This is a genomic window from Burkholderia sp. Bp9016, from assembly GCF_003857765.1.
Classification (GTDB): Bacteria; Pseudomonadota; Gammaproteobacteria; order Burkholderiales; family Burkholderiaceae; genus Burkholderia.
On record NZ_QTPY01000014.1, the window covers coordinates 1 to 57671 of the forward strand.

The following is a 57671-nucleotide window of genomic DNA, read 5'->3' on the forward strand; positions in this document are numbered from 1 at the left end:
ATGATCTGGCTGTCCGTGAATCTCGATTTCTTCATTCCGTAGAACTCCCTCAACAAGAAAATTCTACTTCTGATCACACCGGTTTCTCGGGGGGATTACCGTTGGATCGATGTCCAACTTTTGGGGTGCAGCTCAGCACTCGCGGGGCTTTTTGTTATACGTGCAGATCGCTGGACTCGCGGAAGCGGCGAGCCTCGCGGAGGGCGATGCTCTTGCAACGAGGCGTCGAAATGTCCTCATGCTCGGCTGCTATCCCGGCCGCGGCTTGCGGCGCGCCGTACTGGTCGCCATGGCGGTTGATGCCGTTCCGCGGCCGCACACGCTTTTGCGTGCGCCGCCAACCCGGCTCCGTATAATCATGAACAAAACCTTTCATTTACGCGGGCTGTTTAACCGGGGGCCGTCGCTGATCCACACCACGCGCACGCTGATTTCCGTTTTGTCCTTGACGCTGGCCATGCCGGCTTTTGCCGGGATACCCGCAGACAACATTGCCTGGAGCGCGCGATCGGTGCAGACGGCCGCGCCGTCGGCGGCGTGCACGGCTTACTCCGGACGGCCGATCGAAAGTGGCCTGCCGCTGAACATGGACACCGTGCTGAAATCGGTTGGCAAGGCGCTGCTGGGTTCCGCGCTGAGCGTGACCCAGGGCTATCAGGGGACGGTTCCGAACCCGTGCGCACGCGCGGGCCTGTGACTGTGCCACCGACGAACGGAGCGGCTTGCCGCTTCGTTCGATCAACGCGATACATCCGATTCCCGAAAGCGCCGCGCGTCGACCGACCGCGGCGCTTTGTCGTTGCGAGCGTGGCTAGTCCCAGAAACTGCGCACCGCGACCGCCACGATCACCGGTACCGAAAACACCAGCGGAATCGCGAAATACTGCGCTTCGCGATCGACGACCCAGCTATAGATCAGCCACGCCACGCCGATCGCGAACGTAATAACGCCAACCAGCACGGCGGCGATATTCACGGCGAGCTTCGAAGGCCGGCGGCGCGCTTTGTCGTTGGAATCGGGTTCGCGCGGGGACGATTTCATCTGAAGAAAGGCCGGAGCCTGGCAGGTGTAAATGCACAGGAGACCCGATCCGCACCGATCCCGCAAGGGGCTGAGCATGCCGGCCCCGGCATCGCCCGTTCCCGCGAGGGAGCGCGAGAGAGCGGGCGAGAGCACGGCCTTACAACCCGAACGACGTCGCCAGCTCGTCGAGTAACGCGCGCTGGAACGCGACGAAGCGTTCTCCCGGCTGCTGCGCGATCGCGAGCTCGAGCATCGGATCGGCGACGTCGGTGCGCATGCCGGTCAGTTCCTCGACGATCGCGAGTCCGCAAAACGGCACATACGCCTCCGAATAGCCGCCTTCGTGAACGATCACGAGCCGCCCGCCGCAGTGACGCTGCGCGGCCTCCTTCACCGCGCGCGTCATGAATCGGTAGCTGTCGGTATGCAGCTGCATGCGCGCGAGCGGATCCACCGCGCTCGCGTCGAGGCCGCTCGCGATGACGATCAGTTCGGGCCGGAACCGCTCCAGCGTGGGCAGCACGATCCGCTCGAATGCGTAGCGATACGCGTCGTCGCCGCTGCCGGCGAGCAGCGGCACGTTCAGGTTCGTGCCGACGCCCGCGCCTTCGCCGCGATCGCCGCCGCCGCTGTAGCCGGGCGGGAAGCAGCGGTCCTGGTGCAGCGAAATCGTCAGCGTATCCGGGTCGTCGTAGTAGATCGATTGCGTGCCGTTGCCGTGGTGCACGTCCCAGTCGATCACCGCGACGCGTTCGATCCCGTGTTTCGCACGCGCGGCCTCGATCGCGATCGGGATGTTCGCGAGCAGGCAGAAGCCCATCGGACGATCGCGCAGGCAGTGATGGCCCGGCGGCCGCGACAGCGAGAACGCGTTGGCCGCACATTCGGCGACCACCGTGTCGACGGCCGCGATCGCGAGGCCTGCGGACAGCGCAGCGATCTCGTAGCTGCCCTTGCCGAACGGCGCGAGATCGCCGAGGTCGCCGCCGTTCGCGTCGCTGAGCGCGCGGAACGCGTCGAGATAGCTCGCGGGATGAATGCGCAGCAGATCGCCGGTCGTGGCCGGCGCGGCACCGTGTATGTCGAGGTGAGCGGCAAGCCCCGACGCCTGCACGAGCGACAGGAAGCGGCGCTTCGAATCGGGCGATTCGGCGTAGCCCGCGCTCGACGGCGGCTGGACCCAGCCGCCGACCGGGAAGAACAGCGCGTGCGTGCCGCTGGTGTGCCAGAAGGTGCGTTCGTCGGTGAAGAAGGCAGTGCGATTCATGGATGGGCTTGACCTGTCACGGTTGGGAGGAAACGGGAATCACGGAAGCGGGCGCGCAGCGATCGATATGACGCAGCGCGGCGAACGATGCGATCGCAACGGCCGTCGCGATCGCGAACAGCGCGTGCATCGTGCCGCCTGCGTCGAGCAGTAGCCCGGCGAGCAGCGGACCGGCCGCGAGGCCCGCGCCGATCACGAAATTGAGCGTCGCGACGAGGCGCCCGGACGTATCGATCTGCGCGACGGTCGCGAGAATGAACGGCAGCACGAAGGTCCACGCGAACTTGAACGCGAAGATCGCGGCGCTGTAGCCGCTCACATGCGGAAGTGCGGCGAGTGCGACGAGCGACGCCGCGAGTAGCGCGTACCCGGCGGCGAGCATCGCCCGCCGCGCGACGCGGCCGCCCGCACACGACGCGAGCGCCGCGCCGGCGATTCCCATCACGCTCGCGATCGCGAGCACGTTGCCGGTCGACTGCGGATCGAGGCCGGCTTGCGCCGCGGCACGGCTCGCGAACGTCCACACGCTGCCGATCGCGAGATAGAACGTCAGTACCGCACCGATCGCGAGCGCGACGTACAGCCGCGGCGTATGCGATGCGGCGTCGCGCGTGGTCTGCGCCGACGCGGCCCGTGCGCCGAGCGTCGCCGGAAAGCCGCGCGACAGCGGCGCCGCGATGACGGCAAGCACCGCGAGCGCGACGTAGAGCGCGCGCAGCCCGAACGCGACGAACACGTGAGGCAGCACGAACAGCCCGATCGCGCCCGCGATCAACTGGCCGACGACCCACAGGCCGTATACGCGATCGCTGTTCTTGCTGGTGGCCGCGCTCGTCATGCAGAGCACCATCAACGAGCCGCCGCCGAGCGCGGTGACGGCGCGCAGCGCGAGCAGCGCGACGAAGCCCGGCATCCACACCGCGGTGAGCAGATTGCCCGCGCCGAACAGCGCGATTGCGCAAGCGGCGACGCGGCGCGCATCGACGCGGCCGAGCCACAGATACGACGGCACGGTCGCGAGGCTGAACGCGCCGAGTTCGACGAAGAAGTAGGTGCCGATTTGCGATGCGGACAGTCCGAGCTGCGTCGCGAGCTGACCGGCGACGGCCGGCGCGACGAGCAGCAGCAGCGGCGTGATGGCGGCGAACACGACGAGCGCGACGAGCGTCGAGCGCGCAAAGGTCGATGCGCGGCCGTCGGACGGCGGCGCGGCATCGGAGCAAAGGGTTTTCATGGCGGGTTCCAGGTGGACGGGATCAGAACAGGTGGTACATGCCGACCATCGCGCCGAACTGCGCCGCGCCGGCGAGCGGCGTCGGGTCGTATTCGTAGACGGTCTGCGAGCTCTGGCCGCTGTTGCGCGCATAGCCGACGTTCACATAGGCGACGGTGCGTTTCGACAGCGCATACGTGGTGCTCGCGATGAACAGCGTCGGATGGCCGATTGCCGGCGTGTGCGAATCGGTGTGGTAGACGCCCGCGTTCAGTCCGATTCCGCTCGACGCGATCAGGTAACGCGCGCCGCCCCAGATGACGGTGCGTGCCGCATCGAGGTCGCCGGTCACGCGTTCGACGCCCGCGTAGACGGTGAGCGGCAGCGTCGCGAACGCGTAACGGGCGGCGAGCGTGCCGAGTTCGCGGCGACGGGCGGATGCGTCATCCGCGGCCGTTGCATCGCCATGCGCCTGATGCAGCACCGCGCTCACCGACAGCCCGTTGCTGGTGTACTGGCCGCCCAGTTCCAGCACGCGTCCGGCGCGCGTATTGCCGGCGACGCCGGCCGTGGCGGCGAGCGCTTCGGCGTCGAAGCCGGCGAAGGTCGGCGACTGGTACTTGATCGAGTGGTCGATGAAGTTCGCCGTCATCGGCATGATCACGCCCTGGCCGCTGTACGACGCGTACCACAGCGGGTCGTAGAACAGCGTCTTGTCGAACAGCACGCTGAACTGCCGGCCGAGCGTGACGGTGCCGATCGGGCCCGCGATACCCACGTATGCGCCGCGAAAAAAGGCGTAGCCGGGAGCGGTCGGAGTGCCGTCGTTGACGTTCAGGCCCTGCTCGAGCTTGAACAGCGCACGCCAGCCGCCGCCGAGATCTTCGTTGCCCTTCAGTCCGATCTGCGACGGCACGATGCCGTAGTTCTGCAACTGCACGGCCGAGTGGCGTCCGTCGGCATGCGTCAGGTACTGCACGCCGGTGTCGAGCGCGCCGTACAGCGTGAGTGCCGATTGCGCGTGCGCGGCGACGCTGCACGTAGCGAGCGTCACGACGGCTGCGGTCGCGGCTGTGCGGATGAAGCGGGGTTTCGTCACGTGGGGTTCTCCATACCGTCCTGCATCGGTGTGTGTCGTTGGTGTTGTCGCGACGCAGTGTCCGCAGCAGGAAAGCTGTCGAACAGTCGTACAGATGAACGGTGCGGAAAACCCGCGGAGTGCGGCACACGCGTGCCGCCGCGCTGCCGCGACGCGTGCTGCGCAGCAGCAACGTGCGGCCTACCGTTCAAATGGATGGGGTTGCCGCGTGTTCCGGCAGCGGTGCCCGTCAAAAATGACGATCGCTATAATCGGCCGGTCTGCGTTGCGCGTATCAGCGGCCCGAACGGGCAGGGGAGCGGAAGGTGAGGATCACGACGGATATCGGGCAGGATCTCGACGCGTTGCGCGACGTGCCTGCCGCGATCGTGCTCGACGAATCCGCATGGCCGCCATTGCCGTCCCGCCGCGCCGATTTCGACGGCGTCACGCGCGGCGACGCATCGCAGCGCGCGCTCGGCCTGATGCTGCTCGACCTGTATGCGGTCGCCGCGCAATCCGGGATCGGCGAGTTCGAGTGTCGCTTCTTTTCGCTGTTGCAGGCGCTGATCCCGTTCGATGCCGCGTGGACCGGCGTCGCGACGCACGTGCCGACCGGCCCGGTGATGCACAACAGCTTCCTGTACCGTCTTCCGCACGCGTTTTTCAGCGACTGGAAACGCGTGCGCGACTGCGATCCGCTCGCCCGTCGCACGCTGCTCGGCGCGCATGGCCGCGCGGTGCGGCTGTCGGTCGTCGAGCCGGGGGTCGATGCGCGGTTTCGCGACTGGTGCGTGAAGTACGGGCTCGCGCAACTGATGTGCGTGTGTACGCTCGATCGGCGCTTCGGTCTGACGACGTTCATGTCGATCTACCGGCAGGGCCTGAACCGGCCGTTCAGCGACGATGACGCGAATCGTTTCGAAGAGACGATTCCGCATCTCGCAGCCGCGCTCACGATCAATCGGGCGGCGCAGCTCACGCGCGAGCGCGGCGACGCGGCGGCGCCGGCGGCGCGCGCGCTGTGTGACAACTTCGGCGTGCTGCACCACGCCGATCACGGCTTCGACGACGTGCTGCGTACCGAATGGCCTGAGTGGACGGGGCCGCGCGTGCCGGAGCCGCTGGTCACCCACGTGCGGCGCCAGTCGGGCCAGCCGTTCATCGGCGACGCGTTGCGCATCCAGTGCGTGCCGGTCGCCGGACTGTTCCAGATCGAGGCGCGGCCGCGCTCGCTGCTCGACCGGCTGAGCCCGCGCGAGCTGGCGGCGATCCGCTATTACGGCGCCGGGCGCTCGCACAAGGAGGTGGCGCAGCAGATGGCGATTTCACCGACGACGGTGCGGCATTACCTGCGCTGCGCGTACCGCAAGCTCGGCATGCACGACAAGAGCCAGATCGCCGGCGTGCTCGGTGCGACGGGGCCGACCGACGACGAACCGGCCGAGGCCGGCAGTCCGGTACGGTGAACCGGGCCGACGCGGGTACGTCGCGCGCTCGCATAAATGGTTGTATCCGCAACCATTGAGCGTTATGCTCGTCAGCCCCAGGAGACGAATTTCCATCATGAACGACATGAATTCAGGGTCGGTGCGTGCGGCGGTGGTCGGTGTCGGCGCGATCGGCGGATTGCTCGCGGCGGCGCTGTCGCGGGCCGGCATGACCGTGAGCGCGTACGCGCGCGGCGCGACGCTCGATGCGTTGAACGCGCACGGTGTGCGCGTGATCGACGAGACGGGCGCGATGTCGTCGATTCCCGTGCGCGCGAGCAACGATGCGGCCGCGCTCGGCGTGCAGGACTACGTGGTGATCGCGCTGAAGGCGCAGGCGTTGCCGGCGCTGGCCGCGCGCATCGCACCGCTGGTCGGGCCCCACACCGTGATCGTCGCCGCGATGAACGGGCTGCCGTGGTGGTTCACGCACGGTCTCGCGGGGGCGATCGACGGTGTACCGCTCGACGCGGTCGATCCGGGCGGCGCGGTGTCGGCGGCGCTGCCGCCTGCGCAGGCGATCGGCTGCGTCGTGCATCTGTCGTCGAGCACCGATGGGCCGGGTGTCGTGCGCCGCGGACGCGGCAATCGCCTGATCGTCGGCTCGCCCGATCCGCGACTCGATGCGCCGACGGCGCGGCTCGCGGCGGCGCTTGCCGCGGGCGGCTTCGACGTCGAGTCGACGCCGGCGATCCGCGCCGAGATATGGACGAAGCTGTGGGGCAACATGAACATGAATCCGCTGAGCGCGCTGACGGGTTCGACCGCCGAGCAGTTGCTCGACGATCCGTACACGGAGCATCTTGCGTTGCGGATGATGGAGGAGGCTGCTGCGGTCGGCGCGAAGCTCGGTCTTCACACCGGGATGAGCGGGCCGGAGCGGATCGCGGTGACGCGCAAGCTCGGGGCGTTCAAGACGTCGATGCTGCAGGATTTCGAGGCGGGGCGTCCGCTCGAGATCGGGCCGATCCTCGGCGTGTTTCCGGAACTGGGCCGCAAGCTCGATGTGCCGACGCCATATTGCGACGCGGTGCTCGGCTTGCTACGTCAGCGGGCGGAAAACAGCGGGCTGTAGCAGAGGGCGGCCGGTATGCGGAGGCGGTTGCGGACCGGGGAGGACAACGTTCGGCGTGTACCGGGGCGGGGGAGGCCGGACGGCGGCCCGGTGCACTCACGCAACCCGGGCGGCCAGCTGATTCATCTGAATAAAACAGGGCGGCCTGCATCGTGCGTGACGCACTCGCGGGGCCGCCCGTCGATCCGATGTTTGTTGCGACGCACGCGGTACCGCACCGAGCAACGCGCGGCGCGGACATCGAGCGTTGGGCCGCCTCAGTTATCCTGTTCGATCGCGTGCGCGACGACCTTGTCGAGCAGCCGCTCGAACGTCTGGCGCTCGCTGTCGGACAGGCCCGCGAGCAGGCCTTCGTTCCACTTGCGCACGATCGGCATGATCTTGCGATTCAGCGCGCGGCCGTCTGCGGTCAGCGCGATCAGCACGATCCGGCCGTCCTCCTCGCTCGCGCTGCGCTCGAGCAACCCCTGGCGCAGCAGAGCTTCGGCCGCGCGGCTCGCCTGGCTTTTGTCGAGATTGGTGTGGCGCGCGAGATCCATGATCGAGAACGGACCGAAGGCGCCGACGGCGGCGATTACGCGCGCCTCGGGCAGCGAGATGTCCAGCTTGTGCCGGTACACCTCGGCGATCCCGCGGTCGGATCGCTTCGTGAGCGCGTGGAGGCGATAGGTCAGAAACTGATCGAGCCCGGCTTGACGGCCTTTCATGTCGAATCCTGAAGAAAAAGGGCGGGCCCGATTGTTCCTGTATCGCGCGCTCGGGTCAACGGTCAGTGTGCGCCGTACTTCAGCCGTGTCAACTGTTCGGCTTCGTTAGCGAGCAGGTTCGCCGCATCGCGGATCGCGACGTCGAGCGTGATCGGCCCGGGTGCCGGCGAGAAACAGCCGGAAAAATGCTCGGACAGGCGCGGCAGCGCGGCCGGGTCGACTGCGCCCGACAGCAGCGACGCGGGCACGCCCGCGGCCTGCGCATGGCGGCACGCGATGAACGGTGCCTTGCCGTGCAGTGTCTGCACGTCGGAGCGGCCTTCGCCAGTGATCAGCCAGTCGGCGCCCGCGAGCGCCGTATCGAGGCCGACTTGCCGTGCGACGACTTCCGCGCCGGCTTCGAACCGCGCGCCCAGCATGTGCAGCGCGAAACCGAGACCGCCTGCGGCGCCGGCGCCGGCCAAGTCGCGGCTGCGCCGGTCGAGCGCGGCTTCAAGCAGGTCCGCGAAGCGCGCGAGCGCGGCGTCGAGGGGCGCAACCTGCTCGGGCGTCACGCCTTTTTGCGGACCGAACACGGCGGTTGCGCCATGCGCGCCCGTCAGCGGGTTGTCGACGTCCGACATGCCGATGAATTCGGCTTCCTTCAGGCGCGGATCGAGCTCCGACACGTCGATGCGCGCGATGTCGGCGAGCCGTGCCGGGACGGGTTCCACCGGCTGGTCGGCCGCATCGAAGCATTGCAGGCCGAGGCCGGCGAGAAGGCCGGCGCCTGCGTCGTTGGTGCTGCTGCCGCCGAGGGCGACGAAGAAGCGGCGCACGCCTTCGTCGAGCAGCGTGCGGATCGCTTCGCCCATCCCGCGCGTGCTGCGCGCCTCGACCGGTACGCTCATGCCGACCGCATCGGTGATGCCGACGATCTCGGCCGTCTCGACGATCGCGGTGCGCGCGTCGATCACGCCGAGCGCCGCGTCGCGTGCCGCGAGCGACGCGCCGGCCACCCGCAGCGTGCGCCGCGTGCCGCCGCCGGCCAGCATCGCATCGAGCGTGCCTTCGCCGCCGTCGGCCATCGGGCAGCAGCGCACGACCGCATCGGGCCGGGCACGGCGGATGCCGGTGGCGATCGCGTCCGCGACCTGCTCGGCGGAAAGCGAGCCTTTGAACGAATCGGGCGCGATGACGACGACAGGCGCGGACGGGTGTTGCGGCATGGTGTCTCCGGAAGGCGAAATTGGTGTGAAGAATCGCGGTCGCGACGGCGGCGCACGCTCAATCGGAGCTTACAGGATGGCGGGCCCGCGGTGGATATGGCGTTCGGCATAGCGGCGATCCGCTCGCATTGCCGCGTACGGGAAGCAGACGACACGCCGGGTACGCACGTGAGTCGTGCCGATCTGGCGGTATGAGGAAGATTGTTTGCTAGAATAGTCGATTCTTCCGGCCAAAGCCGTGCTCCGAGCCGCTTGCGCTAGCCATCCGGCGCGTGCAGGGATGGCGTGGCGCTCCGGCGCGGCGTGTGTGACGCACCTACGTGCACCTCACGCCGCAGGCAGGCACGGCAAGGAAAACCCGATTCGCTCGAATAATTTTAGGACGATTGAAGCCATGGCTAACGTTGTTGAGAACCTCGGCAAGCTTGAACGCCGCGTGACGATTTCCCTGCCGAAAGACACCGTGCAGAAGGAAATCGACGCCCGTATCCAGAAACTCGCGAAGAACGTGCGCATGCCGGGTTTCCGCCCGGGCAAGGTGCCGCTGAAGATGGTCGCCCAGCAATACGCGGGTCAGGTCGAAGCGGAAGTGCTGAGCGACAAGATCGGCCAGGAGTTCTTCACGATCAGCCGCGCGGAAAACCTGCGCGTCGCTGGCCAGCCGAGCTTCGAGCCGAAGCAGGAGCAGGCTGAAGATGCATACGCGTTCGACGCGACGTTCGAGGTCTACCCGGAAGTGAAGATCGGCGATCTGGCGACGGCTGAAGTCGAGCGCTCGACGACGTCGATCGGCGACGCCGAAATCGACCGCACGCTGGACATCCTGCGCAACCAGCGCGTGCACTTCCACGCACGCGGCGAAGCCGGCGAGCACGGCGACGGCGGTGCGGATACCGCAGCGAAGAACGGCGACCGCGTGACGGTCGACTTCGTCGGCAAGATCGACGACGTCGCGTTCCAGGGCGGCACCGCGGAGGACTTCCCGTTCGTGCTCGGCGAAGGCCGCATGCTGCCGGAATTCGAAACGGCGGCGCTCGGCCTGAAGGTCGGCGAAGCGCGTACGTTCGACCTCAAGTTCCCGGACGACTACCACGGCAAGGACGTGGCAGGCAAAACGGCACAGTTCACGGTCACAATGAAGAAGATCGAGTGGCCGCACCTGCCGGAAATCGACGCTGAATTCGCAAAATCGCTGGGCATCGAAGACGGCGACCTGACGAAGATGCGTGCCGAGATCAAGGAAAACCTCGAGCGCGAAGCAAAGCGCCGCACGCAATCCATCGTCAAGAACCAGGTGATGGACGCGCTGCTGAAGATTTCCGAACTCGACGTGCCGAAGGCGCTGATCGAGCAGGACCAGCAACGTCTCGTCGAAATGGCTCGCCAGGATCTGGCGCAGCGCGGCGTGCCGAACGCGAAGGACGCACCGATCCCGGCCGAGATGTTCGCCGAGCAGGCAGAGCGTCGCGTGAAGCTGGGCCTCGTGCTGGCCGAACTCGTGAAGTCGAACGGCCTCGAAGCGAAGCCGGAACAGATCCGCGCGGAAGTCGACGAGTTCGCGAAGAGCTACGAAGACCCGAAGGAAGTGGTCCGCTGGTATTATTCGAACCAGCAGCGCCTCGCCGAGATGGAAGCGTTCGTCGTTGAGAGCAACGTCGTCGACTTCGTGCTGGGCAAGGCAAAGGTGACGGACAAGGAAGTGAGCTTCGAGGCACTCGCGAGCGCATCGGCGCAAGCGTAAGTGTCGCTCTAGCGGCGTGCCGGCTGTCGGAGCGACGGCCCGCACGCCGTTTTTACGTCAAGCGCGCGGTTGCCATTAATATGGCGATTGAGCGGGCGGCTTCCCTCCGTTCAATTTTCCATTCGAACAAGGTTTATTGAATGATCACTCGTGCTGAATTGCTGGACATGCTTGCTTCGAACGCGCCGCAGGGTTTCGAGGCGCAAGCGCTGGGACTGGTGCCGATCGTCGTCGAAACGAGCGGCCGCGGCGAGCGTTCGTACGATATCTATTCGCGTCTCCTGAAGGAGCGCCTGGTGTTCATGGTCGGCGAAGTCAACGACCAGACCGCCAACCTCGTCGTCGCGCAATTGCTGTTCCTCGAGAGCGAGAATCCCGACAAGGACATCAGCCTCTACATCAACAGCCCGGGCGGCTCTGTGTCGGCCGGCATGGCGATCTACGACACGATGCAGTTCATCAAGCCGGACGTCTCCACGCTCTGCATGGGCCTCGCGGCCAGCATGGGTGCGTTCCTGCTCGCATCGGGCGCGAAGGGCAAGCGCTTTGCGCTGCCGAACTCGCGCGTGATGATTCACCAGCCGCTCGGCGGTGCACGCGGCCAGGCTTCGGACATCGAAATCCAGGCACGCGAAATCCTGTACCTGAAGGAACGGCTGAACAATCTGCTCGCGCAGCACACGGGCCAGGACGTCGAGCGCATCGCGCGCGACACCGACCGTGATAACTTCATGTCGAGCGAGGACGCGAAGGCGTACGGGCTGATCGATCAGGTGCTGCTGAAGCGCCCCTGAGTTTAAGTAGGGTGCCGCCCCGATTCGTGCGGCGCCCCGTGGCGTCCGAAACGCGTTGAGCATCTGCGGCAAGCGCATCCAGCCGGCTCCGGTCGCGCCCTAGGCGCGGCGTCCGGAGCATTCGGCGTATCATGTCATTTACCTGTCCGGAGGCTCTACATTCATGGCGGACAAAAAAGGTTCGAACAGCGAGAAGCTGTTGTATTGCTCGTTTTGCGGGAAGAGCCAGCATGAGGTGAAAAAACTCATCGCGGGCCCGTCGGTATTCATCTGCGATGAATGTATCGACCTCTGCAACGAGATCATTCGCGACGAGGCGGCTGCCGCCGGCGTCGAGGCCAGCCTGTCCCGGTCGGATCTGCCGAGCCCGCAGGAAATTCGCGACATCCTCGATCAGTACGTGATCGGCCAGGAGCGCGCGAAGAAGATCCTCGCGGTGGCCGTGTACAACCACTACAAGCGCCTGAAGCATCTCGACAAGAAGGACGACGTCGAGCTGTCGAAAAGCAACATCCTGCTGATCGGCCCGACGGGCTCCGGCAAGACGCTGCTCGCGCAGACGCTCGCGCGGTTGCTCAACGTGCCGTTCGTGATCGCGGACGCGACGACGCTGACCGAAGCCGGCTACGTCGGCGAGGACGTCGAGAACATCATCCAGAAGCTGTTGCAGAACTGCAACTACGAGGTCGACAAGGCTCAGCGCGGGATCGTCTACATCGACGAAATCGACAAGATCAGCCGCAAGTCGGACAACCCGTCCATCACGCGCGACGTGTCGGGCGAGGGCGTCCAGCAGGCGCTGCTGAAGCTCGTCGAGGGCACGATGGCATCGGTGCCGCCGCAGGGCGGCCGCAAGCATCCGAACCAGGATTTCATCCAGGTCGACACGACCAACATCCTGTTCATCTGCGGCGGTGCATTCGACGGTCTCGAGAAGGTGATCACGGACCGTACCGAAAAGACGGGCATCGGCTTCGGCGCGACGGTCAAGAGCAAGCAGGAACGCGACGCGGGCGAAGTGCTGCGCGAAACGGAACCGGAAGACCTGATCAAATTCGGTCTGATCCCCGAATTGATCGGCCGTCTGCCGGTGGTCGCGACGCTCGGCAAGCTCGATGAAGCCGCGCTGATGAAGATCCTCGTCGAGCCGAAGAACGCGCTCGTCAAGCAGTATCACAAGTTGTTCGCGATGGAGCGCGTCGAGCTGGAGATCCGGCCGGGCGCACTGCAGGCGGTCGCCCGCAAGGCGATCCGCCGCAAGACCGGCGCGCGCGGGCTGCGTTCGATCATCGAGCAGGCATTGCTCGACGTGATGTACGAATTGCCGGCGATGAAGGGGGTCAGCAAGGTCATCATCGACGAGAACGTCATCGATGGCGACGGCAAGCCCCTGCTGATCTATGAGGACACGCCGAAGGTGGCGGGTTCGAACTGACCGGCTTGCCGACGATGTTCTGCGGAAAAGGCCGTTCATGAGTCCGTGGGCGGCTTTTTTTCGTTTATCTTGTGGGTAACTCTGACTCGAAACGCGGTGGTTACTTTCTTACCGAATATTTCCCGCACTTGAAGGCTTGCAATTCGTTGTGGCGGCCTCAATTACCGAACAATTGATTCCACTCATGGGGAAATGAAATGTCAGGCACCCAACTTCTTCCGCCGGAACGCATCACGCTCCCGCTGCTGCCGCTGCGGGATGTCGTCGTTTTCCCGCACATGGTGATTCCGCTCTTCGTGGGCCGGCCGAAATCGATCAAGGCCCTCGAAGCAGCGATGGAAGGCGGCAAGCACATCATGCTCGTCGCCCAGAAAACCGCGGCCAAGGACGAACCGACCGAAAAAGACATGTACGAGGTCGGTTGTATCGCCAACATCCTGCAGATGCTGAAGCTGCCGGACGGCACCGTGAAGGTGCTCGTCGAGGGCCTGCAGCGCGCGAAGGCGTTGTCGATCGAAGAGCAGGAGACGCAGTTCTCCTGTGAAGTGATGCCGCTCGAGCCCGATCACGCCGACAGCGCGGAAACGGAAGCGCTGCGCCGCGCGATCGTGTCGCAGTTCGACCAGTACGTGAAGCTGAACAAGAAGATCCCGCCGGAGATTCTCACGTCGCTGTCGGGCATCGACGAAGCCGGTCGCCTCGCCGACATGATCGCCGAGCGTCTGCCGCTCAAGCTCGACCAGAAGCAGCACATCCTCGAGATGTTCCCGGTCATCGAGCGCCTCGAGCACCTGCTCGCGCAGCTCGAAGCCGAGATCGACATCCTGCAGGTCGAAAAGCGCATCCGCGGGCGCGTGAAGCGCCAGATGGAAAAGAGCCAGCGCGAGTACTACCTGAACGAACAGGTCAAGGCGATCCAGAAGGAACTGGGCGAAGGCGAAGAGGGTGCGGATCTCGAGGAACTCGAGAAGCGCATCAACGCCGCGCGCATGCCGAAGGAAGCGAAGAAGAAGGCCGACGCCGAACTCAAGAAGCTGAAGCTGATGTCGCCGATGTCGGCGGAAGCGACCGTCGTGCGCAACTACATCGACACGCTGATCGGCCTGCCGTGGCGCAAGAAGAGCAAGGTCAACAACGACCTGTCGAACGCCGAGCAGGTGCTCGACGAGGATCACTTCGGCCTCGAGAAGGTCAAGGAACGCATCCTCGAATATCTCGCGGTGCAACAGCGCGTGGACAAGGTCAAGGCGCCGATCCTGTGCCTCGTCGGGCCTCCCGGCGTCGGCAAGACCTCGCTCGGCCAGTCGATCGCTCGCGCGACGAACCGCAAGTTCGTCCGGATGGCGCTCGGCGGCGTGCGTGACGAAGCCGAGATCCGCGGCCACCGCCGGACGTACATCGGCTCGATGCCGGGCAAGATCCTGCAAAGCCTTGCGAAGGTCGGCGTGCGCAATCCGCTCTTCCTGCTCGACGAAGTCGACAAGATGGGCATGGATTTCCGCGGCGATCCGTCGTCGGCGCTGCTCGAAGTGCTCGATCCGGAACAGAACCACACGTTTGCAGACCACTACATCGAAGTCGACTTCGATCTGTCGGACGTGATGTTCGTCGCGACGTCGAACTCGCTGAACATCCCGCCGCCGCTGCTGGACCGGATGGAAGTGATTCGTCTGTCGGGTTACACGGAAGACGAGAAGGTCAGCATCGCGCAGCGTTACCTGCTGCCGAAGCAAAAGAAAAACAACGGTCTGAAGGACGGCGAGATCGAGGTCACCGAGCAGGCGATCCGCGACATCATCCGCTACTACACGCGCGAAGCCGGTGTGCGTTCGCTTGAGCGGGAAGTGTCGAAGATCTGCCGCAAGGTCGTGAAGATGCTGCTGCTGAAGAAGGCATCGGGCGCGATCAAGGTCGATGGCGAAAACCTCGACACGTTCCTCGGCGTACGCAAGTACGACTTCGGCCTCGCAGCGAAGGAAAACCAGGTCGGTCAGGTGACGGGCCTCGCGTGGACGGAAGTCGGCGGCGACCTGCTGACGATCGAAGCCGCGGTGATGCCGGGCAAGGGCAACGTGATTCGCACGGGTTCGCTCGGCGACGTGATGAAGGAGTCGGTCGAGGCTGCGCGTTCGGTCGTGCGCTCGCGTTCGCGACGTCTGGGCATCAAGGACGAAGCGTTCGAGAAGCAGGACATCCACATCCACGTGCCGGAAGGCGCAACGCCGAAGGACGGTCCGTCCGCTGGCGGTGCGATGACGACCGCGCTGGTGTCGGTGCTGACGGGGATTCCCGTGCGTGCCGACGTCGCGATGACGGGCGAAATCACGCTGCGTGGCGAAGTGCTGCCGATCGGCGGGCTGAAGGAAAAACTGCTGGCGGCGCATCGTGGCGGCATCAAGCTCGTGCTGATCCCGGAAGAGAACGTGAAGGATCTCGCGGACATTCCGGACAACGTGAAGAACGCGATCGAGATCGTGCCGGTCCGCTGGATCGACAAGGTGCTCGAACTCGCGCTCGAACGTACGCCGACCCCGCTGCCGCCGGAAGAAGAGGCGAAGGCGGCGGCACCGGTTGGCGAGGCGGCGAAGGATGCCGGCTCGACGGAAGTCGTCAAGCACTGAGCGTCCGAACGCCGTCCCTGACGGTTGTTCACGAAACCCGCGGCGTGTCCGCGGGTTTTTTATGCGAGTCGGCGTGGCGTGCGAATGGATGGATGTTAAAAAAATTCGCATTCGGGCTTGGCAAAATGATCTGGAATGAATTAAACTCGCAGGCTCGCTGGTTGTTGATGCCGAAACGCAGATCGCAGCCAGAACGAATCGGAAACGGGTGCTTAGCTCAGCTGGTAGAGCGGCGCCCTTACAAGGCGTAGGTCGGGGGTTCGAACCCCTCAGCACCCACCAGTTTCACGATTCAGCCAGACCAAGGAGCGGTAGTTCAGTCGGTTAGAATACCGGCCTGTCACGCCGGGGGTCGCGGGTTCGAGTCCCGTCCGCTCCGCCAGAAAATGAAGAAGCCCGCCTCGTGCGGGCTTTTTCATTTGCGTCGTCGGTTGCGCCCGCTTGCGGGCGCGTGACTGCGGAGTGGAGGAAGCCGCCTGCGCGGCTTCCGGCGGGACGCGAAGGGCTGCGCATGCATGCGCAGCCGCGGCCTGCAGGATGTAGGCGAGTCCCGTCCGCTCCGCCAGAAAATGAAGAAGCCCGCCTCGTGCGGGCTTTTTCATTTGCGTCGTCGGTTGCGCCCGCTTGCGGGCGCGATCGTCGAGTCGAGGAAGCCGCCTGCTTTTCTCCCGTCCCACCCTGTATGTTGTAATATCGGACGTTTTGTCCAATTTTCCCGTCACGCATGCTCGATTTCTTCCGTAATCACCAGCGCCTGATGATGGCGCTCCTGCTCCTGATCGTGTTGCCGGGGCTGGGTTTCGTCGGGATCCAAGGTTTCCGCGGGTTCTTCGACGACAGTGCGAACGTCGCGGCGGTCAACGGGCACAAGATCACGCGAGTCGAATTCGACGGCGCGTTCCGTCAGCAGATCGACCAGGCGCGCCAGGCGCTCGGCGGGCAGTTCGACATCAAGGCGTTCGATACACCCGAACACCGCAAGCAAGTGCTCGATGGCCTGATCCAGCAACGTGTGCTGGCCGACGAGACGCAGCGTCTGCACCTCACTGCTTCCGACAACGCAGTGCGCGACGCACTGATGAGCGACCCGATGATCGCGTCGCTGAAGAAGCCGGACGGTTCGATCGACGTCGAACGCTATGCACAGCTGCTGTCGTTCCAGGGAATGACGCCCGAGCAGTATCAGGAGCGCGTGCGCTACAGCCTCGCGCTGCAGCAGATTCCGGCGAGCATCGTGTCGAGCGCGTTTACGCCGAAGAGCCTCGCGCAGCGTCTGTCGGAACTGGCCGCGCAGCAGCGCGAAGTGCAGGCGCTCGTATTGAAGACGAGCGATTACGCAGCGAAGGTGCAGCCGACCGATGCGCAGCTCGCCGCGTACTACGACGCGCACAAGCAGAGCTTCGCGACGCCGGAAACCGCGACGATCCAGTACCTCGTCTATTCGCCGGCCGCAGCCGCCGCGAGCGCGCAGCCGACCGATGCGGACATCAAGAAGTTCTATGACGACAATCCGACGCACTTCCGCACGGAAGCGCAGGCGCGCGTGAGCCACATCTTCATCGCCGCGGCGAGCGACGCAAGCGCTGCCGACAAGGCGGCAGCGAAGGCGAAGGCCGAGCAACTGCTGGCCGACGTGAAGGCGCATCCGGACCGGTTCGCGCAGATCGCGCAGAAGAACTCGCAGGACGCGCCGTCTGCCGCGAAGGGCGGCGACCTCGGCTTCATCACGCGCGGTTCGACGGCGGGCGGCAAGGCATTCGACGACGCGGCATTTTCGCTGAAGCAAGGCGAGATCAGCGGTGTCGTGCAGTCGGATCTCGGCTTCCACATCCTGAAGGCGACCGAAGTGAAGCCATCGGTGATCAAGCCGTTCGCGGACGTGAAGGACCAGATCGCCGCGGACCTGAAGCAGCAGTATGCGTCGAAGGCATTCTCGGACAACGCGGAAGGCTTCACGTCGACCGTGTATGAAAAGGCGAAGTCGCTGCAGCCGGCTGCGGACAAATACAAGCTGACGATCCAGACGGCCACCGTCACGCCGACACCGAATCCGCAACTGCCGCCGACGAGCCCGCTGAACAATCCGAAGTTCCTGGCGGCCGTGTTCGCGAGCGACTCGGTGAAAAACCAGAACAACACGCAGGCGATCGACGTCGGCAACAACACGCTGATCTCCGCGCACGTCACGAACTACAAGCCGGCGGCCGTGCCCGCGCTCGACACGATCAAGGACGCCGTGCGTCAGAAGGTGATCGCCGAGCAGGCCGCGGAACTTGCGAAGAAGGAAGGCGCGGCGAAACTGGCCGAGCTGCAGAAGTCGAAGTCGACCGACGGGTTCGGTGCCGCGCAGAAGGTGTCGCGTACGCAATCGCAGGGCCTGACGCCGGCGGCATTGAGCGCCGTCTACAAGGTCGATGCGAAGACGCTGCCGGCCTACATCGGCGTCGATCTTGGTGCGGACGGTTACGCGATCTATCGCGTGAACGCGGTGATCCCGGGTTCGGCGGTCGATCCGCAGCAACTCGCAGCCGCGCAGCAGCAGATGGCGCAGGTCGAAGCGCAGAGCGAGGGCGAAGCGTATCTCGCCGCGCTGCGCGACCGTTCGAAGGTGAAGCTGTATGGTACGGCGCCCCGTGCGCAGGACGAGGACAACTGAGCATCGCTCAGGCGTTCACTGTTCCGCACGTCACGACAAAAAGCCCCGCTCGAAGCGGGGCTTTTTGTTTTCCGGCGTGGCGGTAGTATCAGCCGCGCGGCTTGCCGAGCAGCGGCTTCAGCGCCGGCCAGACGTTGTCAAGCAGAATGCCTTGCGCCTGCTGTGTCGGATGCATCTGATCCGACTGGAACATCTCCGGCTTGTTCTCGATGCCGGCGAGCAGGAACGGCACGAGCGGCACCTCGAGTTCCTTCGACAGCCGCGTATAGACCGCGTGGAATTTCTGCGTATAGTCGGGCCCGTAGTTGGCCGGCACGTACATGCCGACCAGCACGACCTTCGCATGGGCGTGCCGCGCATCGGCGATGATGTCGCGCAGGTTCTGCTCGGTCGTCGCGAGTGGCACGCCGCGCAGCGCATCGTTCGAACCGAGCTCGACGACGACGATCGACGGCTTGAGCCGTTGCAGGACGGCGGGCAGTCGCGCGCGGCCGCCGCTCGTCGTGTCGCCGCTGACGCTTGCGTTCGCAACGCTATAATCGATTCGTCCGGTCGCGAGCCGCTGCCGCAGCAGCGCAACCCAGCCCGTGTCCCGCGGCAGCCCGTATTCGGCCGATAGGCTGTCGCCGAGTACGACGAGCATGGGCTGGCCCGACGACTGCGCGGCAACCGTCGCCGCCAGCGCGGGCACGGTTGCCGCGAGCAGGGTACCCAGCAGTGCGGCGAGCGCCGCACGTCTTTTCCAGCGAAATGTCGTGTCCATGTTCAAGATTACCGATCCGATCATCGAAGTCCATGACGTATGCAAGCGGGTCGCCGACGCGACGGGCGAACTGACGATCCTCGACGGCATCACGCTCGCGGTGCGGCCCGGCAGCAGCCTCGCGATCGTCGGTGCGTCGGGGTCGGGCAAATCGACGCTGCTCGGCCTGCTTGCGGGGTTGGACAGCGCGACGAGCGGCACGGTTCGCCTGCTCGGCCGCGCGCTCGACCAGCTCGACGAGGACGAGCGCGCCGCGCTGCGCAATGGGGCGGTCGGCTTCGTGTTCCAGTCGTTCCAGTTGATGCCGCACCTGACCGCGCTCGAAAACGTGATGCTGCCGCTCGAACTGCAGGGCGGCATCAGTGCGCGCGAGGCGGCCGATCGTGCGCGCACGCTGCTCGTGCAGGTCGGCCTCGCCGAACGCATCGCGCATTATCCGAAGCTGCTGTCGGGTGGCGAGCAGCAGCGTGTCGCGCTCGCGCGCGCGTTTGTCACCCGACCGGCGATCCTGTTCGCGGATGAGCCGACCGGCAGCCTGGACGCAGCGACGGGGCACGCGGTCATCGACCTGATGTTCGAGTTGAATCGAACGCACGGCGCAACGCTCGTGCTCGTCACGCACGATACCGAACTCGCACGGCGCTGCGCGACGACGGTAACGATCGAAGCCGGACGCATCGTCGCCCCGCACGCGGTGTAGTACCGCACTGTATTTCCTCGCCGGCCGTGCAGGCGCGTTTCACGCCTGTACGGCCGGCATGCGCATCGCGCGTCGCGTCAGCGCTTGAGCGCCGCACGTGCGCGCTCGATCAGCGCGGCGGTCGACGAATCGTGCTTCGCGGGATCGACCGACTCGGCCGACAGGTCGGCTTCGACGACCTTGCCGAGAATCTTGCCGAGCTCGACGCCCCACTGGTCGAACGGATTGATGTCCCACACCGTCGCCTGCACCAGCACCTTGTGCTCGTACAGCGCGATCAGCGCGCCGAGCGCGCGCGGCGTCAGCGCGTCGACGAGCAGCGTCGTCGTCGGGCGGTTGCCGGGGAACGTGAGGTGCGGTGCGAGCGCTTCCTTGCCGGGGCCGGCGACCTTGCGCGCTTCGTCGAGCGTGCGGCCGAGCATCAGCGCTTCACTTTGCGCGAAGCAGTTCGCGAGCAGCTTCGGATGATGGCTCGCGAGCGGATGCTCGGGCGTCAGCACCGCGACGAAGTCGATCGGCACGATCGTCGGGCCCTGGTGCAGCATCTGGAAGAACGCATGCTGGCCGTTGGTGCCCGGCTCGCCCCACGTGACGGCCGATGTCGGGTAGTCGACGAACGTGCCGTCCAGACGCGCGGACTTGCCGTTGCTTTCCATCTCGAGCTGCTGCAGGTACGACGGCAGGTAGTGCAGCGCTTCCGAATACGGCGCGACGAGATAGCTCTGCGAGCCGAAGAAGTTGCGATACCAGATGCCGATCAGGCCGAGCAGCACCGGCAGGTTGCGTTCGAGCGGCGCTTCGCGGAAATGACGATCCATGTCGTTCGCGCCGGCGAGCAGCTCGTCGAACTGTTCCGGTCCGATCGCAATCATGATCGACAGGCCGACCGCCGACCACAGCGAATAGCGGCCGCCGACCCAGTCCCACATTTCGAACACGTTGTCGGCCGCGATGCCGAACTTCACGACTTCGGCCGGGTTGGCCGACACGCCGACGAAGTGCTTCGCGAGCGCGTCCTCGGGGCAGCCGCGCGCGACGAACCAGTCGCGCAGCGAGCGTGCGTTCGTCATCGTTTCGAGCGTCGTGAAGGTCTTCGACACGATGATCGCGAGTGTTTCTTCCGGATCGACCTGCTCGAGCACGCGCGCGAGATCGGCGCCGTCGACGTTCGACACGAAGTGCGTCGAGATGTCCGGCGTCGCGACGTGGTGCAGCGCGTGCGTGACCATCTTCGGTCCGAGATCCGAGCCGCCGATGCCGATGTTGATCACGTGGCGGATGCGTTTGCCCGTGTAGCCCGTCCATGCGCCGCTGCGCACGGCGCGTGCGAAGGTCGCCATCTTCGCGCGTTCGGCGCTGACCTGCGCATGGAACGGCGCTTGCGGGTCGGTCGCGCGCAACGCCGTGTGCAACGCTGCGCGGCCTTCGGTCGGGTTGACGATCTCGCCGGCGAACATGGCGTCGCGGCGCGCTTCGACGCCCGCTTCGCGGGCCAGTTGCACGAGCAGGCGCAGCGTGTCGTCGTTGATGCGGTTCTTCGAGAAATCGGCCGCGAGGCCGCCGCCCGGGATCGTGAAGCGTTCGGCGCGGGTCGGTGCGTGGTCGTTTTCCGGCGCGAACCAGTCGCGCAGCCGCGCATGGCGGATCTGTTCGAAGTGGGATTGAAGGGCAGTCCAGGCGGGGAGCGAATTCAGCGTCATGGCGGTTCGAGTGAAGCGTGAATCGGGAGGAATGCCGCGCCGGCGCATCGGGATCGGAAGGCCGGCGGACGAGAGGGCCCGCCGTGCGGCGGGGCACTCAGTATAGCGGCGTTATATGTCGGCGCACGGCGACGGGTAAAAAAGGCGATTGATCAGCGTGCGCACCATCGGTGCGAGCTCGCCCGCGGCGAGGCCGGCCGGCCCCGTGCCGTTCGCAGTGAGCGTGTCCGCTGCGAGGCCGTGCAGATAGACGCCCGCCAGCGCGGCTTCGTACGGCGCGACGCGCTGCGCGAGCAGCGCGCCGATCAGGCCGCCGAGCACGTCCCCGGTGCCGCCGGTGGCGAGCGCCGCGTTGCCGGTCGGGTTGATCGTGACGCGATCGTCGGGCGCCGCAACCACCGTGCCCGAGCCTTTCAGCACGACGATGCTGGCGTAGCGCGCGGCGAGCGCCTGCGCCGCGGCCAGCCGGTCGTGCTGCACGGTCGCGGTGTCGGTGCCGAGCAGCCGGGCCGCTTCGAGCGGATGCGGCGTCAGCACGCATGCGTTGCCGCGCGCACCGCGTGCGGCAACGGCCGCCGCGAGGTCGGCGTGGGTCGCGACGAGGTTCAGCGCGTCGGCGTCGAGCAGCGCGGCAGCATCGTGCGCGAGCGCGTCGCGCACGAGCGTCGCTGCGGCCTCGCGTGTGCCGAGGCCGCAGCCCGCCGCGATCGCGGACATTGCAGCGAGGTCGAGGCCGTCGGCCGGATGCAGCATCAGTTCGGGAAACGGCGGATCGTACGGCGGCGCGCCGGCGCCCAGGAAGCCGACATGCACCTTGCCGGCGCCGGCGAACAGCGCGGCACGCGCGGCGAGGATCGGCGCGCCGCACATTCCCGTATCGCCGCCGAGCACCGCGAGGCTGCCGAACGTGCCCTTGTGCGATGCGAACGCGCGTGCGGGCAGCGCGGCGGCGAACCGCGCAGGCGCATTCAGCACGACGGCCGGCACGGCGGGGGGCGCGACGTCGAGCGATGCGATCTCGATCTCGCCGGCGAAGTCGCGGCCGTCGCCCGTGTAAAGACCCGGCTTCGCGCCGATGAAGGTCAGCGTATGCGTGGCGGCGACCGCGACGCCCGCACCGACGATTCGGCCCGTGTCGCTGTCGAGCCCGCTCGGCACGTCCAGCGCGAGCACGCGGCCGCCGCTTCGCGCGTGCGCGGCGATGCGCGCGGCCTGCGCGGCGAACGGGCCTTCGAGCGCACGGCCGAGGCCGATCCCGAACAGGCCGTCGACGACCCATGCGTAATCGTCGAGCGACGCGGGCGGTTCGCTCGACAGCGGCACGCCGGCCGCGCGAGCGAGGCCGAGCGCCCATTGCGCATCGTCCGGTTTGACCGGCACGGGCATCCACGCCTGCGTCGCGACGCCGAGCTGCTGCAGTTGCGCGGCGGCCACCAGCGCGTCACCGCCATTGTTGCCCGGGCCGACTGCGAACCAGACAGGGCGCTCGTCGCCGGCGACCCGTTCGGACAGCCAGCGCGCGGTGGCGGCGCCGGCGCGGCCCATCAGCGTGTGGGGCGGCAGCTCGGCGGTCGCGGCGGCCTCGACCGCACGCAGGTCGGCGACGCGCAGCAGCGCGATCGGAGTGGAGTCGGGAAGCGGGCGGGCAAGGGTCATCGCGGGATCGTGACGGCAGGGAGGATGCCGCCCGGGACGGGCCCGCGGCGGTCAGGTCGTGAAGCGGGCGGCGCTCAGCGCGGCGAGCGCGTCGGCAGGCCACTGCTGCGTGTCGCCGCCCAGGCAGTCGGTCACCACTTTAGCAGACCCGCACGCGAGCGCCCAACCGGCCGGGCCGTGGCCGAAATTGACGAAGACGCGCGGATGCGGGGTCGGACCGACGACCGGCAGGCCGTCCGGCGACAGCAATTGCATGCCTTGCCACGACAGCGCGGCGGAGATTTTCGCGGCGCCCGGCACCCAGTCGTGCACGGCCTGGCCGAGCAGCGCGAGTGCCGCCTCGGACAAAGGCTCGGGCAGCGGTTTCGCGGTGTCGGCGAGGCTCTGCAGGACGGCGCCGCCGCCGATGCGCAACCGCTGATGCGTGCGCGTGATCGAGATTCGCTTGATCGAATCCACGATGCTCAGGTGCGGCGCGTGTTCTTCGTAGGTGACGGGCGCGGTCAGCGTATGCGCGCGGATCGGATGCAGCGGCAGTCGCCAGCCGAGCCGCTCGAGCAGCGCCGGGCTGCCGGCGCCGGCGGCGATCACGACCGCGTCGGCCGAAATCACGTCGACTTCGCGCGCGTTCGTCGCGTGCCGGCCGCCCGGCGGCGCGAGTTCGACCGCGGCGCGGCCGGTGTCCACGCGAATCGCGGCGACCTCCGCGCCGAAGCGGAACTGTACGCCGTGCTCGTCGAGCGCCTGCTTGACCAGTTTCGCGAACAGCGGGCAGTTGCCGGTGCGTTCGGTCTCGAGCAGCACGCCGCCGGCGAAGCCGGGTTCGGCCGGCACCGACGGCTCGAGCGCCGCGCATTCGTCGGCGGTGAGCACGCGGTACGGCTGGTCGAGCGTGCGCAGCAGGTCGAGCGCTGGCTGCAGGGCCTCCCAGTCGCGCGGGTCGCGCACGACGTGCAGAATGCCGGGTTTCTGCTCGAATTCGAGCTGGAAGCGCGTTTCGATGTCGGCGAGGCTCTCGCGCGATGCGTCGATCAACGGGCGCAGCCGCGCGTACTGCGCGGCGAACGCGTCGGGCTCGCGCAGCGCGCCGAGTTCCTTGACGAAGCGGCGCACGCCGCTGTTGAAGCCCGGCTTGTAGACGATGCCGCTGTCGCGCGGCTGGCGCTGGCGCATGAAGGTCGGGCCGAACCAGACGTCGAGCGGGCTCGGCAGCAGCGTGCCGCCGTCACCGTAGGTCGCGCCTTGCGCGACGGTCGCGTGGCGTTCGACCACGCACACGCGATGGCCGGCCGCGCGTAGCTGGTGGGCGGTGGCGACGCCGCTGATTCCGCCGCCGATGACGATGACATCCATGGATTGCTTCGATGACGGGCAGCGCACACGCCGCCCGGTGAGAATTCGCTGACGGGCCCCGGCCCGGTGAACCGGGAATGATAGCGCCAAAATCGCGGGAAACGGCGCCACGCGAGCCTATCCGGTTTCGCCATCGCGCGGCCGCCGGCTGCCGCGGCCGCGTGCTGCGGTCTGGCGCCCGTCCCGCGCCGGACAGGCGGGCGCACCGTTGGGGTGCATGACGGGTGCCGATCAGCCGGTCTGGGACGACCGACTTCCGGGTATAATTACGGCCTTCCTTTCGCCCCACGTCGCCACCTCGCGCGACTCATCGACGTCAGTCCAGCCCATGGCTCACTTCTCGTGTTTTCCCGGCGCTTCGGCCCTCTCCGATTTCCGTCAAACCCGTCTGCTCGACACGCTCAGGCAAATCGATGCCAACATCGTCGCGGTGCGCGGTCAGTTCCTGCACTTCGTCAATGCGGTCGAGCCGCTGTCGGCGGACGACAGCGCCCGCATCGACGCACTGATGCACTACGGCGCGCCGTTCGAGCCGGCGACCGAGAAGGGCACGGCCGAGACCTTCGTCGTGCTGCCGCGCTTCGGCACGGTTTCGCCGTGGGCGAGCAAGGCGACCGACATCGCGCAGCACTGCGGTCTCACGCAGGTGCGCCGCATCGAGCGCGGCGTCGAGTTCACGGTCACGCTGAAGTCGGGCCTGCTCGGCGGCAAGAAGGCGCTGTCCGACGACGCGCGCGCGGCCGTGGCCGCAGCCCTGCATGACCGAATGACCGAAAGCGTGGTCGCCGCGCGCGACGACGCAAAGCACCTGTTCGACGAGCTGCCGGCCAAGCCGCTCGCGACCGTCGACGTGCTGGGCGTCGGCCGCAGTGCGCTCGAGCACGCGAACGTCGAGCTGGGCCTCGCGCTCGCCGACGACGAGATCGATTACCTGGTCGACGCGTTCCGCAAGCTCGAACGCAACCCGACCGACGTCGAACTGATGATGTTCGCGCAGGCGAACAGCGAGCACTGCCGCCACAAGATCTTCAACGCGCAGTGGACGATCGACGGCGAAGCGCAGGACATGTCGCTGTTCGCGATGATCCGCAACACCGAGAAGCTGAGCCCGCAGGGCACGATCGTCGCGTATTCGGACAACTCGTCGATCATGGTCGGCGCCGAGGCCGAGCGCTGGTTCCCGCGCAACGCGGGCGCGGCCGGCGAGCCGGGTGAGCGCTATGGCCGCCACACCGAGCTCACGCACACGCTGATGAAGGTCGAGACGCACAACCACCCGACGGCGATCTCGCCGTTCCCGGGTGCGGCGACCGGCGCGGGCGGCGAGATCCGCGACGAAGGCGCGACGGGCCGCGGCGCGCGCCCGAAGGCCGGCCTCACGGGTTTCACGGTGTCGAACCTCGACCTGCCGGGCGCGCGCCAGTCGTGGGAAAACGCGCGCGACGCCGCGCAGCCGGTCGGCGAGCGCAACCCGAACGATGCGCACGGCCCGTATGGCCGCCCGGATCGCATCGCGTCGCCGCTGCAGATCATGATCGACGGCCCGCTCGGCGGCGCCGCGTTCAACAACGAATTCGGCCGCCCGAACCTCGGCGGCTACTTCCGCGTGTATGAGCAGAACGTCGACGGCCAGGTGCGCGGCTATCACAAGCCGATCATGATCGCGGGCGGCCTCGGCAACATCGCGGATCAACACACGCACAAGCACGACGTGCCGGCCGGCTCCTTGCTGATCCAGATCGGCGGCCCCGGCATGCGGATCGGCATGGGCGGCGGCGCGGCGAGCTCGATGGCAACCGGCGCGAACACGGCCGAGCTCGACTTCGACTCGGTGCAGCGTGGCAACCCGGAAATCGAGCGTCGCGCACAGGAAGTGATCAACGGCTGCTGGCAGCTTGGCGCGGAAAACCCGATCCTGAGCATCCATGACGTCGGCGCGGGCGGCCTGTCGAACGCATTCCCCGAGATCGTCGACGGCGCGGGCAAGGGCGCACGCTTCGAGCTGCGCAAGGTCGCGCTCGAGGAGTCGGGCCTGTCGCCGCGCGAAATCTGGTCGAACGAAGCGCAGGAGCGCTATGTGCTGGCGATCGCGCCGGCCGACCTGCCGCGCTTCGAAGCGATCTGCGCACGCGAGCGCTGCCCGTTCGCGGTGGTCGGCGTGGCGACCGACGAACGCCAGCTACAGCTCGTCGACGACGAAGCGACGGGCGCCGACGAATTTCCGGTCGACATGCCGATGGAAGTGCTGCTCGGCAAGCCGCCGCGCATGCACCGCGACGTCGCGCGCGTGCGCACCGAGCGTGTGCCGGTCGACGTGACGGGCATCGCGCTGTCGGAAGTCGCGGTCGACGTGCTGAAGCACCCGACGGTCGGCAGCAAGTCGTTCCTGATCACGATCGGCGACCGCTCGGTCGGCGGCACGTCGGTGCGCGACCAGATGGTCGGCCCGTGGCAGGTGCCGGTGGCCGACTGCGCGGTGACCGCGCTCGACTACGCCGGTTTCAAGGGCGAGGCGATGACGATGGCCGAGCGCACGCCGCTCGCCGTGATCGACGCGCCGGCATCGGGCCGCATGGCCGTCGGCGAAGCAATTACGAACATCGCGAGCGCGCCCATCGCGTCGCTCGACAAGCTGAAGCTGTCGGCGAACTGGATGGCCGCCTGCGGTACGGCCGGCGAGGACGCCGCGCTGTTCGACACCGTCAAGGCGATCGGCATGGAGCTGTGCCCGGCGCTCGGGATCGGCATCCCGGTCGGCAAGGACTCGTTGTCGATGAAGACCAAGTGGGACGACCAGGGCGTCGCGAAGGAAGTGGTGTCGCCGGTGTCGCTGATCATCTCCGCATTCGCGCCGGTCGAGGACGTGCGCCGGCACCTGACGCCGCAACTGCGTCGCATCGCCGACGCAGGCGACAGCGTGCTGATCGCGATCGATCTCGGCCGCGGCAAGAATCGGATGGGCGGCAGCATCTTCGCGCAGGTCACGCAGCAGGTCGGTGACGCGACGCCGGACGTCGACGATCCGGAAGACCTGAAGCGCTTCTTCAACGCGATCCAGTCGCTCAATACACAAGACAAGCTGCTCGCTTACCACGACCGCTCGGACGGCGGCCTGTGGGCGACGGTGTGCGAAATGGCGTTCGCGGGCCACGCGGGCGTGTCGCTGAACGTCGACATGCTGACGCTCGACCCGAATCACGAATCCGACTACGGCGACGCGAAGGACTGGGCGAAGCAGACGAGCGGCCGTCGCGAAGATCGCACGCTGCGCGCGCTGTTCTCCGAAGAGCTCGGCGCCGTCGTGCAGGTGCGCGCGGCCGATCGCGACGCGGTGCTCGGCGCGCTGCGCGAGTTCGGCCTGTCGGCGTGCTCGCATGTGATCGGCACGGTCAACGATCGCGACGTGATCGAGGTGTATCGCGACGCGAAGAAGGTCTTCGGCGCGCCGCGCGCCGAACTCCATCGCGCATGGGGCGAAGTGAGCTGGCGCATCGCGCGCCTGCGCGACAACCCGGCCTGTGCGGATGCGGAATACGATGCGCTGCTCGACGCGGCCGACCCGGGCATCTCGCCGGTGCTGACGTTCGATCCGGCCGATGACATCGCCGCGCCGTTCATCGCGACGGGCGCACGTCCGCGCGTCGCGATCCTGCGCGAGCAGGGCGTGAACTCGCATCTCGAAACGGCGTACGCGTTCGACCGCGCGGGCTTCGACGCACACGACGTGCACATGAGTGACCTGCTCGCGGGGCGCGCGACGCTCGCCGATTTCGCGGGCGCGGTGGCATGCGGCGGTTTCTCGTACGGTGACGTGCTGGGCGCAGGCGAAGGCTGGGCGAAGACGATCCGCTTCAACGCGAACCTCGCCGACATGTTCTCGGCGTTCTTCGCCCGCCCCGATACGTTCGCGCTCGGCATCTGCAACGGTTGCCAGATGCTGTCGAGTCTTGCGTCGATGATTCCCGGCGCAGAAGCATGGCCGAAGTTCACGCGCAACAAGTCCGAGCAGTTCGAGGCGCGCTTCTCGTTCGTCGAGGTCGAGAAGTCGCCGTCGATCTTCTTTGCGGGGATGGAAGGCTCGCGCATTCCGGTGGCGGTCGCGCACGGCGAAGGCTATGCGGACTTCTCGCAGCAGGGCGACATCGATCGCGTCGCGGTCGCGATGCGTTACGTCGACCACCGCGGCGAAGCGACCGAACGCTATCCGTTCAACCCGAACGGGTCGCCGGCCGGCATCACGTCGGTCACGACGGCCGATGGCCGCTTCTCGGTGCTGATGCCGCACATGGAGCGCGTACACCGCACGGTCACGATGAGCTGGCATCCGGAAGGCTGGGGCGAAGCGAGCCCGTGGCTGCGCGTGTTCCGCAACGCACGCCGCTGGATCGGCTGATGTTCGATCCGCACGCACCGGTCGAGATCGTCACGCTGCGCGACGAACGCGCGAGCGATGTCGGTGCGATCGGCCGTGTGATCGTGGCGGCGTTTGCGGATGAACCGCAGCAGGGGCAGTTCGAGCGGCGGATCGTCGACGCGCTGCGTGCGGAAGGTGCGCTCAGCGTGTCGCTCGTCGCGGAGCGCGACGAGCGCGTGATCGGCCACGTCGCGTTCTCGCCGGTCTCGATCGGAGGTGCGCAGGCCGCCAGTCAGCAGTGGTACGGGCTCGCGCCGCTCGCGGTGCGGCCCGATTGCTGGCGGCAGAGCGTCGGCGCGGGGCTCGTGCGCACGGGGCTCGACGCGTTGCGCAGGCTCGGCGCGCGCGGCTGTGTGGTGCTCGGCGATCCCGCTTACTACGCGCGCTTCGGCTTCGCGCCGTTCGACGGTCTCGAGTTTGCGCACGCGCTGCCCGGGCATTTCCTTGCGCTGTCGTTCGATGAAACCGCGCCGCGGCCGTCGGGCGACGTCCGCTATCACGGCGCATTCCGGCCGGCGTAACAACCCGGTGCGCTGGCGCACGTGATTGCCCCATCCCGACAGAAAGGCCGCTTCGAGCGGCCTTTTTCTTCGCACGGCCTTCGCGGCAATGCGTAGCAAGCGCGCATGAAAAAAGGCCACTCGATGAGTGGCCTTTGCGTGGGCGATCGTCGCCGGCGTTACTGGATCTTTGCCTGCTGGCGCAGGTTTTCCTCGAATGCCTGCAGCTTTTGCTGCACGAGCTGCTGCGCGATCTGCGCCTTCACCTGGTCGAACGGCGGCGGTGCGACGTCGCGGATGTCGTCGACACGGATGATGTGCCAGCCGAACTGCGTCTTCACCGGCTCGTCGGTCATCTGGCCTTTCTGCAGCTTCTGCGCAGCCGCTGCGAATTCCGGCACGTACGCCTTCGGATCGGACCAGTCGAGGTCGCCGCCGTTCTTGCCCGAACCCGGATCCTTCGAGTACTGCTTCGCCAGGTCTTCGAACTTCGCGCCGGCCTTGATCTTCGCGATCAGATCCTTCGCCTGCTGCTCGCTGTCGACGAGGATGTGGTGCAGGTGGTATTCGCGGTTGCCGCCGGCGGTCTTCACGAGATCGTCGTAACGTGCCTTCACCTCGGCGTCGGTCGGCTGGTTCTTCTTCAGGAAGGTCTCGATCATCGAGCGCAGCACGACCGTCTGCTGTGCGACGGCGATCTGCGCCTTCACGTCCGGGCGGCTCGGGATGCCTTCGCGGATTGCTTCCTGCATCAGGATTTCGCGGTTCACGAGTTCCTGGCGCACGGCCTGCTGCAGTTGCGGGCTGTCGGTCTGGCCTTGCTGGACGAGCTGCGCGACCATTGCATCGGCGCGCGACTTCGGAATCGGCGTGCCGTTGACGACGGCGATGTTCTGGGCAAATGCAGGTGCCGCTGCAAAGGCAGCCGCCGCGACCCACAGGCGGGGGGATTTCAGGATCATCGGGAATTCCTAATGAGACTAGATTGAAGATTCGTTGAATTCTTCGGGCGTGTAAGCCACGATCGCGAGCGCGTGAATGCCGCGCTGCATCGCATCAGCGAGCGCATCATACACCAGCCGGTGCCGTGCGACGCGTGGTTTGCCGGCGAAGGCGGCCGACACGATCGTTACCGTGTAATGGCCGCCGGCGGCGGCGCCGGCATGGCCCGCGTGCTGTGCGCTGTCGTCGCGTACCGTGAGCGACTGCGGCGCGAGCGATGCGGTGAGACGCGCCTCGATCAGCGCGATGCGTTCGTCGGGCGATGCGTGGAGAAAGGTGTCGCTCATGTTACTCGTCCTTCAGGTACTTCGTGAGCCACAGGCTCTGCAGGATGATGAACACGACCATTGCGCCCGTCGTGCCGAACAGCTTGAAGTTCACCCACTGCGATTCGGTGTAGTTGTGCACCACGTACAGGTTCGCGACGCCGAGCACTGCGAAGAACAGCGCCCACGCGACGTTCAGCTTGTCCCACACGGGATGCGGCAGCGTGAGCTGCTTGCCCATCATCTTCTCGATCAGGTTGTTGCCGAACGCATAGCGCGCGGCGAGCAGCCCGATCGCAAACAGCCAGTACAGCACAGTCGGTTTCCATTGAATGAATTTTTCGTCATGCAGGACGAGGGTGGCGCCGCCGAACACGACGATCACGCCGAGGCTGACCCACAGCATCGTGTCGACCTTCCGGTGCCGGAAGGCGACCCAGGCGACCTGGGCCAGCGTCGCGACGATCGCGACGGCGGTGGCGGTGAAGATGCCCCAGACCTTGAAGGCGGCGAAAAACAGGATGATCGGAAACAGATCGAACAGGAATTTCATGGCGCTCGCAGCTGCGTGAAAGGTCGCATCGCGCGGCCTTTCACCGTTGTAGGGACCCGCCAGGCGCCACCGTCGCGGACCGCGGCAGCCGGGGAGGCTGCCGTCGGATCCGTCCGGCGCCGCTCATTCGTTTTCGGGTCGGGACTCGAAGTTTAACGCAGCCGAATTGATGCAGTACCGCAAACCGGTCTTGTCTCGCGGGCCGTCCTCGAACACGTGGCCGAGATGCGCGCCGCAATGGTTGCAGCGGACCTCGACGCGCACCATCCCGTGCGAGCGGTCGATCTTCTCGTCGATCACTTCGCCATTCAGCGGCTTGAAGTAGCTGGGCCAGCCGCAGCCCGAATGGAATTTGGCGCCGGATTCGAACAGCGGGGTGCTGCAGACGACGCATTTGTAGATGCCGGCATCTTCCGTGTCGGTGTATTCGCCGGTGAACGCGCGCTCGGTCGCCGCGTGCTGCGTCACTTCATACTGCATCGGCGTGAGGCGGCGGCGCAGTTCGGCGTCGTCCTTCTGGTACGGGAAAGTCTTGTCGTCGGAATCGTGTGACATGTGGGGGTTCTCCTGATCGGTCGGTCGGGGCGTGCGGGTCACGACGAGCAGCTCACTTCGAGCGACCCGGCCCAGTCGGGCGGCAATGCCGCATATGCTTCATGTTCCGGTTGTTCGTCGAACGGGCGGCGCAGCACCTGTGCGAGTCGCTCGACTTCGGAAAAATCCTTCTCCTTCGCGCGCCGGATCGCGACTTCGGCCAGATGGTTGCGCAACACGTATTTCGGGTTCACGCGGTTCATCGCGGCGGCACGCGCCGCGTCGTCGCGCGTTTCGTCGGACAGCCGCGCGCGGTAGAGGTTCGCCCATGCATCGAATGCGTCGCGATCGATGAACAGGTCGCGCACCGGCGCGTCGCGGCTCGCGTCGTGCTTCGACAACTGCGCGAGCCGTCGGAACGTCAGCGTGAAGTCCGCGTGGCTCGCGTGCATCGTTTCGAGCAGCTTGTTGGCGAGCTCCGCGTCGTTCTCGCGTTCGAGCTCGAGGCCGAGCTTCGCGCGCATCAGGCGCTCGAGCGCGGGGCCGAAGCGCTCCGGAAACTTCGCGAGCACGGCCTGCGCGTCTTCCACCGCACGCTCGGCGCGCGCATCGTCGTCGGCGATGCCGTGCTGCAGCCCGATCAGCGGCAGCAGCGCCTGCGCGAGGCAATAGCAGTTCCAGTGCGCGATGCGCGGCTGCATCCGGTACGCATACCGGCCACTCGTGTCGGAGTGGTTGCAGATGTGATTCGCGTCGAACGCGTCGACGAACCCGAACGGGCCGTAGTCGATCGTCACGCCGAGGATCGACATGTTGTCCGTGTTCATCACGCCGTGGCAGAAGCCGACCGCCTGCCATTGCGCGACGACATCGGCCGTGCGGAACATCGCGGCTTCGAGCAGCGCGAGGTACGGATCGTCGGCCTCGCGGCACGCGGGATAAAAGCGGTCGATCACATGGTCGGCGAGCTGGCGAAGCAGGTCGGGGCGGTCGTTCGAGAAGAAGTGCTCGAAGTGACCGAAGCGCACGAAGCTCTCCGATACGCGCGTGACGACCGCCGACGTCTCGATTTCCTCGCGTACCACCGGCTGATCGGAGCCGATCACCGTGAGCGCGCGCGTGGTCGGAATGCCGAGATGATGCATCGCTTCGGAACACAGGAATTCTCGGATCGACGAGCGCAGTACCGCGCGGCCGTCGCCCATGCGCGAGTACGGCGTGCGGCCGCCGCCCTTGAGCTGCAGTTCGTAGCGCCGGCCGTCGGGGCCGGGAAGTTCGCCGATCGTCAGTGCGCGGCCGTCGCCGAGCTGGCCGGCCCATACGCCGAACTGGTGACCGGAATACACCGACGCATACGGTATCGCGTTCGCGGGCCAGTCGCGTGTCGGGTTGCCGGCGAACAGATCGGCGAAGCCGGGCTGCGCGACGATCGATGCCGGCAGGCCGAGCAGTTGCGCGACTTCGTCGGAAAAGCCGACGACATACGGCGCGGGCAGCGGCGCGGCCGGCAGCCGTGTATGAAACGCATCGCCGAGCGTGACGAACGCGCCTTCGGCGGGCGCGCCGAGCGTGGCGGCGAGGTCGGGGAGTGTGTCAGCCGCATCGGCTGCGCTTCGGGAAAACGACATGTTGAGCGCCTCTGGGTAAGTCGATATTGTAAGGCGGCGCCGCGCCGCCCGCATGGCGGCCCGCACGCCTCGCGCGAGGCATGTGCGGGTCGTGGACAGGTGGTAATCCGGCGCACTGCTTCGAGGCTGGTCACCGATTCGCGTCCTTCCGGGAGAACAAGAAGATGGGTAAGCCGTTGCTGGGCCAGATGATGGACATGCCGTTGCTGGTGTCGTCGCTGATCGCGCATGCCGCGCGGCATGCGGGCGACACGGAGATCGTGTCGAGGCGCGTGGAAGGCGACCTGCATCGCTACACGTACCGCGATTGCGAGCAACGCGCGAAGCGGCTCGCACAGGCGCTTGCACGGCTCGGCGTCGAATCGGGCGAGCGCGTCGGCACGCTCGCGTGGAACGGCTATCGGCATCTGGAGGCCTATTACGGGATCGGCGGGATGGGCGCCGTGTGCCACACGATCAACCCGCGCCTCTTTCCCGAGCAGATCGCATACATCGTCAATCACGCGGAAGACCGCTACGTCTTCTTCGACATCAATTTCGCGCCGCTCGTCGATGCGATCGCGCCGCAGTGTCCGAACGTGAAGGGCTGGATCGCGATGACGGATGCCGCACACTTGCCGTCCGGCGCGACGCCGTACCTGTGCTATGAAACGCTCGTCGACGCCGAGGACGGCCGCTATGACTGGCCGCGCCTCGACGAACTGCAGGCGTCGGGCCTGTGCTACACGTCGGGTACGACCGGCAACCCGAAGGGCGTGCTGTATTCGCACCGCTCGACGGTGTTGCATGCATACGGCGCCGCGCTGCCCGATGCAATGAACCTGTCGGCGCTCGACGCCGTGCTGCCCGTCGTGCCGATGTTCCACGTGAACGCGTGGGGGCTGCCGTATGCGGTGCCGCTCACCGGCGGCAAGCTGGTGCTGCCCGGCAAGGATCTTGACGGCAAGTCGCTGTACGAGTTGATGGAGGCCGAGCGCGTGACGTTCTCCGCGGGCGTGCCGACCGTGTGGCTCGGGCTGCTGAACTACATGCGCGAGGCCGGCGTGCGTTTCTCGACGCTGAACCGCACGGTGATCGGCGGCTCCGCGTGCCCGCCCGCGATGCTGCGCACGTTCGAAGACGAATACGGCGTGCGCGTGATCCACGCATGGGGGATGACCGAGCTGTCGCCGCTCGGCACGCTCGCGAAACTGAACTGGGCGCAGTCGCAGCGCTCGCCCGACGCGCAGCGCAAGCTGCTGGAAAAGCAGGGCCGCGTGATTTGCGGCGTCGACATGCGGATCGTCGGCGACGACGGGCACGAACTGCCATGGGACGGCGTCGCGTTCGGCGAACTGCAGGTGCGCGGGCCGTGGGTGATCGACCACTACTTCAGGAGCGATACGTCGCCGCTGTCGGACGGCTGGTTCCCGACCGGCGACGTCGCGACGATCGACCCCGACGGCTTCCTGCAGATCACCGACCGCAGCAAGGACGTGATCAAGTCGGGCGGCGAGTGGATCAGCTCGATCGATATCGAGAATGTCGCGATCGCGCATCCGGGCGTCGCCGAAGCTGCCTGCATCGCCTGCGCGCATCCGAAATGGACCGAGCGGCCGCTGCTCGTCGTGGTGCCGCGCGAAGGCGCGAACCTGACCCGCGAGGCGCTGCTCGCGTTCTACGACGGCAAGGTGGCGAAGTGGTGGGTGCCCGACGACGTCGTGTTCGTCGAATCGCTGCCGCACACCGCGACCGGCAAGCTGCAGAAGCTCAAGCTGCGCGAGACGTTCCGCGACTACGTACTGCCGACGGCGGTCTGCGAGCCGTAAGTCCCCGTGGCCGGAGTCGGCCCGCCGCACGGTTGCCCGATCCGGCCCCCGGATCGGGAGAAATTCAAATTGAACGACCGTGCTTTTTCGTTGTATGCTGCCTCCGTTCGATCCGGACATGCGGCCGTTCGACCGGGCACAATGAAGCGCAGCCACCCCGGCGCGCGATGCATGGAGGCAGGCAGATGGCAGTGGATTACTCGACTCGCGACGGCGTGGCCGTCATCACGCTCAACAATCCGCCCGTCAACGGGCTAGGCCTGTCGACCCGGCTCGGCGTCATGGACGCGCTCGAGCGTGCCGCGCAGGATCAGTCGGTCACGGCGATCGTGCTGACCGGCGCGGGCCGCGCGTTCTCGGGCGGCGCCGACATCACCGAATTCAATACCCCGAAGGCACTGCAGGAGCCGACGCTGCACACCGTGATCCGCGCGGTGGAGGCGAGCGCGAAGCCGGTCGTCGCGGCGCTGCACAGCGTCGTGATGGGCGGCGGCCTGGAACTCGCGCTCGGTGCGCACTATCGCGTCGCGGCACCGGGGGCGCAGATCGCGCTGCCCGAAGTAAAGCTCGGGCTGCTGCCGGGCGCCGGCGGCACGCAGCGCCTGCCGCGCGCGGTGGGGCTCGAAACCGCACTGAACATGATCGTGTCGGGCGCGCCGGTGCCGTCGGAGCAACTCGCGAAGAGCGGGCTGTTCGACGAAATGGCCGACGGCGACCTGCTCGACGCGGCCGTCGCGTTCGCGCGCAAGGCCGGCGCGCAGAACGGGCCGCATCCGCGCGTGCGCGATCGCAAGATCGTCCACGAGAATGCGGCGGGCTTCATCCAGTTCGCGCGCAATTCCGCGCGCGCCGCCGCACCCAATTTCCCCGCGCCGCACAAGTGCATCGACGCGATCGAGGCGGGCGTGCTGAACGGCTTCGACAAGGGCAGCGTCGCCGAGCGCGACGGCTTCGTCGCGTTGATGATGACGCCGGAAAGCCGTGCGCTGCGGCACGCATTTTTCGGCGAACGCGCGGCGAGCAAGATTCCCGACGTGCCGTCGGATACGCCGGTGCGCGAGATTCGCCGCGTCGGCGTGATCGGTGCCGGCACGATGGGCGGCGGGATCGCGATGAACTTCGTCAACGCGGGCCTGCCCGTCACGCTGCTCGAGACGAAGCAGGACGCGCTCGATCGCGGGCTCGCTACGATCCGCAAGAACTACGACGCGCAGGTGAAGAAGGGCAAGCTCACGCAGCAGAAGCTCGACGCGCGCATGGCACTGATCGTGCCGACGCTGTCCTACGACGACCTGAAGGATGCGGACCTGATCATCGAGGCCGTGTTCGAGGAACTCGGCGTGAAGGAACAGGTGTTCGGCCGGCTCGACGCCGTGGCGAAGCCCGGCGCGATCCTCGCATCGAACACGTCGACGCTCGACGTCGACAGGATCGCCGCCTTCACGAAGCGTCCTCAGGACGTCGTCGGCATGCACTTCTTCAGCCCCGCGAACGTGATGAAGCTGCTCGAGGTCGTGCGCGGCGCGCAGACCGCGAAGGACGTGCTCGCCACCGTGATGGCGGTCGCCAAGAAGATTCGCAAGACGGCGGTGGTGTCGGGCGTGTGCGACGGCTTCATCGGCAACCGGATGGTGGAGCAGTACATTCGCCAGGCGCTCTTCATGCTGGAGGAGGGCGCGCTACCCGCGCAGGTCGATCGTGCGATCGAGAGGTTCGGTTTCGCGATGGGTCCGTTCCGGATGAGTGACCTCGCCGGCAACGACATCGGCTGGGCGATCCGCAAGCGCCGCTATGTCGAGAAACCCGATCTGCAGTACTCGAAGATCGCCGACCGTTTGTGCGAGCTGGGCCGCTTCGGCCAGAAGACGGGCGGCGGCTGGTACGACTACGTACCGGGCGAGCGCAAGGCGAAGCCGTCGGCGCTCGTCGACGAGATGGTCGTTGCGTATTCGAAGGAGCGTGGCGTCGAGCGGCGCAAGATCGGCGACGACGAGATCGTCGAGCGGCTCGTGTTCGCGCTCGTCAACGAAGGCGCGAAGATCCTCGAGGAAAAGATCGCGTCGAAGGCGTCCGACATCGACATGGTCTATCTGACCGGCTATGGCTTCCCGCTGTGGCGCGGCGGCCCGATGTTGTACTCGGACATGGTCGGCCTCTACAACGTCGAGCGCGCGATTCGCCGCTATGCGGCCGCGCCGAACGGCGACGCGTGGCAGCTTGCGCCGTCGATCGTCGAGCTGGCCAAGGCCGGGCGCGGGTTCAACGGCTGACGGCACGGCGTGACGGCACGACCGACCCAATCAGGAGAAACGCAATGAAACGCACCGACGACGTGCTGCTCGTGATCGACGTGCAATACGACTTCATGCCGGGCGGCGCGCTCGCGGTGCCGGACGGCGACGCGGTCGTGCCGGTGATCAACGCGCTCGCGCAGCGCTTCGACCAGGTCGTGCTGACGCAGGACTGGCATCCGCGCGAGCATGTGTCGTTTGCCGCGAACCATCCGGGGCGCGAGCCGTTCTCGACGCTCGCGCTGCCGTACGGCGAGCAGGTGTTGTGGCCCGTGCACTGCGTGCAGGACACCGAAGGCGCGGCGCTGCATCGCGGCCTCGACATCCCGCATGCCAGGCTCGTGATCCGCAAGGGCGGCGACGCGCAGGTCGACAGCTATTCCGCGTTCGTCGAAGCCGACCGCACGACGCGCACGGGGCTCGCCGGCTATCTGCACGAGCTCGGCGCGAAGCGCGTGTGGTGTTGCGGGCTCGCGACCGACTATTGCGTCGCGTGGTCGGCGCTCGATGCGCGCGCGGCGGGCTTCGACGCTGCGGTAATCAACGATGCGTGCCGCGCCATCGACCTGAACGGGTCGCTCGCGCACGCATGGCAACAGATGCAGGCGGCGGGCGTCGCACACGTGACGTCCGCGGGCGCGCGCCCGACGGCGTAGCGCATTCCCATCCGATTCAGCAGGACCGAAGGAGACTCGCATGACCGAAGCCGTAATCGTATCGACCGCACGCACGCCGCTCGCGAAATCGTGGCGCGGCGCGTTCAACATGACGCACGGCGCGACGCTCGGCGGCCACGTGGTTGCCGCCGCGCTCGAGCGCGCGAAGCTCGACCCCGCGCGCGTCGAGGACGTGATCATGGGCTGCGCCAATCCCGAAGGCGCGACCGGTGCGAACATCGCGCGCCAGATCGCGCTGCGCGCCGGGCTGCCGGTCAGCGTGCCGGGGATGACGGTGAACCGTTTCTGTTCGTCAGGGTTGCAGACGATCGCACTGGCCGCGCAGCGGATCATTGCGGGCGAGGGCGACGTGTATGTGGCGGGCGGCGTCGAATCGATTTCGTGCGTGCAGAACGAGATGAACCGCCACATGATCCAGGAAGGCTGGCTCGTCGAGCACAAGCCCGAGATCTACTGGAACATGCTGCAGACGGCCGAGAACGTAGCCAAGCGCTACGGAATTGCAAAGGAGCGACAGGATGCCTACGGCGTGCAGTCCCAACTGCGCGCGGCGGCCGCGCAGGAGGCCGGGCGCTTCCGCGACGAAATCGTGCCGATCACCGTGCGTGCGGGCATCGCCGACAAGGCGACGGGCCGGCTGTTCACGCAGGAAGTTACCGTGTCGGCTGACGAGGGCATTCGGCCCGACACGACGCTCGAAGGCGTGTCGAAGATCCGTTCGGCCGTGCCGGGCGGCGTAATCACCGCGGGCAATGCGAGCCAGTTCTCCGACGGCGCATCTGCGTGCGTCGTGACGAGCGCAGATGTCGCGCGGCGCGAAGGGCTGCAGCCGCTCGGCGTGTTTCGCGGCTTCGCGGTGGCCGGCTGCGAGCCGGACGAGATGGGCATCGGCCCGGTGTTCGCGGTGCCGAAGCTGCTGAAGCAAGCGGGGCTGAAGGTGGACGACATCGGCCTGTGGGAACTGAACGAAGCGTTTGCGGTGCAGGTGCTGTATTGCCGCGACACGCTCGGGATTCCTGACGAACGGCTGAACGTGAACGGCGGCGCGATCGCGGTCGGCCACCCGTACGGCGTGTCGGGCGCGCGCCTGACGGGCCACGCGCTGATCGAAGGCAAGCGACGCGGCGTGAAATACGTGGTGGTGACGATGTGCATCGGCGGTGGGCAAGGCGCGGCCGGCCTGTTCGAAATCGTCTGATCTTTGTCCGCCAGCGGTCGCGGCTTGATGGGGGAGACGCCGCGACCGCGGCGCGAATCCGCGATGGCCGGGTGCGATTCGTGACGAAGAGAAGGTAAACGGCGTCCGCCGGGTGATGCCGTTTCCCCTTACTTGTCAAACGAATTGCCGCCCCTATACTTGCTCTGTCATTTGTCTTTCGGCAGGATGGGCCCGTGTGTGCGTCGCTCCGACGTACGCGCCGCGTTCCCGGCAGCCGGCGCAGATGCATCGTGCGTTTCCGGCGCCGTGGAAGTTCGAACCACGCAGCAGACCGAACGGGGACCGAATTGAGTACGATCTATGCTGCCGGGGAACCGCCGCGCGTCGTGAGCGCGGCTGCGAGGCTCTACGCAAAATGCCTGCTGGTCGGATTCGCATTGCTGCCGGCCTATCTGATCGCCTATCTGTGGTTTTTCAGCGACCCGCGCGTCGTGTTCGAGAGCCATGCATTCCATGAACTCGCGATCGCGGCCGCGACCCTCGAGGGCGCGTTCGTCACCTACGTGACATGGGTCTGCTACCGGGCTTCCGGTGAGCCGTTGCTGCGCTGGCTCACGCTCGGCTTTCTCGGCTTCGCGATGATCTACGCGTTGCATGGCGCGTTCACCGGGATGGCGCACCACAACATCTGGCTGTTCCTGCTGTACGGGCCCGCTTCGCGGCTCGTGATGTCGATCCTGCTGCTGACCGGCCTGTTGTCGTATTCGGAGCCGCCTGACCGCATCGAGAAGCGCACGCGCGCGCGGACATGGCTGCCGTGGATCGTGTTCTTCCTGATCGTCGACGTGGCGGTCGCGTACATCGCGTATTCGCCCGTCGCAGGCGCGCTCGGGACACGGATGTCGATGGAAGGCGGCGCGCTCGTGTTTTCCCTGCTCAACGTCGGCGTGCTCCTCGCGCGGCGTATCCGTTCGCCGCTGATGGTGATCTACGGCGTGTCGATCATGGCGTTCGCGCTGTCGTCGCTCGCGTTCATTCTCGGCAAGCCGTGGAATCACATGTGGTGGCTCGCGCATGCCATCTTCGCGGGCGGGTTCTTCCTGCTCAGCTATGGCGTGGTGCAGGCGTTGCAGACGACACGTTCGTTTTCCGCGATCTACAGCCAGGAAGATCTGATGAGCCGGCTGTCGGAATCGATGGCGCGCGCCGAGAGCGCGCTGCAGGAGTTGCGGCGCACGAACCAGAAGCTCGAATACATGGCCGCGACCGATCCGATGACGGGCGCGTCGAACCGTCGCCAGTTCATCGCGCAGGTCGAACGGGAGATCGTGCGCGCGGAACGCGACGGCACGCCGTTCTGCCTGCTCGCGCTCGATCTGGACAATTTCAAGAACATCAACGACGCATACGGGCATCAGATCGGCGACGAGGTGCTGCGCGGCGTCGTGCGCCAGTGTCTCGAGGCGATTCGTCCGGCGGGTGCGCTCGCGCGGGTCGGCGGCGAGGAGTTCATGGCGCTGTTGCCGGAGATGCCGCTAGAAGGGGCGCGCATGACGGCCGAGCGCGTCCGCTCGTCGATCGCGAGTTCGCCGTTCGGTCTCGATTTCAAGCGCGTGCAGGTGACGGTCAGCGTCGGCGTTGCGCAGTACGGCGTCGACGGGAGCACGGTCGATGCGTTGCTGCGGGTGGTCGACGAGCGGTTGTATCAGGCGAAGCGTGATGGACGGAACCGGGTCGTGTCGCGGTGAGCCGATGCGGCAGTGTGGCGCATCCTGGACCGTACCATGTCGGTCTGACGAGACCGGACATGCTGTATGAACGACAAGAGCAAGCCTGACGGCGACGATATCGCAAATGTCGATGCGCGACGCAGTGTTTCGACGACCGGGTACGCACAGCGCGTCGCCGGGCAGCGCAAGGCACGCAGGACGTCAACGCGCAAACCCGCCGATATGGCCGCGACCGGCGCGACGCGCGCATCGGCGCGCCGACGCGTGAACGTGTTCTTGCTGATCGGTGTCGCGCTGCTTCTGAGTGCCGCCGTCTGGGTCTATACCTCGATCTCGGCGGCTTCGCACATGACGGAGACCGAAGCCGTCGTGGTCGGGTTTTCACACGACGGCTACGACGTCGGCCACTACCGGACCGTCTATCGGTTCGTCACCGCGAGCGGCGAAGCCGTCGAGGTGAAGGGGCGGCTGGCCACGACGTCGCCAAGCGCCGATCCGGGCGACAGGGACCGGCTCTATTACGACCCGGCTCACCCGGCCGACGGCGTGATCTTCGCCGGTTTTTTCGAACGGTGGTTCGGCGTCGGGATTCTGACCATTCTGGGCACCGTGTTTGCCGGGATCGGCGTGCTGGTCGGACGGGATGGTTCGTCGTCGACGGAGCCCGAGCAGGCTGCCGGGCATGCGTCCGATGCGAAACCTCAATCCGAAGCAATGAGCATGATGGGCGGGCTCGCGCTCGTCGCCGGATTGCCGTTGTTGCTGGGTACCGGCCTGCTGGGCGGCGCGGGCGCACTTTACGTGCATAACCAGAAGCAGGTCCGCGATTACATCCACACGACCGGCCAGGTCGTCGAGATGGCGGAGCGCAAGCGCAGCGATCGAGGCGCCGGCAGTATGGACTCGGCGATCGTCACGTTCCGGACGGACACCGGCCGGACCGTTACCTTCGCGCAGGGTTCGTCGTCCAGCGATACGTTGAATGCCGGGGACACCGTTCGCGTGCTCTACGATCCCCGCAACCCCGACCGCGCGGTCGTGCGCAGTTTCGGCGAGCAGTGGGGCGCGATCCTCATCCTGTGCGCGATCGGATTGCCGTTTGTCGCGGTCGGCGTGGGCTTTGGCGGCTGCGCTGCACTGGACGCGTGGCGTTATCGCCGGAAGAAGCGCAAGGTCCACTGAGGGGGAAAGCGGATTGCGGTTGGGCACGGCGGTGCCGGTCCGGTGCGCAAGCTGACGATCGAGCGTGGCAACCCACATCGCTTGCCGCCACGACCAGATCACTGTGCCGTGATACGCGGAACTCGTGAACCTCGACCCCAGCGACTGCTTCGCGATCGTTATCCCGACGTCGGTGACGAGCCTGGTCGGGAGCGGTCGTGTCGCGTCGGCGGCGATCCGCTGCAGTGCGTCGTGCGGTGGCCTGCCGAACAGCGGCGCGAAGCCGTCCGCAGGATGTGGCAACGTTATCCGGCTGGCGATAAGCTTGCTGAACCGGTCACGCGATAGCGGCGCGGCGGCCGAACAAACTCGTGTCGACTTCAGTGGATTTGTCTACCATCCGTATTGCCTGCGCGTCGCAGGCACAACCTCGATGGTAACGTGCGACAGATTTCTGAATTGCTGCGGGGCACGGTGATAAGCGCGGGCGTCGCCCTGCGGGTTGTCCGTCACTACGGACACGACCGCGCTCATATGCCCCGGCCCGAGTCACACATGCAGGTCGCCCACGTGGTCGCCATTGCCTTCGATCGCGCCGCGCACGTTGTCCGTCAGACGCCGATCCGAATTCACGTCGGGCAGGATTCCACCGGTGTCGCGCATCAGCGCCGTACGACCAGTTCGCGATTACTAGCGCGCCGAGGCGCCAGAGTTGCGATCCGCCCGGTCGAATCTCGATGGAGCCCATTGGCGTCGGTAATTTTGATAGGCTTGTTGTCTGCCTTGACTTGCCGAATCTTGACGTCGGCGAGTGGCATGATGAAGAGGCGGGTATCGGGTCGGTGATGCTCGAACGTACCCGCTTTATTACCCGTTTTTCGTGCGGATGTGGACGGTGAACCATGAACTACGGCGAACCGCCGAGCGCCCGCTAACCCTCGCCACGCAATGCCTCCGCGGTATTTGTCGAACCGGCGCGAACCAGTGAGAACTACATGATCAGGCACATAGTAATGTGGAAGTTGAAGGAATCGGCGGAAGGCGGCACGCGCGCGCAAAACGCACTCAGGCTGAAGGAAAAGCTCGAAGGCTGCCGCGATCTCGTGCCCGGCATCCTGCAACTCGATGTCGGCGTGGCGACGCCGGGTCTCGATGCGACCAGCGACGTCGTGCTCGTGTCCGATTTCGCGGACCAGGCCGCGCTCGACGCGTACCAGGTGCACCCCGTTCACCAGGAAGTGAAGAAATTCGTCGTGGCGGTGGCCGAATCGCGCCAGTGCGTCGACTACCTGTCCGACAGCGCATGATGAGCGACGCGGCATCCCCGACGGACGGTCCGTCGATCGAAAGCCCGTTCGTCGACCTGCTCGGCGTGCGGCTGGTGTCCGCGAAGGACGGTGCGAGCGAGATCGTGTTGCCGCTCGACGAACGGCACATGAACACGTGGAGCATCGCGCACGGCGGCGTGACGATGACGCTGTCGGACATTGCGCTCGCGATGGCCGCGCGCAGCCTGACCGATGACGGCGTCGGCGTTGTCACGGTCGAAATGAAGGTGAACTTCATGCAGCCCGGGCGCGGCGAGTTGCGCGCATACGGGCGCGTGATGCATCGGTCGACGACGATGGCGTACTGTGAAGGCGAAGTGCGCGACAGCGACGGCAACTTCGTCGCGAAGGCGCTCGGCACGTTCAAGTACATGCGGCGGCTCGCGGTCGGTCGCGACATCAAGCGGCAACGCACGCGTACGGCGCCGGACGCGCAGCCCGGCCCGAGCGACGCTTAAGCGCTGCCACGCGCGGCCCTGCCTGGTCACAGGCAGGGCTGTTTTGTTTTGGGGCATGGGCGCGCAGGCTGCCGCCGCCCCGACGCCGCATGAATGAAACGAAGGAGGCAGCAATGAACACGGTCAACCGCCAGATCCTGCTCGTGTCGCGCCCGCAAGGTGCCGCGAGCGCCGACAACTTCCGGCTCGTCGAGACGCCGCTCGCGCCGCTCGCCGACGGCGAACTGCGCGTGCGCAACCATTTCCTGTCGCTTGATCCGTACATGCGCGGACGCATGAGCGACTCGAAGTCGTACGCGGTGCCGCAGCCGCTGAACGAAGTGATGATCGGCGGCACGGCGGGCGAGGTGGTCGAATCGCGGCATCCGGATTTTGCGGTCGGCGAGCACGTGGTCGGACAGTTCGGCTGGCAGGAATACGGCACGTCGAACGGCAGCGGACTGCGCAAGGTCGACACGTCGCGGGTGCCGCTGTCCGCGTGGCTCGGCGTGACGGGCATGCCGGGCGTGACCGCCTGGGTCGGGCTGAACCGGATCATCGTGCCGAAGGCTGGCAACACCGTCGTCGTCAGCGCGGCGAGCGGTGCGGTCGGCAGCGTCGTCGGCCAGCTCGCGAAGCGCGCCGGATGCCGCGCGGTCGGCATCGCGGGCGGCCCCGACAAGTGCCGTTACGTGGTCGACACGCTCGGCTTCGACGCGTGCGTCGACTACAAGGCCGGCCGGCTTGCCGACGACCTGGCCGCCGCGACTCCGGACGGCGTCGACGGCTGCTTCGAGAACGTCGGTGGCGCGGTGCTCGATGCGACGATGGCTCGGATGAACGCGTTCGGCCGCATCGCCGTGTGCGGGATGATCTCCGGTTACGACGGCGCTGCCGCGCCGCTCGCGAATCCCGGCCTGATCCTGCGTTCGCGGCTGACGATGCAGGGCTTCATCGTGTTCGAGCATCCCGACGCATGGCCGCTCGCGCTGGCCGAGCTGGCCGAACTCGTCGCGACGCGCCAGCTGCATTACCGCGAGACGATCGCGCACGGGCTCGAGCGAGCGCCGGACGCGTTCCTGGGGCTGCTGAAGGGCCGCAATTTCGGCAAACAGCTCGTGCAGCTCGTCTGACCCGCACGTGGCATCATGTGACGCTTGTCCGTTCACGGCGCCGAGCGCGCCGTCCTCACCGATGCCGCTGAATCCGAAGATCGCCCAGGTGCTCGACATGGTCGAGCGCGCGAAACGTCCGTCCTATCACCAGCAGACGCCGCAGCAGGCGCGCGCCGCGTACGAGAAGAGCGCGCCGATCCTCGACATCGCGCCGGCGCCGATGCATTCGGTCGAAGCGTGCGTCGTGCCGACGCGAGATGGTCGCACGATCGGCGCGCGGCTGTACCTGCCGGTCGAGCCGAGTCTCGCCGAACCGCTGCCCGCGCTCGTGTACTACCACGGCGGCGGCTTCACCGTCGGCAGCATCGATACGCACGACGCGCTATGCCGGATGTTCGCGCGCGACGCGCAGTGCGCGGTGCTGTCGGTCGACTACCGGCTCGCGCCCGAGCACAAGTTCCCGACCGCGGTGAACGACGCCGACGACGCATTGCGCTGGCTGCATCGCGAGGCCGGCGCATTCGCCATCGACGCCGCGCGACTCGCGGTCGGCGGCGACAGCGCGGGCGGCACGCTGGCGACCGTCTGCGCGGTACTCGCGCGCGACGCGGGCATCGATCTTGCGTTGCAGATGCTGATCTATCCGGGCGTGACGGGCTACCAGGACACCGGATCGCACGCGCGGCTCGCGAGCGGCTACCTGCTGACGCAGGACACGATCCAGTGGTTCTTCGGGCAATACGTGCGCGACCGGTCGGATCGCGACGACTGGCGCTTTGCGCCGCTCGACGGCAAGCGCGATGCGCCGTCGTTCGCGGGCGTCGCACCGGCATGGATCGCGACGGCCGAATACGATCCGCTGAGCGACGAAGGCGCCGCTTACGCGGAGAAGCTGCGCGCGGCCGGCAATACGGTCACGCTGGTCTGCTATCCGGGGATGATCCACGAGTTCTTCAAGATGGGCGGCTATGTGCCCGAAGTACGCGCCGCGCATGCCGACGCGGTTGCGGCGCTCAAGGCCGCATTCAACGACGTTTGACGGCGTTTGGCGGTGGCGCGGGTGCCGCGCGGAGGAAGCGATGACGGACGGCTGGGTGGAAACGGGCGACTGGACGTCGCTTGGCGGCGATGCCGCGCGTATCCGCGATGCGGTGTTCGTGCGCGAACAGCAGATTCCGCCGGAATGGGAACTCGATGACGAGGATCCGCTGTCGCTCCATGCCGTCGCTTATCGGGTCGACACTGCGACCGGCGCGCGTCGCGCGGTCGCAACCGGGCGGCTGCTGCCGTCAGGCACGATCGGCCGCGTCGCGGTGCTGGCCGACGCGCGCGGGCAGGGCACCGGGTCAGCCGTGCTGCACGCGCTGCTGGATGCGGCGCGGCACCGCGGCGAACCGGTGGTGCGGCTCTACGCGCTGGATGCTGCGGTGTCGTTTTACGAGCGGCACGGCTTTGCGGCCGTCGGCGAACCGTTCGTCGAAGCCGGCGTGCGGCACGTCGAGATGGCGCGCGCGCCGTAGCGCCGCGCGCCCGTTCAGCGCGGCTTCGTCGCGTCGATGTCGAACGTGAAGGCGCGCTCGAACGTGCCCGGGCGCACGGTGCGGTGCGAGCCGTCGTCGTCGCAGCGCTCCTTGATGTCTACCGTCAGCCGCACGCCTTCCTTCATCGTCACGCGTAGCGCGGTCGTGCCGCGCGTGCCGTATTCGGGCGTTTCGATGAACGCGGCCGACAGTGCACGTTCGCGCTCGATCGGAATGCCCGTGTGCGGCAGCGCATCGTCGTCGGCGACATGCGTGTCGCGCATCAGCTCGATCAGCTCGTCGAGCGACGGCGTCGGGTTGTCGGTCAGCAGCGTGCCGAGTTCCGCACGCTTGCGCACGACTTTCGGCCAGGGCGTGTCGAGCCGCGCATTCGACAGCGCGTGCACGCCGGCGGCGATCGCCACAGGCGCGGCGACGCCCGTTTCGCCTTCGGCCGCGCGGTTGCAGAACCACGCGAGCTCGCGGCGCTTCCAGTCGCCGACGAGCAGGTTGAAGCCGTTGTATACGGCCGCGTGCCCGGCCAGTTCGCCGAGGTAATCGAGCGGCGCGACGGACGGGCCGCCGAGGAAGTCGGAGACGAGCTTGCCGCGGGTCGGCGCGCCCGCGCGAATGTCGAACGGCGCGCGGTAGTTCGTCAGCGCCGCGAAACGGCCGTCGCGCGATACGCCTAGCCACGTGCCGCCAGCTTCGAGATCGCGGCCGGCCAGCACGCCCGGCACGTCCTCCCACCATGAAAGCGGCGCACTCGTACGACGGAAGAACTCGTCGCGGTTGGCGGTGAGGGTAAAGACAGGACCGGCGGCGGCATCAGGCTGCCAGTCGAAGGCAATCAGACACATCGGGCGAATCTCTCGCAGGAAACATCGGGCGCCGGCTGCAACGTGCGCACCGGCGCGCGAACGGGTTATCAGTGCATCACACTTCCGTCGGCCACGCGTACGGCAGCGCATCGAACGCAAGCGCCGGACCGTCGGCCGAACCGAGGTGCACCGTGCCGCTGTCGAGCGCGGCCAGCTTGATCTCGACGAGCGCATCGACGCCGCCCGCAGGCGCTGCCGCCGCATTGACGATCATCCCGCACGGCTGGCCCGGATCGTCGCTGTGGAACAGCTCGATGCCGGCATGCACGGTGTCGGTCTCGCCGGAGACGTGCGCGAGCGCGGTGCGGCGCTTGATCGTCCCGCGATACTGGCTGCGCGCGACGATTTCCTGGCCCGGGTAGCATCCCTTCCTGAAGTTAACGGCGCCGATCACGTCGAAGTTGACCATCTGCGGCACGAACTGTTCGACGGCCGGCTGCGTGATGCGCGGCTCGCCCGCGCGAACATCGAGCCAGTCCCACACGGCAGGAGACACCACCGGCAGCGTGCCGGCGAGCGTGGCGAGGCGCGTATCGACTTCCTCGCGCGGCCCGATCCACAGGTAGCGCTTGCGGCCGGCGGCATCCGGCACGCGAATCAGCGCGCCGGCCGGGCCGTCGACCTTCACGTGCACGCCGTCCGGCAGCGCGTCGAAGATGCCCGACAGCGCGTTGCGCACGTCGCCGGCGAAGCCGACCACCGCGAGCGTGTCGCCCGCGTCCGTGAGCTTCGCTTTGGCGCGCAGCACGAACATCGACAGCCGTTTCTGCACGGCGGCCTGCACGTCCTTCGAGACCAGCAGGCGCACGCCGTGGCCGGCGCGCCACGCGAGGAACGACGCGAGCAGGCGGCCCTTCGGCGAGCAATAGCCGGACAGGCGCGCGCTCGCGGCGTCGAGATGCTCGATGTCGTTGGTGAGCTGGCTGTGCAGGAACGTCGCGGCGTCGTCGCCGGCCACGTCGATCACGCCGAACTGCGCGAGCGGCATGCAGGCGCCCGGCGCGTCGAAATCGGCGGCGGACGGACGGGGAAAAACGGGGAGCGAGGCAGATGCGGCCTGGGCAGCCGGTGAAGCGAACGGTGTGCTCATGGAATGAGGGAACAGTCAACCCTGACTTTGACGAAGGCGAGCAAGTATTATATGGGTCTTACCTGAGTCACGTTTCCATGTCCCTACTGAAGAAATGCGCCGCGACTGTCGTGGCGCTGGTCGTCGTTGTGGCCGCTGCCGGCGCGGGCGGCGGGTATTACTGGGCAAGCCGGCCGCTGCTGCTGGGCGCCGCGTCGCTCGACGTCACGATCAAGCCGCGCAGCAGCGTGAAAAGCGTCGCGGTGCAGCTCAAGCGCGGCGGCGTGCCGATCGAGCCGTTCGGATTCGTCGCGATGACGCGGCTGCTCGGGCTGTCGAGCCGGCTGAAGTCCGGCAACTACGAATTCAAGACCGGGATCACGCCCTATGAAGTGTTGCAGAAGATCGCGCGCGGCGACGTGAACGAATACGTCGCGACGGTGATCGAGGGCTGGACCTTCAAGCGGATGCGTGCGGAGCTCGACGGCAATCCCGATCTGTCGCATTCGACGGCCGGCATGAGCGATGCCGAGCTGCTGCGCGCGATCGGCGCGTCGGACACCGCGATTCAGCGCGGCAGCGGCGAGGGGCTGTTCTTTCCCGACACCTACCTGTTCGACAAGGGCACGAGCGACCTGAACATCTACCGGCGCGCGTACCGCCTGATGCAGACCCGCCTCGACGAAGCGTGGGCCGCGCGTGCGCCGGGGCTGCCGTACAAGACACCTTACGACGCGCTGACGATCGCGTCGATCGTCGAAAAGGAAACGGGGCATGCGGCCGATCGCGCATTCGTCGCGGCCGTGTTCGCGAACCGGCTGCGCATAGGGATGCCGCTGCAGACCGATCCGTCGGTGATCTACGGTCTCGGCGACGCGTACGACGGCCACCTGCGCAAGCGCGACCTGCAGGCGGACACTCCTTACAATACCTATACGCGCCGCGGGCTGCCGCCGACGCCGATTGCCCTGCCGGGCATCGCCTCGCTGCAGGCGGCGATCAATCCGGCTCAGACGAGCGCGCTGTATTTCGTCGCGAAGGGTGACGGCACGAGTGTGTTCTCGGACACGCTCGGCGATCACAACAAGGCCGTGGACAAGTACATACGAGGTCAATAAATGGCGAGCGGTAAATTCATTACGTTCGAAGGCATCGACGGGGCGGGGAAGACCACCCACCTGCAATGGTTCTGCGAACGCCTGCAAGACAAACTGGCCGCGAGCGGCCGGCAGGTCGTCGTCACGCGCGAGCCGGGCGGCACGCAGCTCGGCGAGAAGCTGCGCGAGATCCTGCTGAACCAGCCGATGGATCTCGAGACCGAAGCGCTGCTGATGTTCGCTGCGCGCCGCGAGCATCTCGCGCTCGTGATCGAGCCCGCGTTGGCGCGTGGCGACTGGGTCGTGTCCGATCGCTTCACCGACGCGACGTTCGCATACCAGGGCGGCGGCCGCGGGCTGCCGCGCGACAAGCTGGAGACGCTCGAGCGCTGGGTGCAGGGCGGTTTCCAGCCGGACCTGACGGTGCTGTTCGATGTCGCGCCGCAAATCGCGAGCGAGCGCCGCGGCGCCGCGCGCATGCCCGACAAGTTCGAAAGCGAGTCGGACGCGTTCTTCTCGCGCACGCGCAGCGAATACCTGCGCCGCGCGGAAGAGGCGCTGCACCGCTTCGCGATCGTCGACGCGACGCAGTCGATTCCCGAGATTCGCCAGCAGCTCGAACGCGTGCTCGCCGCGCTGTAACACGCAAGGAACGCACCACATGATCTATCCGTGGCAGACCGACGACTGGAACCGCCTGCAGCAACTGCGTGCGCAATGGCCGCATGCGCTGCTGCTGCACGGCCAGGCCGGGATCGGCAAGCTGCAGTTCGCGCAGCATCTCGCCCAGGGGTTCCTGTGCGAGGCGCCGCGACCGAACGGCGAGCCGTGCGGCACCTGCGCGGCCTGTACGTGGTTCGCCCAAGGCAACCATCCGGACTACCGGATCGTGCTGCCGGAGGCGCTCGCGGGCGAAGCGCCCGGCGCGGCCGACGATGCGAAGCCGGCCGACGCGGACGACGGCGGCAAAAAGACGCGCGCACCCAGCAAGGAAATCAAGATCGAGCAGGTGCGTGCGTTGCTCGACTTTTGCGGAGTCGGCTCGCACCGTGGCGGCGCGCGCGTCGTCGTGCTGTATCCGGCCGAGGCGCTGAACGTCGCTGCGTCGAACGCGCTGCTGAAGACGCTCGAGGAGCCGCCGTCGGGCGTCGTGTTCCTGCTGGTGTCGGCGCGTATCGACCGGCTGCTGCCGACGATCATCAGTCGCTGCCGCCAGTGGCCGATGACCGTGCCGGCGCCGGAGACGGCACAGGCATGGCTCTCGGCACAAGGCGTGGACGATGCACGTGCGCTGCTCGCCGAAGCCGGCGGCGCGCCGCTCGCCGCGCTGGCGCTCGCGAGCGACGAGAATCGGCCGCTGCGCGATTTCACGCTCGGCCAACTCGCGGCCGGTGCCGCGTGCGATCCGTTCGCGTGCGGCGAGGCGCTCCAGAAGCTGCCGATGCCGCTCGTGCTCGGCTGGTTGCAGCGCTGGCTGTACGATCTGCTCGCGCAGCGGATGGCGGGCGCGCCGCGTTACTTCCCGACGCACGCGACGGCGCTCGCGCGCTGCGCCGAGGCGGTCGACGCGAATGCGTTCGCGCGCTTCATGAAGGCCGTGACGCGCCAGCGTACCGTCGAGAACCATCCGCTCAACGCGCGGCTCGTATTCGAGGAACTGTTTCTCGATTATCGGGAAATGTTCGCATGAGCGAGAATTGTTTCCGCCGGGTGGGGAAACGATTGCCGGCGAGCGCGTGAGCGCCCGCCTTACGTATTCAGGAAACACGATGTTCGTCGATTCTCACTGCCACATCAATTTCAAGGGTCTCGCCGACCGCCTGCCTGCCGTGCTGGAGAACATGCGCGAGCACGACGTCACGCACGCGCTGTGCGTGTCGGTCGATTTCGAGACGCTGCCCGACGTGCTCGCGATCGCGCAGGCGCACGACAACGTCTACGCATCGGTCGGCGTGCATCCGGATCACGAGGACGCACGGGAGCCGACGCTCGCCGAACTCATCGAGCTGGCCGCGCACCCGAAGGTCGTCGCGATCGGCGAGACGGGCCTCGACTACTACCGGCTCGAAGGCCGCTCCATCGACGACATGGAATGGCAGCGCGAACGCTTTCGCACGCATATCCGCGCGGCTACCGCGACCATGAAGCCGCTGATCATCCACACGCGCTCGTCGTCGGAAGACACGCTGCGGATCATGGCCGAGGAGCGCGCGGACGTGCCGGGCGGCGTGATGCACTGTTTCACCGAGCCGTGGCCGGTCGCCGAGCAGGCCCTCGCGCAGAACTTCCATATCTCGCTGTCGGGCATCGTCACGTTCAAGAACGCGACCGACGTGCAGGACGTCGCGCGGCGCGTGCCGCTCGACCGGTTGCTGATCGAAACCGACTCGCCGTACCTCGCGCCGGTGCCGTATCGCGGCAAGCCGAATGAACCTGCGTACGTCAGCCATGTCGGACGCTTTATCGCATCGGAACGCGGGATCGCCGTCGAGGCGCTCGCCGATGCGACGACGCAAAACTTTTTCCGGCTGTTCAAGATCGCCCGCTAACGACGCGCGGCACAGCCCACAACCCAGGGAAGGAGCCCACAACAATGACGAAGCCGACCACATACCTGCCCAAGCGCGCACTCGTCGCCGCCGCGCTTGTCGCGAGCGGCCTGTTTGCCGCCGCCGGCGCACACGCCGAGTCGCTCGACGCTGTCGTCAAGGCGGTCAAGTTCGACGACATCGCCGACATCGGCCAGCAACTCAAGAGCGGCAAGCTCGATCCGAACACGCTCGCGCCGAACGGCGACCCGCTGCTCGTGATCGCCGCGCGCGAGAAGTCCGACAAGGTCGCCGCGGCGCTCGCCACGACGCCGAACGTCGACCTCGAGAAGGAAGACAAGGCCGGCGAGAACGCGCTGATGCTCGCGTCGCTGAACGGCGACGTCGGGCTCGTCAAGCTGCTGATCGACAAGGGCGCGGAAGTCGGCAAGAAGGGCTGGGCGCCGCTGCACTACGCGGCCACCAACGGCCAGGACGCGGTCGTGAAGATTCTGCTCGACCACGACGCCTACATCGACACCGCGTCGCCGAACGGCACGACGCCGCTGATGATGGCCGCGCGCGGCAACCATGCGTCGACGGTCACGCTGCTGCTCGACCAGGGCGCCGATCCGCAAGTCAAGAACCAGCTCGGCATCACCGCGCTCGATTTCGCGAAGCACTACAAGGCGCCGGACGCCATCGAGATCCTGACCAAGCGGACGGTGCGCATCGGCGCCTCGACGCCGGCAGATGCGCAAAAGAGTGCAAAATGACGGTTTCGGCGCGACGGCGGGGCGCGCCCGGTCGGCCGGAAACCGGCTGGCAGCGGGCGTCCGGCCGTCGCGCCGGTCAGCGCAGTGAGCGGTCTTCGGGCCGCATTGACATAAGGAACACCATGTTGCGGGCTATGTTTTGTGCCGCGGCGTTTGCCGTGCCGTTGTCGGCGGCGGCGTTCACGGGCGCGGATCTCGACCGGCTGTGCGCGAAGACGGACGTCAAGTCGCGAGCGTCGTGCGCGGCCTACATCGAAGGCGCCGCCGATGGCGTCTACAACACCATCGACGCGATCGGCGGCACCACCGGGCCGCGCGTCGGGCAGTATTTCTGCCTGCCGCCCGACATCCGGGCGCAGCAGATGACCGACGCGGTGCGCAAGTACATCGCGGAGAATCCGAAGCTGGCCGACTACAACGCGAGCACCGCGGTGTCGCTCGGTCTCGGCAAGGCGTTTCCCTGCAAGGGCGGCAACTGATTTGACGCCGCGTCCGGGTGTGCGCGACGCCCGGACATCGCCGACGCATCCAGGACGAGGCCGACGCGCCTCATAACCGAAGCATCCCGGGCGCCGATGATTTCAATCGAGGAATTGCAGCGCATCGCCGATGCGCCGTTGCATTCGTGGCTCGGCGCGCTGTTCGTGTCGGTCGTCGTCGTGCTTGTCGTCGTGATCGTGCATCGACTCGGTGCGCGCATCGTCAAGCGTATTGCGCAGCCGTATCCGCTCATGAGCGTGATCCTGCGCTACATCGACAAGCCGTCGCTCGTCACGCTCGCGCTGCTCGCGCTCGAATTCCTGTGGATCCAGGCCGACGATGGCATGTCGTTCGTGCGCGGAATGCGCACCGCCGCCGCGGTCGGCTCGATCATCTCGCTGACCTGGCTGCTGGTGCGGCTCGCGGCCGGCGTCGGCGACGCGATCATCCAGGCCCATCCGATCGATACGGTCGACAACCTGCACGCACGGCGCATCCATACGCAGGCCAAGGTGCTCGTGCGGACGGTCATGGTGCTGATCGTGATCATCGGCACGGGCGCCGCGCTGATGACGTTCCCGAACGTGCGCCAGGTCGGCGCGAGCCTGCTGGCGTCGGCCGGCGTCGCGGGCCTCGTCGCCGGTATCGCCGCGCGGCCGGTGCTCGGCAACCTGATCGCCGGTCTGCAGATCGCGCTCACGCAGCCGATCCGGCTCGACGACGTCGTCGTGATCCAGGGCGAGTGGGGCCGTATCGAGGAAATCACCGGCTCGTTCGTGTCGGTGCGGCTTTGGGACCAGCGGCGGCTCGTCGTCCCGCTGCAGTGGATCATCGAAAACCCGTTCACGAACTGGACGCGCAGCAGCTCGGAGATCATCGGCACGGTGTACCTGTCGGTCGACTACCGTACGCCGCTTGCGCCGCTGCGCGAGGAACTCGCGCGGCTCGTCCATGCGGCGCCCGAGTGGGACGGCCGCGTGCAGGTGCTGCAGGTGACCGACGCAACCGAGCGCACGATGCAGTTGCGCGCGCTGGTGAGCGCCGCCGATTCGTCGGCGTGCTGGGATCTGCGTTGCCGCGTGCGCGAGGGATTGATCGCGTACCTGCAGGCGCGCTATCCGCAATGCCTGCCGCGCAGCAGGATGGAGCTGTATCCGCACGATTCGGCGCCGGAAGAGCCCAATCCCGAGCGGCCGCACGCGCGGCCGCCTGCCGCCAGCACGGCGGCCAACACAGCGGCCGACCCAAAGGCCACCGGAGGCCGCTGAACGCATGCCCGTACCGCAACCCTTTCTTTCTCATGACCGCGCTGAAGACGCTCGCCATCGCCAACTACCGCTCGCTGCGCGAGCTGATCGTGCCGCTCGCCGCGCTCACCGTTGTCACGGGGCCGAACGGCAGCGGCAAGTCGAGCGTGTACCGCGCGCTGCGGCTGCTTGCTGACACCGCGCAGGGCCGCGTGATTCCGTCGCTCGCGCGCGAAGGCGGGCTGCCGTCGACGCTGTGGGCCGGCCCCGAGCGCTTTTCGCGCGCGATGCTGAACGGCGACACGCCGGTGACCGGCACGGTGCGCAGCGGGCCCGTGAGCCTCAGGCTCGGTTTTGCCGGCGACGATTTCGGCTATGCGATCGATCTCGGCCTGCCGGTTCCGAGCCGTTCGCAGTTCGCGCTCGATCCTGTCGTGAAGCGCGAATGCATCTGGGGCGGCGCGCTGCTGCGCCCGTCGACGCTGCTGGTCGACCGGCAGGGCGCGCAGATTCGCACGCGCACCGCCTCCGGCGACTGGCACACGGTGCCGCAGCCGGTCGCGAGCTTCGACAGCATGATGACCGAGTTCGCCGATCCGGTCGGCGCGCCGGAGATGATCGCGGTGCGCGAGCGGATCCGTTCGTGGCGCTTCTACGATCATTTCCGGACCGATGCGCAGGCGCCGGCCCGGCAGTCGCACATCGGCACGCACACACCGGTGCTTGCGGACGACGGTGCCGACCTGGCCGCCGCGCTGCAGACGATTCGCGAGATCGGCGATGCCGCGGCGCTCGATGCAGCAATCGACGACGCATTTCCTGGCGCGTCGGTCGACATCGACAATCCGGGCTGTCGCGGCCGCTTCGACATGCTGATGCGCCAGCCCGGGCTGCTGCGGCCGCTGTCGGCGGCCGAGCTGTGGGGGGGTGATCGATTTGACACCGAGGAGAAGCTGAGAAAAATTGGCCTGAAACTCAAGCCAGACGGGCGTTAGCGCCGTTTCGAACGCCGCAAAGCGCCTCTCCAAGTTTTGCAAAAAAACGCGCGAAAATCGGCCGATTTTGCGCAGTTTTTGACCCAATCTCGCCCGCAGACTGCGCGGGCGAGAAAACGGCGGAAAGTCTTCCACCATCCGCGCTTGCTCGCGGCTTAACCGATGTTCGCGTAGCGCCGAATCAGGCGCATCATCTTCGCGAAAAAAAACGGTCGACCTTGCTGGCCCAGGCTCAGCGACCGATTCATCGTTTGCCGCATCGCCGCGCGGACGGCGTTGCAGCCCAACCCTCACATACCCCGCGTCCTCGTCAAGCTGGCGCATCATCAGCTCCAATTCGACCTGCAGCTTGTGGTCGATCAGCGCTGAAATGTCTTCTTTTAAAGCCTTCACAGCGTTACCCCGGAAATGGTCATATGATTTCAACGTAACTTACGGCCGCTAAACATTTTTCTTACGGCGTTGAAACTTTAGCGCAAACCATTTCGGATTGTGTAACTAGCCGACCCTACGCATCAGTTCCCCAAGCGTCTCCTGGTCAACCGTGCCTTCCTCCCGGAAATAGCGGTAAAACAACGTGATAAAGGCGGCCTTTCGGTCGGCCGTAAGAACCAGTCCGTTGCGCTCCGCGAACCGCTCCACGCCCTCTATGATGCTTGCCAGTAGGTCCGCATCGGCCATCCCTTCGGTTTTATGCTGCTCCCGCGCGGAGTTCAGATTTTGGTCGATCTGAGCGCGTGCCTTCGCGCCAGCGGTAGCGCCAAGGTACTTCTCCGGGATCGAAAAGACCCGACGAACTCCGCCTTGCCCCGTCAATTCCTCGAAATACCACCCCTCCCGTTCCGCCCTGGCTCGGATGTTGTCGCGTGATGTCGGCAGCCCTGGCAGCTTCATCGCTGCGATCTCCGACGCGCTATAGAGCTTCTTCAATGCGGTTCACCTCAAATTACTGCACTAACGTCAATGCAGTTTTTGAAGCCTCCATCGGCACGCCAACCTCTTTAATAAACAACAACTTACAGGTTGGGCGCGCGCTCGGCGTCGATCTGGCGTGATTGCATTGCTTGACACGCCAGTTCAATGCAATTAGGCTTCGTTAAAACTGACCTTCGGGATTAACACCCGAACAAAAAACCGGCTGTCACCGGTTTGCGAAAAAGGAGTCTCTATGGAGCAGTCCCCCGCCAAAGGCTGGCACAAAGAGGACATCAAGGCCGCGATTCGCAAGCGCGGCACCACCATGAACGAGCTTGCTCGAGTGCGGAATCTGCCGACCTCGACCGTCCGCAATGCCTTGAGCCGTCCCGTGTATTCCGGGGAGATCGCGATCGCGGAATTCCTCGGGATCGCGGCCTATGAACTCTGGCCCGATCGCTGGACACCCGACGGTCGACGCATTCGACCCCGTTACGCCCACAAGCATATCAGCGAACCCTCAGAGGAATTCGCTAACGGAACTGCATAGCTTTACTGCAGTGATTTTAACGCAATGCAGATACTCCACTTTACAGCCACGGGACCGATATGCCGCGCCGCAGCCGTACCACCAAGACAACCGGGTCAGTAAGCCAACTGGCATTGAACTTCGATGTTTTCGCGATCGAGACGCAGACGGGCGTCGTCGCGGTCAAGGGCGAAAACGCCCTCGATGCGGGGATTCGTCAATCGCTCGTAACTGCATTGGATGCTGCGTTCACGAAGGGAATCTCTCGCGAGCGCGTAGCCGAGGCCATGTCGGAAATTCTGGGCCGCCCTGTGACGAAAGCGAGCATCGATCTGTGGGTCGCGCCGAGCCAGGCCGATCGGCGAATCCCAACGGATGCGTTTCTCGCGCTGATCCAAGCATGTCAGGAATTCTCCCCGCTCGATTGGCTCGCCGCACATTTCGGCCGGAAAGTGCTCACCGCCGATGAAGCGCTGTGCGCCGAACTGGGGGCCATGACCGTCATCGACCGGCACATCAAGGCCAAACAGCGCGCGATCGAAGGTCAGAT

At 66.6% G+C, this 57671-nt stretch carries 49 protein-coding genes, 2 tRNA genes and 2 pseudogenes (1 of these 53 running past the window's edge); 34 read left to right on the top strand and 19 right to left on the bottom strand.

Translation table 11 applies throughout. The features are described 5' to 3' along the window. Positions 1-238: 238 nt before the first annotated feature. Positions 239-697 (top strand): hypothetical protein, encoded by a 459-nt coding sequence (locus DIE13_RS33440; RefSeq protein WP_244097732.1) that lies wholly within the window; start codon positions 239-241, stop codon positions 695-697. A 114-nt stretch (positions 698-811) separates the two neighbouring features. Here DIE13_RS33440 and DIE13_RS18010 read toward each other — a convergent pair whose 3' ends face one another. From DIE13_RS18010 to DIE13_RS18025, 4 genes are all read right to left on the bottom strand, one after another. After that, positions 812-1042 carry a hypothetical protein gene (locus tag DIE13_RS18010; RefSeq protein ID WP_124828579.1) on the bottom strand — a complete coding sequence of 77 codons (231 nt, stop codon included), beginning with the start codon at positions 1040-1042 and terminating at the stop codon, positions 812-814. A gap of 139 nt (positions 1043-1181) precedes the next feature. Then, positions 1182-2291: a class II histone deacetylase gene (locus DIE13_RS18015; protein ID WP_124828426.1), complete on the bottom strand. Its 1110-nt coding sequence runs from the start codon at positions 2289-2291 to the stop codon at positions 1182-1184. 16 nt (positions 2292-2307) lie between these two features. After that, positions 2308-3525: an MFS transporter gene (locus DIE13_RS18020; protein ID WP_124828427.1), complete on the bottom strand. Its 1218-nt coding sequence runs from the start codon at positions 3523-3525 to the stop codon at positions 2308-2310. 22 nt (positions 3526-3547) lie between these two features. Beyond that, positions 3548-4603, bottom strand: a complete 1056-nt coding sequence (locus DIE13_RS18025; protein ID WP_124828428.1) for a porin — start codon at positions 4601-4603, stop codon at positions 3548-3550. Positions 4604-4908: 305 nt separating this feature from the next. On the opposite strand from DIE13_RS18025, the gene DIE13_RS18030 reads away from it, so the two are divergent. After that, complete coding sequence (locus tag DIE13_RS18030; RefSeq protein ID WP_124828429.1) at positions 4909-6051, top strand: helix-turn-helix transcriptional regulator; 1143 nt, start codon at positions 4909-4911, stop codon at positions 6049-6051. A gap of 97 nt (positions 6052-6148) precedes the next feature. Then, positions 6149-7147 (top strand): 2-dehydropantoate 2-reductase, encoded by a 999-nt coding sequence (locus DIE13_RS18035; RefSeq protein WP_124828430.1) that lies wholly within the window; start codon positions 6149-6151, stop codon positions 7145-7147. A 257-nt stretch (positions 7148-7404) separates the two neighbouring features. Here the strand turns inward: DIE13_RS18035 and DIE13_RS18040 are convergent, their stop codons facing one another. Then, on the bottom strand, positions 7405-7854 hold the full coding sequence (locus tag DIE13_RS18040) for a MarR family winged helix-turn-helix transcriptional regulator (protein WP_124828431.1): 450 nt from the start codon (positions 7852-7854) through the stop codon (positions 7405-7407). Positions 7855-7916: 62 nt separating this feature from the next. Next, a complete protein-coding gene (locus tag DIE13_RS18045; RefSeq protein ID WP_124828432.1) occupies positions 7917-9062 on the bottom strand; it encodes a glycerate kinase in 1146 nt (381 codons plus the stop codon). Positions 9063-9456: 394 nt separating this feature from the next. Here DIE13_RS18045 and tig point away from each other — a divergent pair, with 394 nt between their 5' ends. The 7 genes from tig (at position 9457) to DIE13_RS18085 (ending at position 18309) form a co-directional block, all read left to right on the top strand. Further along, entirely contained in the window at positions 9457-10803 is a 1347-nt protein-coding gene (tig, locus tag DIE13_RS18050; protein ID WP_124828433.1) for a trigger factor, read from the top strand. A 140-nt stretch (positions 10804-10943) separates the two neighbouring features. After that, positions 10944-11597, top strand: a complete 654-nt coding sequence (clpP, locus tag DIE13_RS18055; RefSeq protein WP_006496351.1) for an ATP-dependent Clp endopeptidase proteolytic subunit ClpP — start codon at positions 10944-10946, stop codon at positions 11595-11597. 163 nt (positions 11598-11760) lie between these two features. Then, positions 11761-13032 (top strand): ATP-dependent Clp protease ATP-binding subunit ClpX, encoded by a 1272-nt coding sequence (gene clpX / locus DIE13_RS18060; protein WP_006754177.1) that lies wholly within the window; start codon positions 11761-11763, stop codon positions 13030-13032. A gap of 197 nt (positions 13033-13229) precedes the next feature. Beyond that, on the top strand, positions 13230-15653 hold the full coding sequence (gene lon / locus DIE13_RS18065; RefSeq protein ID WP_044843675.1) for an endopeptidase La: 2424 nt from the start codon (positions 13230-13232) through the stop codon (positions 15651-15653). Between the two features lie 206 nt (positions 15654-15859). Then, positions 15860-15935, top strand: a tRNA-Val gene (locus tag DIE13_RS18070). Positions 15936-15958: 23 nt separating this feature from the next. Beyond that, positions 15959-16035 (top strand) — tRNA-Asp (locus DIE13_RS18075). A gap of 342 nt (positions 16036-16377) precedes the next feature. Beyond that, complete coding sequence (locus DIE13_RS18085; RefSeq protein ID WP_124828434.1) at positions 16378-18309, top strand: SurA N-terminal domain-containing protein; 1932 nt, start codon at positions 16378-16380, stop codon at positions 18307-18309. 88 nt (positions 18310-18397) lie between these two features. Here the strand turns inward: DIE13_RS18085 and DIE13_RS18090 are convergent, their stop codons facing one another. Next, the gene (locus tag DIE13_RS18090; RefSeq protein ID WP_124828435.1) at positions 18398-19072 is read right to left on the bottom strand and encodes an arylesterase; all 675 of its coding nucleotides are present in this window, start codon (positions 19070-19072) and stop codon (positions 18398-18400) included. Between DIE13_RS18090 and DIE13_RS18095 the strand changes: the two genes are divergently transcribed. Beyond that, positions 19071-19772 (top strand): ABC transporter ATP-binding protein, encoded by a 702-nt coding sequence (locus tag DIE13_RS18095; protein ID WP_124828436.1) that lies wholly within the window; start codon positions 19071-19073, stop codon positions 19770-19772. The genes DIE13_RS18090 and DIE13_RS18095 overlap by 2 nt on opposite strands. 77 nt (positions 19773-19849) lie before the next feature. Here the strand turns inward: DIE13_RS18095 and pgi are convergent, their stop codons facing one another. The 3 genes from pgi to DIE13_RS18110 form a co-directional block, all read right to left on the bottom strand. Then, a complete protein-coding gene (gene pgi, locus DIE13_RS18100) occupies positions 19850-21472 on the bottom strand; it encodes a glucose-6-phosphate isomerase (protein WP_124828437.1) in 1623 nt (540 codons plus the stop codon). Between the two features lie 111 nt (positions 21473-21583). Beyond that, entirely contained in the window at positions 21584-23128 is a 1545-nt protein-coding gene (locus tag DIE13_RS18105) for an NAD(P)H-hydrate dehydratase (protein ID WP_124828438.1), read from the bottom strand. Between the two features lie 51 nt (positions 23129-23179). Further along, positions 23180-24481: an FAD-dependent oxidoreductase gene (locus tag DIE13_RS18110; RefSeq protein WP_124828439.1), complete on the bottom strand. Its 1302-nt coding sequence runs from the start codon at positions 24479-24481 to the stop codon at positions 23180-23182. Between the two features lie 328 nt (positions 24482-24809). Between DIE13_RS18110 and purL the strand changes: the two genes are divergently transcribed. Both purL and DIE13_RS18120 read left to right on the top strand, forming a co-directional pair. Continuing rightward, on the top strand, positions 24810-28874 hold the full coding sequence (purL, locus tag DIE13_RS18115) for a phosphoribosylformylglycinamidine synthase (protein ID WP_124828440.1): 4065 nt from the start codon (positions 24810-24812) through the stop codon (positions 28872-28874). After that, positions 28874-29416, top strand: a complete 543-nt coding sequence (locus tag DIE13_RS18120) for a GNAT family N-acetyltransferase (protein ID WP_124828441.1) — start codon at positions 28874-28876, stop codon at positions 29414-29416. Before purL ends, DIE13_RS18120 begins: the two co-directional genes overlap by 1 nt. Positions 29417-29574: 158 nt before the next feature. Here DIE13_RS18120 and DIE13_RS18125 read toward each other — a convergent pair whose 3' ends face one another. The 5 genes from DIE13_RS18125 to DIE13_RS18145 form a co-directional block, all read right to left on the bottom strand. Continuing rightward, a complete protein-coding gene (locus DIE13_RS18125) occupies positions 29575-30357 on the bottom strand; it encodes a peptidylprolyl isomerase (RefSeq protein ID WP_096503129.1) in 783 nt (260 codons plus the stop codon). Between the two features lie 18 nt (positions 30358-30375). Continuing rightward, positions 30376-30684, bottom strand: a complete 309-nt coding sequence (locus DIE13_RS18130) for a BolA family transcriptional regulator (RefSeq protein ID WP_124828442.1) — start codon at positions 30682-30684, stop codon at positions 30376-30378. A 1-nt stretch (position 30685) separates the two neighbouring features. After that, entirely contained in the window at positions 30686-31216 is a 531-nt protein-coding gene (locus DIE13_RS18135) for a septation protein A (RefSeq protein WP_006753406.1), read from the bottom strand. A 123-nt stretch (positions 31217-31339) separates the two neighbouring features. Then, positions 31340-31771 carry a peptide-methionine (R)-S-oxide reductase MsrB gene (msrB, locus tag DIE13_RS18140; protein ID WP_059529717.1) on the bottom strand — a complete coding sequence of 144 codons (432 nt, stop codon included), beginning with the start codon at positions 31769-31771 and terminating at the stop codon, positions 31340-31342. Between the two features lie 38 nt (positions 31772-31809). After that, positions 31810-33378, bottom strand: a complete 1569-nt coding sequence (locus DIE13_RS18145; RefSeq protein ID WP_124828443.1) for a YdiU family protein — start codon at positions 33376-33378, stop codon at positions 31810-31812. A gap of 164 nt (positions 33379-33542) precedes the next feature. On the opposite strand from DIE13_RS18145, the gene DIE13_RS18150 reads away from it, so the two are divergent. From DIE13_RS18150 to DIE13_RS18175, 6 genes are all read left to right on the top strand, one after another. Further along, positions 33543-35186 carry a 3-(methylthio)propionyl-CoA ligase gene (locus DIE13_RS18150; RefSeq protein ID WP_124828444.1) on the top strand — a complete coding sequence of 548 codons (1644 nt, stop codon included), beginning with the start codon at positions 33543-33545 and terminating at the stop codon, positions 35184-35186. A 185-nt stretch (positions 35187-35371) separates the two neighbouring features. Next, positions 35372-37456, top strand: coding sequence for a 3-hydroxyacyl-CoA dehydrogenase NAD-binding domain-containing protein (locus tag DIE13_RS18155; RefSeq protein WP_124828445.1), 2085 nt, complete (start codon positions 35372-35374; stop codon positions 37454-37456). Between the two features lie 44 nt (positions 37457-37500). Further along, on the top strand, positions 37501-38133 hold the full coding sequence (gene pncA / locus DIE13_RS18160) for a bifunctional nicotinamidase/pyrazinamidase (protein ID WP_124828446.1): 633 nt from the start codon (positions 37501-37503) through the stop codon (positions 38131-38133). 40 nt (positions 38134-38173) lie between these two features. Beyond that, positions 38174-39352, top strand: coding sequence for an acetyl-CoA C-acyltransferase (locus tag DIE13_RS18165; RefSeq protein ID WP_124828447.1), 1179 nt, complete (start codon positions 38174-38176; stop codon positions 39350-39352). A 308-nt stretch (positions 39353-39660) separates the two neighbouring features. Continuing rightward, a complete protein-coding gene (locus tag DIE13_RS18170; protein WP_124828448.1) occupies positions 39661-41061 on the top strand; it encodes a GGDEF domain-containing protein in 1401 nt (466 codons plus the stop codon). 66 nt (positions 41062-41127) lie between these two features. Continuing rightward, complete coding sequence (locus tag DIE13_RS18175) at positions 41128-42225, top strand: DUF3592 domain-containing protein (protein WP_124828449.1); 1098 nt, start codon at positions 41128-41130, stop codon at positions 42223-42225. Between the two features lie 372 nt (positions 42226-42597). Here DIE13_RS18175 and DIE13_RS18185 read toward each other — a convergent pair. Beyond that, a pseudogene (locus DIE13_RS18185) lies at positions 42598-42907 on the bottom strand (cation transporter); the annotation flags it as partial. A 292-nt stretch (positions 42908-43199) separates the two neighbouring features. Here DIE13_RS18185 and DIE13_RS18190 point away from each other — a divergent pair. The 5 genes from DIE13_RS18190 (at position 43200) to DIE13_RS18210 (ending at position 46604) form a co-directional block, all read left to right on the top strand. After that, complete coding sequence (locus tag DIE13_RS18190; RefSeq protein WP_124828450.1) at positions 43200-43511, top strand: Dabb family protein; 312 nt, start codon at positions 43200-43202, stop codon at positions 43509-43511. Further along, a complete protein-coding gene (locus DIE13_RS18195; RefSeq protein ID WP_006753420.1) occupies positions 43511-43990 on the top strand; it encodes a PaaI family thioesterase in 480 nt (159 codons plus the stop codon). The genes DIE13_RS18190 and DIE13_RS18195 overlap by 1 nt, the downstream gene beginning before the upstream one ends. A gap of 113 nt (positions 43991-44103) precedes the next feature. Beyond that, positions 44104-45102 (top strand): NADP-dependent oxidoreductase, encoded by a 999-nt coding sequence (locus DIE13_RS18200; RefSeq protein ID WP_124828451.1) that lies wholly within the window; start codon positions 44104-44106, stop codon positions 45100-45102. 61 nt (positions 45103-45163) lie between these two features. Then, positions 45164-46123, top strand: coding sequence for an alpha/beta hydrolase (locus DIE13_RS18205; RefSeq protein WP_124828452.1), 960 nt, complete (start codon positions 45164-45166; stop codon positions 46121-46123). 40 nt (positions 46124-46163) lie between these two features. Further along, positions 46164-46604, top strand: a complete 441-nt coding sequence (locus DIE13_RS18210) for a GNAT family N-acetyltransferase (protein ID WP_124828453.1) — start codon at positions 46164-46166, stop codon at positions 46602-46604. Positions 46605-46618: 14 nt separating this feature from the next. Here DIE13_RS18210 and DIE13_RS18215 read toward each other — a convergent pair whose 3' ends face one another. Next, the gene (locus DIE13_RS18215) at positions 46619-47464 is read right to left on the bottom strand and encodes an NRDE family protein (RefSeq protein ID WP_124828454.1); all 846 of its coding nucleotides are present in this window, start codon (positions 47462-47464) and stop codon (positions 46619-46621) included. Between the two features lie 76 nt (positions 47465-47540). Then, positions 47541-48575: a folate-binding protein YgfZ gene (locus DIE13_RS18220; RefSeq protein ID WP_124828455.1), complete on the bottom strand. Its 1035-nt coding sequence runs from the start codon at positions 48573-48575 to the stop codon at positions 47541-47543. 77 nt (positions 48576-48652) lie between these two features. On the opposite strand from DIE13_RS18220, the gene mltG reads away from it, so the two are divergent. The 8 genes and pseudogenes from mltG to DIE13_RS18265 form a co-directional block, all read left to right on the top strand. Further along, positions 48653-49672, top strand: coding sequence for an endolytic transglycosylase MltG (gene mltG / locus DIE13_RS18225; RefSeq protein ID WP_124828456.1), 1020 nt, complete (start codon positions 48653-48655; stop codon positions 49670-49672). After that, complete coding sequence (tmk, locus tag DIE13_RS18230) at positions 49673-50293, top strand: dTMP kinase (protein ID WP_124828457.1); 621 nt, start codon at positions 49673-49675, stop codon at positions 50291-50293. A 19-nt stretch (positions 50294-50312) separates the two neighbouring features. Beyond that, positions 50313-51341 (top strand): DNA polymerase III subunit delta', encoded by a 1029-nt coding sequence (locus tag DIE13_RS18235; protein WP_124828458.1) that lies wholly within the window; start codon positions 50313-50315, stop codon positions 51339-51341. A 79-nt stretch (positions 51342-51420) separates the two neighbouring features. Further along, positions 51421-52200: a TatD family hydrolase gene (locus DIE13_RS18240; RefSeq protein WP_124828459.1), complete on the top strand. Its 780-nt coding sequence runs from the start codon at positions 51421-51423 to the stop codon at positions 52198-52200. A 44-nt stretch (positions 52201-52244) separates the two neighbouring features. Continuing rightward, entirely contained in the window at positions 52245-52955 is a 711-nt protein-coding gene (locus tag DIE13_RS18245) for an ankyrin repeat domain-containing protein (RefSeq protein ID WP_124828460.1), read from the top strand. A 122-nt stretch (positions 52956-53077) separates the two neighbouring features. Continuing rightward, positions 53078-53434 carry a Rap1a/Tai family immunity protein gene (locus tag DIE13_RS18250; RefSeq protein WP_031399254.1) on the top strand — a complete coding sequence of 119 codons (357 nt, stop codon included), beginning with the start codon at positions 53078-53080 and terminating at the stop codon, positions 53432-53434. A gap of 96 nt (positions 53435-53530) precedes the next feature. After that, positions 53531-54703, top strand: a complete 1173-nt coding sequence (locus DIE13_RS18260; RefSeq protein WP_124828462.1) for a mechanosensitive ion channel family protein — start codon at positions 53531-53533, stop codon at positions 54701-54703. A gap of 32 nt (positions 54704-54735) precedes the next feature. Next, positions 54736-55611 (top strand): annotated as a pseudogene (locus DIE13_RS18265) (AAA family ATPase); the annotation flags it as partial. A 564-nt stretch (positions 55612-56175) separates the two neighbouring features. On the opposite strand, the gene DIE13_RS18270 reads toward DIE13_RS18265, so the two are convergent. After that, complete coding sequence (locus DIE13_RS18270) at positions 56176-56607, bottom strand: DNA-binding protein (protein ID WP_124828463.1); 432 nt, start codon at positions 56605-56607, stop codon at positions 56176-56178. 238 nt (positions 56608-56845) lie between these two features. On the opposite strand from DIE13_RS18270, the gene DIE13_RS18275 reads away from it, so the two are divergent. Together DIE13_RS18275 and DIE13_RS18280 are read left to right on the top strand one after the other, a co-directional pair. Further along, complete coding sequence (locus DIE13_RS18275) at positions 56846-57142, top strand: helix-turn-helix transcriptional regulator (RefSeq protein WP_124828464.1); 297 nt, start codon at positions 56846-56848, stop codon at positions 57140-57142. Between the two features lie 59 nt (positions 57143-57201). After that, positions 57202-57671, top strand: the 5' portion of a protein-coding gene (locus tag DIE13_RS18280) for a hypothetical protein (RefSeq protein ID WP_124828465.1). The gene runs 58 nt beyond the window's last position; the window shows 470 of its 528 coding nt (coding positions 1-470); the start codon lies at positions 57202-57204; its stop codon lies beyond the right edge, outside the window.

Bases quoted from the DNA above. Each gene is read 5' to 3' on its own strand.
- DIE13_RS33440 (WP_244097732.1), top strand. From the start codon at position 239: ATGCTCGGCTGCTATCCCGGCCGCGGCTTGCGGCGCGCCGTACTGGTC.
- DIE13_RS18010 (WP_124828579.1), bottom strand. From the start codon at position 1,042: ATGAAATCGTCCCCGCGCGAACCCGATTCCAACGACAAAGCGCGCCGC.
- DIE13_RS18015 (WP_124828426.1), bottom strand. From the start codon at position 2,291: ATGAATCGCACTGCCTTCTTCACCGACGAACGCACCTTCTGGCACACC.
- DIE13_RS18020 (WP_124828427.1), bottom strand. From the start codon at position 3,525: ATGAAAACCCTTTGCTCCGATGCCGCGCCGCCGTCCGACGGCCGCGCA.
- DIE13_RS18035 (WP_124828430.1), top strand. From the start codon at position 6,149: ATGAACGACATGAATTCAGGGTCGGTGCGTGCGGCGGTGGTCGGTGTC.
- DIE13_RS18040 (WP_124828431.1), bottom strand. From the start codon at position 7,854: ATGAAAGGCCGTCAAGCCGGGCTCGATCAGTTTCTGACCTATCGCCTC.
- DIE13_RS18045 (WP_124828432.1), bottom strand. From the start codon at position 9,062: ATGCCGCAACACCCGTCCGCGCCTGTCGTCGTCATCGCGCCCGATTCG.
- tig (WP_124828433.1), top strand. From the start codon at position 9,457: ATGGCTAACGTTGTTGAGAACCTCGGCAAGCTTGAACGCCGCGTGACG.
- clpP (WP_006496351.1), top strand. From the start codon at position 10,944: ATGATCACTCGTGCTGAATTGCTGGACATGCTTGCTTCGAACGCGCCG.
- clpX (WP_006754177.1), top strand. From the start codon at position 11,761: ATGGCGGACAAAAAAGGTTCGAACAGCGAGAAGCTGTTGTATTGCTCG.
- lon (WP_044843675.1), top strand. From the start codon at position 13,230: ATGTCAGGCACCCAACTTCTTCCGCCGGAACGCATCACGCTCCCGCTG.
- DIE13_RS18085 (WP_124828434.1), top strand. From the start codon at position 16,378: ATGCTCGATTTCTTCCGTAATCACCAGCGCCTGATGATGGCGCTCCTG.
- DIE13_RS18095 (WP_124828436.1), top strand. From the start codon at position 19,071: ATGTTCAAGATTACCGATCCGATCATCGAAGTCCATGACGTATGCAAG.
- DIE13_RS18090 (WP_124828435.1), bottom strand. From the start codon at position 19,072: ATGGACACGACATTTCGCTGGAAAAGACGTGCGGCGCTCGCCGCACTG.
- pgi (WP_124828437.1), bottom strand. From the start codon at position 21,472: ATGACGCTGAATTCGCTCCCCGCCTGGACTGCCCTTCAATCCCACTTC.
- DIE13_RS18105 (WP_124828438.1), bottom strand. From the start codon at position 23,128: ATGACCCTTGCCCGCCCGCTTCCCGACTCCACTCCGATCGCGCTGCTG.
- DIE13_RS18110 (WP_124828439.1), bottom strand. From the start codon at position 24,481: ATGGATGTCATCGTCATCGGCGGCGGAATCAGCGGCGTCGCCACCGCC.
- purL (WP_124828440.1), top strand. From the start codon at position 24,810: ATGGCTCACTTCTCGTGTTTTCCCGGCGCTTCGGCCCTCTCCGATTTC.
- DIE13_RS18120 (WP_124828441.1), top strand. From the start codon at position 28,874: ATGTTCGATCCGCACGCACCGGTCGAGATCGTCACGCTGCGCGACGAA.
- DIE13_RS18125 (WP_096503129.1), bottom strand. From the start codon at position 30,357: ATGATCCTGAAATCCCCCCGCCTGTGGGTCGCGGCGGCTGCCTTTGCA.
- DIE13_RS18130 (WP_124828442.1), bottom strand. From the start codon at position 30,684: ATGAGCGACACCTTTCTCCACGCATCGCCCGACGAACGCATCGCGCTG.
- DIE13_RS18135 (WP_006753406.1), bottom strand. From the start codon at position 31,216: ATGAAATTCCTGTTCGATCTGTTTCCGATCATCCTGTTTTTCGCCGCC.
- msrB (WP_059529717.1), bottom strand. From the start codon at position 31,771: ATGTCACACGATTCCGACGACAAGACTTTCCCGTACCAGAAGGACGAC.
- DIE13_RS18145 (WP_124828443.1), bottom strand. From the start codon at position 33,378: ATGTCGTTTTCCCGAAGCGCAGCCGATGCGGCTGACACACTCCCCGAC.
- DIE13_RS18150 (WP_124828444.1), top strand. From the start codon at position 33,543: ATGGGTAAGCCGTTGCTGGGCCAGATGATGGACATGCCGTTGCTGGTG.
- DIE13_RS18155 (WP_124828445.1), top strand. From the start codon at position 35,372: ATGGCAGTGGATTACTCGACTCGCGACGGCGTGGCCGTCATCACGCTC.
- pncA (WP_124828446.1), top strand. From the start codon at position 37,501: ATGAAACGCACCGACGACGTGCTGCTCGTGATCGACGTGCAATACGAC.
- DIE13_RS18165 (WP_124828447.1), top strand. From the start codon at position 38,174: ATGACCGAAGCCGTAATCGTATCGACCGCACGCACGCCGCTCGCGAAA.
- DIE13_RS18175 (WP_124828449.1), top strand. From the start codon at position 41,128: ATGAACGACAAGAGCAAGCCTGACGGCGACGATATCGCAAATGTCGAT.
- DIE13_RS18190 (WP_124828450.1), top strand. From the start codon at position 43,200: ATGATCAGGCACATAGTAATGTGGAAGTTGAAGGAATCGGCGGAAGGC.
- DIE13_RS18195 (WP_006753420.1), top strand. From the start codon at position 43,511: ATGAGCGACGCGGCATCCCCGACGGACGGTCCGTCGATCGAAAGCCCG.
- DIE13_RS18200 (WP_124828451.1), top strand. From the start codon at position 44,104: ATGAACACGGTCAACCGCCAGATCCTGCTCGTGTCGCGCCCGCAAGGT.
- DIE13_RS18205 (WP_124828452.1), top strand. From the start codon at position 45,164: ATGCCGCTGAATCCGAAGATCGCCCAGGTGCTCGACATGGTCGAGCGC.
- DIE13_RS18210 (WP_124828453.1), top strand. From the start codon at position 46,164: ATGACGGACGGCTGGGTGGAAACGGGCGACTGGACGTCGCTTGGCGGC.
- DIE13_RS18215 (WP_124828454.1), bottom strand. From the start codon at position 47,464: ATGTGTCTGATTGCCTTCGACTGGCAGCCTGATGCCGCCGCCGGTCCT.
- DIE13_RS18220 (WP_124828455.1), bottom strand. From the start codon at position 48,575: ATGAGCACACCGTTCGCTTCACCGGCTGCCCAGGCCGCATCTGCCTCG.
- mltG (WP_124828456.1), top strand. From the start codon at position 48,653: ATGTCCCTACTGAAGAAATGCGCCGCGACTGTCGTGGCGCTGGTCGTC.
- tmk (WP_124828457.1), top strand. From the start codon at position 49,673: ATGGCGAGCGGTAAATTCATTACGTTCGAAGGCATCGACGGGGCGGGG.
- DIE13_RS18235 (WP_124828458.1), top strand. From the start codon at position 50,313: ATGATCTATCCGTGGCAGACCGACGACTGGAACCGCCTGCAGCAACTG.
- DIE13_RS18240 (WP_124828459.1), top strand. From the start codon at position 51,421: ATGTTCGTCGATTCTCACTGCCACATCAATTTCAAGGGTCTCGCCGAC.
- DIE13_RS18245 (WP_124828460.1), top strand. From the start codon at position 52,245: ATGACGAAGCCGACCACATACCTGCCCAAGCGCGCACTCGTCGCCGCC.
- DIE13_RS18250 (WP_031399254.1), top strand. From the start codon at position 53,078: ATGTTGCGGGCTATGTTTTGTGCCGCGGCGTTTGCCGTGCCGTTGTCG.
- DIE13_RS18260 (WP_124828462.1), top strand. From the start codon at position 53,531: ATGATTTCAATCGAGGAATTGCAGCGCATCGCCGATGCGCCGTTGCAT.
- DIE13_RS18275 (WP_124828464.1), top strand. From the start codon at position 56,846: ATGGAGCAGTCCCCCGCCAAAGGCTGGCACAAAGAGGACATCAAGGCC.